43 protein-coding genes, 3 tRNA genes, 1 other RNA gene and 3 pseudogenes (1 of these 50 running past the window's edge) are annotated in these 57,671 nt (G+C 34.1%); 18 read left to right on the forward strand and 32 right to left on the reverse strand.

The window, feature by feature from the left end:
* Positions 1-159 (reverse strand): transposase (locus F596_RS11810; protein ID WP_019035973.1); only part of this gene is annotated, 159 nt, incomplete at its 3' end.
* Between the two features lie 487 nt (positions 160-646).
* Between F596_RS11810 and F596_RS0104155 the strand changes: the two genes are divergently transcribed.
* The 6 genes from F596_RS0104155 to F596_RS0104180 all read left to right on the forward strand — a co-directional run bounded on the left by F596_RS0104155 (position 647) and on the right by F596_RS0104180 (position 5,355).
* Positions 647-1,165 carry a YceD family protein gene (locus F596_RS0104155; protein WP_019035974.1) on the forward strand — a complete coding sequence of 173 codons (519 nt, stop codon included), beginning with the start codon at positions 647-649 and terminating at the stop codon, positions 1,163-1,165.
* Positions 1,166-1,189: 24 nt separating this feature from the next.
* Positions 1,190-1,375 carry a 50S ribosomal protein L32 gene (gene rpmF, locus F596_RS0104160; protein WP_008446760.1) on the forward strand — a complete coding sequence of 62 codons (186 nt, stop codon included), beginning with the start codon at positions 1,190-1,192 and terminating at the stop codon, positions 1,373-1,375.
* A gap of 3 nt (positions 1,376-1,378) precedes the next feature.
* Positions 1,379-2,398 (forward strand): beta-ketoacyl-ACP synthase III, encoded by a 1,020-nt coding sequence (locus F596_RS0104165; protein WP_008446830.1) that lies wholly within the window; start codon positions 1,379-1,381, stop codon positions 2,396-2,398.
* Between the two features lie 110 nt (positions 2,399-2,508).
* Entirely contained in the window at positions 2,509-3,390 is an 882-nt protein-coding gene (gene era, locus F596_RS0104170; RefSeq protein WP_019035975.1) for a GTPase Era, read from the forward strand.
* 220 nt (positions 3,391-3,610) lie between these two features.
* The gene (der, locus tag F596_RS0104175) at positions 3,611-4,924 is read left to right on the forward strand and encodes a ribosome biogenesis GTPase Der (protein WP_019035976.1); all 1,314 of its coding nucleotides are present in this window, start codon (positions 3,611-3,613) and stop codon (positions 4,922-4,924) included.
* Positions 4,925-4,938: 14 nt separating this feature from the next.
* Positions 4,939-5,355, forward strand: a complete 417-nt coding sequence (locus tag F596_RS0104180) for a hypothetical protein (protein WP_019035977.1) — start codon at positions 4,939-4,941, stop codon at positions 5,353-5,355.
* A gap of 190 nt (positions 5,356-5,545) precedes the next feature.
* Here F596_RS0104180 and ssrA read toward each other — a convergent pair.
* Positions 5,546-5,944: a transfer-messenger RNA gene (gene ssrA, locus F596_RS11455) on the reverse strand.
* Between the two features lie 155 nt (positions 5,945-6,099).
* On the reverse strand, positions 6,100-7,047 hold the full coding sequence (gene cysK / locus F596_RS0104185) for a cysteine synthase A (RefSeq protein ID WP_019035978.1): 948 nt from the start codon (positions 7,045-7,047) through the stop codon (positions 6,100-6,102).
* Between the two features lie 203 nt (positions 7,048-7,250).
* On the opposite strand from cysK, the gene F596_RS0104190 reads away from it, so the two are divergent.
* A complete protein-coding gene (locus tag F596_RS0104190) occupies positions 7,251-8,075 on the forward strand; it encodes an AAA family ATPase (protein WP_019035979.1) in 825 nt (274 codons plus the stop codon).
* Between the two features lie 16 nt (positions 8,076-8,091).
* Positions 8,092-9,093 (forward strand): DUF4435 domain-containing protein, encoded by a 1,002-nt coding sequence (locus F596_RS0104195; protein WP_008446759.1) that lies wholly within the window; start codon positions 8,092-8,094, stop codon positions 9,091-9,093.
* A 6-nt stretch (positions 9,094-9,099) separates the two neighbouring features.
* On the opposite strand, the gene dacB is transcribed toward F596_RS0104195, so the two are convergent.
* From dacB to F596_RS0104225, 6 genes are all read right to left on the reverse strand, one after another.
* Positions 9,100-10,437, reverse strand: a complete 1,338-nt coding sequence (gene dacB / locus F596_RS0104200) for a D-alanyl-D-alanine carboxypeptidase/D-alanyl-D-alanine endopeptidase (RefSeq protein WP_019035980.1) — start codon at positions 10,435-10,437, stop codon at positions 9,100-9,102.
* Positions 10,427-10,855 (reverse strand): PH domain-containing protein, encoded by a 429-nt coding sequence (locus F596_RS0104205; protein WP_008446768.1) that lies wholly within the window; start codon positions 10,853-10,855, stop codon positions 10,427-10,429. Before F596_RS0104205 ends, dacB begins: the two co-directional genes overlap by 11 nt.
* The gene (gene ruvA, locus F596_RS0104210; RefSeq protein ID WP_019035981.1) at positions 10,855-11,472 is read right to left on the reverse strand and encodes a Holliday junction branch migration protein RuvA; all 618 of its coding nucleotides are present in this window, start codon (positions 11,470-11,472) and stop codon (positions 10,855-10,857) included. Before ruvA ends, F596_RS0104205 begins: the two co-directional genes overlap by 1 nt.
* A gap of 163 nt (positions 11,473-11,635) precedes the next feature.
* Positions 11,636-12,718 (reverse strand): OmpA family protein, encoded by a 1,083-nt coding sequence (locus F596_RS0104215; RefSeq protein WP_019035982.1) that lies wholly within the window; start codon positions 12,716-12,718, stop codon positions 11,636-11,638.
* A gap of 252 nt (positions 12,719-12,970) precedes the next feature.
* Positions 12,971-16,141, reverse strand: a complete 3,171-nt coding sequence (locus F596_RS0104220) for a glycoside hydrolase family 2 TIM barrel-domain containing protein (protein WP_019035983.1) — start codon at positions 16,139-16,141, stop codon at positions 12,971-12,973.
* A gap of 488 nt (positions 16,142-16,629) precedes the next feature.
* Positions 16,630-18,030 carry a C1 family peptidase gene (locus F596_RS0104225; protein WP_019035984.1) on the reverse strand — a complete coding sequence of 467 codons (1,401 nt, stop codon included), beginning with the start codon at positions 18,028-18,030 and terminating at the stop codon, positions 16,630-16,632.
* A gap of 890 nt (positions 18,031-18,920) precedes the next feature.
* Between F596_RS0104225 and F596_RS0104235 the strand changes: the two genes are divergently transcribed.
* The 4 genes from F596_RS0104235 to F596_RS0104250 all read left to right on the forward strand — a co-directional run bounded on the left by F596_RS0104235 (position 18,921) and on the right by F596_RS0104250 (position 22,238).
* A complete protein-coding gene (locus tag F596_RS0104235; protein WP_024992723.1) occupies positions 18,921-21,230 on the forward strand; it encodes an outer membrane beta-barrel protein in 2,310 nt (769 codons plus the stop codon).
* A gap of 419 nt (positions 21,231-21,649) precedes the next feature.
* Positions 21,650-21,723 (forward strand) — tRNA-Met (locus F596_RS0104240).
* Between the two features lie 138 nt (positions 21,724-21,861).
* A tRNA-Val gene (locus F596_RS0104245) sits at positions 21,862-21,936 on the forward strand.
* Positions 21,937-22,004: 68 nt separating this feature from the next.
* Positions 22,005-22,238, forward strand: coding sequence for a YecH family metal-binding protein (locus F596_RS0104250; protein ID WP_008446801.1), 234 nt, complete (start codon positions 22,005-22,007; stop codon positions 22,236-22,238).
* Between the two features lie 395 nt (positions 22,239-22,633).
* Here the strand turns inward: F596_RS0104250 and F596_RS0104255 are convergent.
* The 7 genes from F596_RS0104255 to dnaN all read right to left on the reverse strand — a co-directional run bounded on the left by F596_RS0104255 (position 22,634) and on the right by dnaN (position 30,481).
* Positions 22,634-22,708 (reverse strand) — tRNA-Arg (locus F596_RS0104255).
* A 305-nt stretch (positions 22,709-23,013) separates the two neighbouring features.
* Positions 23,014-23,532, reverse strand: coding sequence for an isoprenylcysteine carboxyl methyltransferase family protein (locus F596_RS0104260; RefSeq protein ID WP_008446796.1), 519 nt, complete (start codon positions 23,530-23,532; stop codon positions 23,014-23,016).
* A gap of 88 nt (positions 23,533-23,620) precedes the next feature.
* Complete coding sequence (locus F596_RS0104265) at positions 23,621-25,279, reverse strand: tetratricopeptide repeat protein (protein ID WP_019035986.1); 1,659 nt, start codon at positions 25,277-25,279, stop codon at positions 23,621-23,623.
* A 10-nt stretch (positions 25,280-25,289) separates the two neighbouring features.
* Complete coding sequence (gene recN / locus F596_RS0104270; protein WP_019035987.1) at positions 25,290-26,951, reverse strand: DNA repair protein RecN; 1,662 nt, start codon at positions 26,949-26,951, stop codon at positions 25,290-25,292.
* A gap of 91 nt (positions 26,952-27,042) precedes the next feature.
* Positions 27,043-28,263, reverse strand: a complete 1,221-nt coding sequence (gene coaBC / locus F596_RS0104275; protein WP_019035988.1) for a bifunctional phosphopantothenoylcysteine decarboxylase/phosphopantothenate--cysteine ligase CoaBC — start codon at positions 28,261-28,263, stop codon at positions 27,043-27,045.
* Positions 28,264-28,285: 22 nt separating this feature from the next.
* A complete protein-coding gene (locus F596_RS0104280; RefSeq protein ID WP_019035989.1) occupies positions 28,286-29,149 on the reverse strand; it encodes a 3'-5' exonuclease in 864 nt (287 codons plus the stop codon).
* A 207-nt stretch (positions 29,150-29,356) separates the two neighbouring features.
* Positions 29,357-30,481, reverse strand: a complete 1,125-nt coding sequence (gene dnaN / locus F596_RS0104285; RefSeq protein WP_019035990.1) for a DNA polymerase III subunit beta — start codon at positions 30,479-30,481, stop codon at positions 29,357-29,359.
* Between the two features lie 199 nt (positions 30,482-30,680).
* Between dnaN and F596_RS0104290 the strand changes: the two genes are divergently transcribed.
* A complete protein-coding gene (locus F596_RS0104290) occupies positions 30,681-31,073 on the forward strand; it encodes a DUF3127 domain-containing protein (protein ID WP_019035991.1) in 393 nt (130 codons plus the stop codon).
* Between the two features lie 123 nt (positions 31,074-31,196).
* Here F596_RS0104290 and F596_RS0104295 read toward each other — a convergent pair whose 3' ends face one another.
* The 5 genes from F596_RS0104295 to F596_RS0104315 form a co-directional block, all read right to left on the reverse strand.
* The gene (locus tag F596_RS0104295; RefSeq protein ID WP_019035992.1) at positions 31,197-32,144 is read right to left on the reverse strand and encodes a DNA/RNA non-specific endonuclease; all 948 of its coding nucleotides are present in this window, start codon (positions 32,142-32,144) and stop codon (positions 31,197-31,199) included.
* Between the two features lie 142 nt (positions 32,145-32,286).
* Entirely contained in the window at positions 32,287-32,538 is a 252-nt protein-coding gene (locus F596_RS0104300; protein WP_008446811.1) for a type B 50S ribosomal protein L31, read from the reverse strand.
* A gap of 150 nt (positions 32,539-32,688) precedes the next feature.
* Positions 32,689-34,065, reverse strand: a complete 1,377-nt coding sequence (locus F596_RS0104305) for a hypothetical protein (RefSeq protein ID WP_019035993.1) — start codon at positions 34,063-34,065, stop codon at positions 32,689-32,691.
* A gap of 38 nt (positions 34,066-34,103) precedes the next feature.
* Positions 34,104-35,330, reverse strand: a complete 1,227-nt coding sequence (locus F596_RS0104310; protein WP_024992636.1) for a DUF5689 domain-containing protein — start codon at positions 35,328-35,330, stop codon at positions 34,104-34,106.
* A 22-nt stretch (positions 35,331-35,352) separates the two neighbouring features.
* On the reverse strand, positions 35,353-37,935 hold the full coding sequence (locus F596_RS0104315) for a hypothetical protein (protein WP_008446822.1): 2,583 nt from the start codon (positions 37,933-37,935) through the stop codon (positions 35,353-35,355).
* A 209-nt stretch (positions 37,936-38,144) separates the two neighbouring features.
* Between F596_RS0104315 and F596_RS0104320 the strand changes: the two genes are divergently transcribed.
* Genes F596_RS0104320 through udk form a run of 3 tightly spaced genes read left to right on the forward strand, consistent with a single transcriptional unit; the run spans position 38,145 to position 40,490 of the window.
* Complete coding sequence (locus tag F596_RS0104320) at positions 38,145-39,194, forward strand: endonuclease/exonuclease/phosphatase family protein (protein ID WP_008446816.1); 1,050 nt, start codon at positions 38,145-38,147, stop codon at positions 39,192-39,194.
* A gap of 40 nt (positions 39,195-39,234) precedes the next feature.
* The gene (locus F596_RS0104325; RefSeq protein ID WP_008446764.1) at positions 39,235-39,822 is read left to right on the forward strand and encodes a uracil-DNA glycosylase family protein; all 588 of its coding nucleotides are present in this window, start codon (positions 39,235-39,237) and stop codon (positions 39,820-39,822) included.
* A gap of 44 nt (positions 39,823-39,866) precedes the next feature.
* A complete protein-coding gene (gene udk, locus F596_RS0104330; RefSeq protein ID WP_008446776.1) occupies positions 39,867-40,490 on the forward strand; it encodes a uridine kinase in 624 nt (207 codons plus the stop codon).
* Positions 40,491-40,604: 114 nt separating this feature from the next.
* Here udk and F596_RS0104335 read toward each other — a convergent pair whose 3' ends face one another.
* The 5 genes and pseudogenes from F596_RS0104335 to F596_RS12125 form a co-directional block, all read right to left on the reverse strand.
* The gene (locus tag F596_RS0104335) at positions 40,605-42,245 is read right to left on the reverse strand and encodes a fumarate hydratase (RefSeq protein ID WP_019035995.1); all 1,641 of its coding nucleotides are present in this window, start codon (positions 42,243-42,245) and stop codon (positions 40,605-40,607) included.
* Between the two features lie 68 nt (positions 42,246-42,313).
* Positions 42,314-45,268: a M16 family metallopeptidase gene (locus F596_RS0104340; RefSeq protein ID WP_019035996.1), complete on the reverse strand. Its 2,955-nt coding sequence runs from the start codon at positions 45,266-45,268 to the stop codon at positions 42,314-42,316.
* A 20-nt stretch (positions 45,269-45,288) separates the two neighbouring features.
* Positions 45,289-47,145, reverse strand: a complete 1,857-nt coding sequence (locus F596_RS0104345; protein ID WP_019035997.1) for a DUF4954 family protein — start codon at positions 47,143-47,145, stop codon at positions 45,289-45,291.
* Between the two features lie 48 nt (positions 47,146-47,193).
* On the reverse strand, positions 47,194-48,450 hold the full coding sequence (gene hflX / locus F596_RS0104350) for a GTPase HflX (protein ID WP_019035998.1): 1,257 nt from the start codon (positions 48,448-48,450) through the stop codon (positions 47,194-47,196).
* A gap of 303 nt (positions 48,451-48,753) precedes the next feature.
* Positions 48,754-48,900, reverse strand: a pseudogene (locus F596_RS12125) (IS30 family transposase); the annotation flags it as partial.
* Between the two features lie 25 nt (positions 48,901-48,925).
* On the opposite strand from F596_RS12125, the pseudogene F596_RS11460 reads away from it, so the two are divergent.
* A pseudogene (locus F596_RS11460) lies at positions 48,926-49,189 on the forward strand (hypothetical protein); the annotation flags it as partial.
* 41 nt (positions 49,190-49,230) lie between these two features.
* Here F596_RS11460 and F596_RS0104365 read toward each other — a convergent pair.
* The 4 genes and pseudogenes from F596_RS0104365 to F596_RS0104380 all read right to left on the reverse strand — a co-directional run bounded on the left by F596_RS0104365 (position 49,231) and on the right by F596_RS0104380 (position 53,729).
* Positions 49,231-50,259, reverse strand: a complete 1,029-nt coding sequence (locus F596_RS0104365; RefSeq protein ID WP_019036000.1) for an adenine-specific methyltransferase EcoRI family protein — start codon at positions 50,257-50,259, stop codon at positions 49,231-49,233.
* A 23-nt stretch (positions 50,260-50,282) separates the two neighbouring features.
* Positions 50,283-51,116 carry an EcoRI family type II restriction endonuclease gene (locus F596_RS0104370; RefSeq protein ID WP_019036001.1) on the reverse strand — a complete coding sequence of 278 codons (834 nt, stop codon included), beginning with the start codon at positions 51,114-51,116 and terminating at the stop codon, positions 50,283-50,285.
* Positions 51,117-51,265: 149 nt separating this feature from the next.
* A pseudogene (locus tag F596_RS0104375) lies at positions 51,266-52,204 on the reverse strand (IS30 family transposase).
* A gap of 625 nt (positions 52,205-52,829) precedes the next feature.
* The gene (locus F596_RS0104380; protein ID WP_024992638.1) at positions 52,830-53,729 is read right to left on the reverse strand and encodes a diaminopimelate dehydrogenase; all 900 of its coding nucleotides are present in this window, start codon (positions 53,727-53,729) and stop codon (positions 52,830-52,832) included.
* A 292-nt stretch (positions 53,730-54,021) separates the two neighbouring features.
* On the opposite strand from F596_RS0104380, the gene F596_RS0104385 reads away from it, so the two are divergent.
* Entirely contained in the window at positions 54,022-54,390 is a 369-nt protein-coding gene (locus F596_RS0104385) for a desulfoferrodoxin family protein (RefSeq protein WP_024992639.1), read from the forward strand.
* A 95-nt stretch (positions 54,391-54,485) separates the two neighbouring features.
* Here the strand turns inward: F596_RS0104385 and F596_RS0104390 are convergent, their stop codons facing one another.
* Complete coding sequence (locus F596_RS0104390) at positions 54,486-55,358, reverse strand: ChaN family lipoprotein (RefSeq protein WP_024992640.1); 873 nt, start codon at positions 55,356-55,358, stop codon at positions 54,486-54,488.
* A gap of 23 nt (positions 55,359-55,381) precedes the next feature.
* Positions 55,382-57,671, reverse strand: partial view of an insulinase family protein gene (locus F596_RS0104395; protein ID WP_081618429.1) — the 3' portion only. Its footprint extends 521 nt past the window's final position; 2,290 of the gene's 2,811 nt are visible here — the last part of the coding sequence; its start codon lies off the right edge, out of view; the stop codon is at positions 55,382-55,384.

Here is a 57,671-nt window from a genome sequence, read left to right on the forward strand (position 1 = left end):
AGCCGGGCGACCATTATTGCTGCAATACAAAGGAGAGAAAGCATTTTCAAAACACTCCCAATTAATCTTATTACTAAGTTGGAAAAGGGGATGTTGATGACTAAGCATGTCCTCTAAAGAAGAGAACAAAGAGAGCTGTTTGGATGTACGTTTAAGCATAAATATCTGCAAGAATTATAATGTAAAGGTACAAAAACTTGCAGATATTTGCAAATAATTTATAGCATAATATACTATGAATCAGATGAATATTAGGCTTTTAAGGGTGGACTATATAAATTAAAACATAGTAGGTCTTTATAGGATAATAACCACATTAATCTTAATAATAAGTAATATTTTAGTCCTTAAAAATCACTTATTCTACTGTAAAAAGAAGCTATTTAAACAAAAAAACAACATCTATGCGTAGCAAAAATAAATTATTTTTGATTGCTTTTTAACCTATTTTTGTTATAAAAATAGGTTATTTTTAATAGCCGTACTTATCCTTTTTATAGTAAAACAGCCTGCTTTTTCACTATAAAACATAAGCGTATTATGCCCTTTTACTATTTATCTGACTATAAATGCAAGATTATTTGATAGTTTTTTCTTATTTATTTATTTATAATCACAAAAATATTCGTAACTTTGCAAACCAATTATGGATTTACGAGACCTCAAAATCAATTTAAAGGCACTGAAAGATGGACTTACTAAGCTCTCTTTCGACCTTGACGATACTTATTTCGCTTCGTTTGAGGCAGATGAGGTAAGAGGTGGTTGCGTGCATGTGGATATTGATATAACCCGTGTAAAAGAGGATTTTTTTTCCATTGAGGTGCATGAGAAAGGTAATGTTGTAATTAGTTGTGATATTTGCTTAGACTCGATGAATCAGTCAATTGAAGTAAAAGAGCATCTAGATATAACCTTTGGAGATAAAACTTCAGAAGAGGATAGTCTTATAGTGGTAAACGATAAGAACGGTATATTTGATTTTACCTGGATCCTTTACGAATTGTTAGTACTCGACATTCCTATCAGACATGTACATGCAAAAGGAGAATGTAATCCTGTTATGGTAAAAAAACTTGAAGAGTATTCTTCAGTTTGCAATGATAAGAAAACTGATAGATCTATAGACCCACGATGGGAATCTCTATTAAAATTAAAGAAATAAGAATATATTAAATTAAAAGAAATTATGGCACATCCTAAAAGAAGACAGTCAAAGACTCGTACACTTAAAAGAAGAACTCATGATAAGGCAGTAGCACCTACATTGGCAGTATGTCCTAATTGCAGTGCTTATTATGTATATCACACAGTATGCCCTACGTGTGGTTATTACCGCGGTAAGGTAGCTATTGTGAAGGAAGCAGCTGAATAAAGCATGGAAAATATAAATGCGATCATAACGGGTGTTGCTGGCTATGTGCCAGACTATGTCCTCAACAATGAGGAATTGTCTCGTATGGTAGATACCAGCGACGAATGGATAACTACCCGTACAGGTATCAAAGAACGACGTATCCTTACGGAAGAAGGGCTTGGTACTTCATATATGGCTCGCAAGGCAGCAAAACTTTTGGTAAAGAAAACAGGTGTCGATTTAGATACTATAGATGCACTTATTGTTGCAACAACAACACCAGATTACATCCACCCTTCTACAGCATCAATAGTACTGGGCAAATTAGGACTAAAGAATGCCTATGCTTTTGATTTTTCAGCAGCTTGCTGTGGGTTCATGTATGCTTTAGACGTTGCTTGTAATATGATACAGAGCGGACGTCATAAGCGCATCATTGTAATCGGTGCCGATAAGATGTCAGCTATTACCGATTATTCAGATCGGCAGACCTGCGCTTTATTTGGCGATGGTGCTGGTGCTGTTATGGTAGAAGGTACTACAGAAGAAGGTGTAGGTTTAATCGATTCATATCATCGAACTGATGGCAAAGGACTTCCTTTTCTTCACGTTAAAGGTGGAGGGTCTGTAAGTCCGGCTTCTCAATTCACCGTAGACCACCGCTTACATTATACTTACCAAGAGGGACGTACTGTTTTCCGCTATGCTGTAACAGCTATGGGAGACGATTGTACTACCTTGTTAGAACGTAACAATCTTACTAAGGACGATATTGATTATGTTGTTTGTCATCAAGCTAATCTTCGTATTATAGAAGCTGTTGCAAAGCGAATCAATATGCCTATGGAAAAGGTTTTGGTTAATATCCAACGCTATGGCAATACCAGTGCAGCTTGTATGCCATTAGTATTATGGGATTTTGAATCGCAGCTAAAAAAGGGGGATAATATTCTCTTTACTGCGTTTGGAGCAGGTTTCGTTAATGGAGCTTCACTATATAAGTGGGCATACGACGGCTCAACTAAAGCTGAAAAGAAGTAAGTATATAAATAGTTTGAATATAATTTACTTTTAAACGCATCTTTCTTATTTTTTATAAGTTAGGTGCGTTTAAAAGTAAAAATAAATAGTAGAATTTCATTTTCTTTATTATGCATAAGGCTGGTTTTGTAAATATCGTTGGCAACCCTAATGTAGGGAAGAGCACTCTTATGAATCAATTGGTTGGCGAAAAGCTTAGCATTGCTACTTTTAAGGCTCAAACTACTCGCCATCGCATCATGGGTATTGTAAACACTGATAATGCTCAGATTGTTTTTTCTGACACCCCTGGAGTGCTTAAACCTAATTATAAGATGCAGGAAATGATGTTACAATTTTCCGAATCGGCATTAGCTGATGCTGATATTTTACTTTATGTTACCGATGTGGTGGAAGATCCTAAGAAAAATATAGATTTCTTAGAGAAGGTTTCAAAGATGCAAATACCTGTTATTCTACTTATTAATAAGATAGATGAGAGCGATCAGCAAAGACTGGTTATGCTGGTAGATATTTGGCATAGTCTTTTACCAAATGCAGAAATATTACCTATTTCAGCACAAAACAAATTTGGAACAGATATTCTCCTCAAACGTATTTATGAACTATTACCTGAAAGTCCTGCTTTTTTTGATAAAGATCAGCTAACAGATAAGCCTGCAAAATTTTTTGTATCAGAGATTATTCGTGAAAAGATACTTCGTTATTATGATAAAGAAGTACCTTATTCTGTAGAGGTAGTTGTAGATTCTTTTAAAGAAAATGAACAACAGATACATATTGGAGCTGTCATCTATGTAGAACGTAATAGTCAGAAAGGTATTATTATAGGACATCAAGGACATGCATTAAAAAAAGTTTCTACAGAGGCTCGTAAGAGCTTAGAGAGATTCTTTAACAAGAAAATTTTCATGGAAATATTTGTAAAAGTAGATAAAGACTGGCGTAATTCACAAAAGGAGCTAAACAACTTTGGGTATAATCCTGAGTAAATTTATAAAACTCTTTTTTATATTCAAAAGAAGTTACAATCATCTAAGACTTATTTTTATAAAATTTTCCAAGTGAAAGCTATAACTAATATTAGATAGAGCTTACTTTCGCAAAGTGCGAGAGCTGAGGAATGGTCATCCTTAGCTATATAATTAAAGGTGAATGACCTCACCTTAGCCTCTTTTAGAAATAAGAGAAGGGATAAGACTCATTAAGAGAATGGCAAATTTAGTAGCAATAGTTGGTCGCCCTAATGTAGGCAAATCAACGCTTTTTAATAGATTAACAAAGACACGCCATGCCATTGTGAGCGATGTGGCAGGTACAACTCGTGATCGTCAGTATGGTAAATGCTTATGGAATGGACGTGAGTTTTCAGTAGTCGATACAGGCGGTTGGGTAGTAAAATCTGATGATATTTTTGAAGATGCTATTCGGCAGCAGGTTCTTGTGGCAACAGAAGAGGCAGACATAGTACTCTTTTTAGTAGACACCGAAACAGGTATAACCGATTGGGACGAGGACGTTGCTCTTATTTTGCGTCGCACAAATTTACCTGTATTATTGGTTGCTAACAAAGTAGATAATATGGGAGAATATTATACTTCTGCAGAGTTTTACAAGCTTGGTTTGGGAGATCCTATCTGTATTAGTGCACAAACAGGTAGCGGTACAGGCGATTTGTTAGATATTCTTCTTGAGAAGATGACTGACGTTCCAGAAGAAGAGGTTGATGATGATATTCCACGCTTTGCCGTAGTAGGGCGACCTAACGCAGGAAAGTCGAGTCTTATAAATTCTTTTATTGGAGAAGAACGTAATATTGTAACAGAAATAGCAGGTACAACACGCGACAGTATATATACTCGATATAATAAGTTTGGATTCGATTTCTATCTTGTAGATACCGCAGGCATACGCCGTAAAAACAAGGTAAGTGAAGACTTAGAGTTTTATTCTGTTATGCGTTCTATTCGCAGCATTGAAAATTCTGATGTATGCATACTTATGATTGATGCCACTCGTGGTATTGAATCTCAAGATATGAATATCTTTCAACTCATTCAACGCAATAATAAAAGCCTTGTCGTAGTAGTAAATAAATGGGATTTAGTGCAAGATAAAAATCAAAAGGTAATAGATACTTTTGTTAATGCCATTCGTTGTCGTATGGCTCCTTTTGTAGATTTCCCCATCATATTTGCATCAGCATTAACCAAGCAGCGTATTTTTAAAGTATTAGAAACTGCTAAGGAAGTATATAAAAACAGAAAGATACATATTGGAACAAACAAGCTTAACGAGGTTATGTTACCTATTATAGAAGGTACACCGCCACAGTCGGTTAAAGGAAAGTTTATAAAAATAAAGTATTGTTCTCAGCTTCCTAACACACAGATACCATCTTTCGTTTTCTATGCAAACTTACCTCAGTATATAAAAGAGCAGTACCGTCGTTTCTTAGAAAATCAGATTCGTGCTAACTGGAACTTACATGGGTGCCCTATTAATATTTTTATTCGTCAGAAATAATTAAAAAGATAAATATGTATAGGCGTCATAACATAATTTTCTTTATAGCAGCACTATTCCTCACTATGCTTACAAATTGTGGAACAAACAACAATAAAGCATCTAAATATGAGCAAGAAGCTGCTCATAAAGCACAATATTATTATGAACAACTGCTTAAAGGACATTATACTTATTGTATAAAAGGAGAATTCCGTTCGCAACATTTGCCAGTATCATACCAAAAACAATTAAAACTAAATTTAGAAAAGTTTTCAAAAGCACGTTTTAAAGATCAAGCAAAAATAGATTCCATTACTATTTCTAATACTTCTGCTTTAACTAAAGATAGCATAGTTAATGTTTATCTTGTTTTACATCGTGCTAATAAAACTAAAGATCAAATAATTGCTCGTATGATAAAATATAAAAACAGATGGCTAATGTTATAAAAAGAAGTCTTGCTATCCTTTTATAAAGGCTTTAAAGCAATATTATTATGTTGCTTTTAACTTTAATAGGCTGTAACGTTTCTATATAGCTTCTTTTATTCATTTTAATACCCAATACATATTATAATATTCCAAAAGAGAATGTAAAAAAGGTTGATAGATGCGCAAAGTAACTATCAACCTTCTCTTTTAGTGGACTTGCGGAGACTCGAACTCCGGTCCGCACAAGGAAACCATATGCTTTCTACATGCTTATTCCAGTCTTTGGTTTTCGAGCATTGGCAAGACCTGAACCACCAACCAATGCCTTATCCTCTTAATTTCATCTTTGCAGCGAGGACTTACAAAAACTATTTCCGATTACCTGCACCGCTGAACCCTCAGATTCGGAACAACATCCTTGGAGCGATGTCTCGTCCAGCTATCTAATAGCCGGATAAAGCCAATAACCTACTATACTTCGATTAGGCAGCGAGAGCGTAATTGTTTTCGCCAATTAATTCTTTGACCACTCTGATTTAGGAGGTAGCCGCCGAGCCTCCGCATGCTTACATACCATTCCGTCTTGCCGTCAAATCCATACAAGCCCTTAGTATGTTTTACAAAGGTATATATAATATATTAAATCTGCATAATTTATACGACATTTTACAGTTTCTTTACATATACATATAAGTAGCTAAAGGGCATTCATCAAGCATAATTTTACTTAATTTCATCTTATTTAGTTGGTAACAATTCATCTTAAAGAGGATATTCTTCAAAAGCATAGAGGACTGTAGAAAGATAACGCTCGCCCGTATCGGGTAACAAAGTAACAATCGTTTTATCCTTATTTTCAGGGCGTTTAGCAATTTCACAAGCAGCAAAAGCTGCAGCTCCTGATGATATTCCTACCAAAAGTCCCTCGCGCTTGGCTAACTGACGACTTGTAAGAATGGCATGATCATTACTTACTTTAAATATTTCGTCTACAAGATTACCACTATATATCTTAGGTATAAAACCTGCTCCTATACCTTGTATTTTATGTGAACCACTATGCCCACCGCTTAATACTGGAGAATCTTCTGGTTCTACAGCAACTATTTTCACTTTAGAGTTTTGCTCTTTAAGATATTTTGCTACCCCACTTATTGTGCCACCTGTTCCAACACCAGCTACAAAGATGTCTATTTTTCCGTCTACATCATTCCATATTTCTGGTCCTGTTGTAAGATAATGAACCTCAGGGTTTGCCACATTTTCAAACTGTTGCAGTATAATACTATCAGAAGTAGCTTTATGTAATTCCTCTGCAGCCTTAATAGCCCCTTTCATTCCATCTATTCCACGTGTTAATTTTACTACAGCTCCATATGCTTTCAATAGATTACGACGTTCTATACTCATCGTTTCTGGCATAGTAAGAATGAGTTTATAACCTTTCACTGCAGATATTAAAGCTAATCCCACACCTGTATTGCCACTGGTAGGCTCTATTATAGTTCCTCCTGGTTTCAAAAGACCTTTCCGCTCTGCATCTTCTATCATTGCCAGGGCGATACGATCCTTTACACTACCACCTGGATTAAAATATTCTACCTTTGCTATTATAGGCTTTTTAAGTCCCTCTAATAGAGAATACTTTGACAATTCTACAAGCGGAGTGTTACCAACAAGGTCTGTTAATCGTTTTGCTATCTTTTCCATAATGTTATATTTATCATATTAAATACTTATTTTGAGATACAAAGGTAGAATGTTTTTATTATATATAAAATACCTCATATATGGTATTTTTTATAATACTATTTATATATAAAATACCATTACTTATAAGAAGAATAGTTAAAAATTTGGGATAATACAAACTTTTCCTTATTTTTGCTCATAGACCTAAAAACAAAATAATTATGCAAATATATGCCGACTACATCAAAGAAATAGATATAGACCACCTTTGGAGCGGTACACATCATATCCTTTGGAAATTACATCGTAAGGTAAATGTCCTTAGTGGTGTTAATGGCATGGGAAAAAGTACTATTATAAATAAGGTGGTAAAAGGACTTTCACATAAAGAGCATTTATTAAATCAAATGCCATCTAACGTAAAATTAAAAGTCAGTCCAGACAATGCTACCACTGTGAGATATGATGTTATTAGATCCTTTGACCGTCCTTTAATCAACTCTAATGGTATTATACCTAAAGTAGACGTAAATTTAACTACTGAATTAGACTGGCAACTATTTCAGTTACAACGCAAATATTTAGACTATCAGGTAAATATTGGGAACAGAATCATTTCTATCTTACAATCTGGGGATACTGACGCTGCACAGAAAGCTCAAAAAGAATCTATGCCAAAAAAGCTTTTCCAAGACTTAATAGATGATCTTTTTACTGACACTGGAAAGACTATAGTTAGAACAGAAAACGAGATAAGGTTTATGCTATCTAATGAAATATTATATCCATATCAGCTTTCAAGTGGAGAGAAACAAATCCTTGTAATCCTATTAACAGTACTAATAGAAGACAATTTGCCTTATGTCCTTTTTATGGACGAGCCTGAAGTTAGTCTGCATATAGAGTGGCAGAAACGATTAGTAGATATGATTTTAGAACTTAATCCAAACGTTCAGATAATCCTTGTAACACATAGCCCTGCCGTCATAATGAATGGCTGGATGGATAAAGTAACTGAAATGAGTGATATTATTCAAACAGAATAACAATATAATAAAAACTATGGGGAAGAGATTAAATGAGCAGATTTCTTCGGCATATATTCAAGCTGCTAACAAACTAAATGGGCAAGAAAAAAGAAAAAGGATTGTAGTATATGTAGAATCATATGATGATATTTTCTTTTGGCGCATGGTGCTCACAAGATTTGAGAATGATAAACGTTACTTTGAAGTTATGCTACCTTCAAAGGAAATGGTATTAAAAAGAGGGAAGAAATCTGTACTTATGAATATAGTATCTAAGCAAGCTGGCGAAAATATGATAGCTTGCGTAGATGCTGATTATGATTATCTCTTACAAGGGGCTACAGAAACATCAGAAGAAGTATGTTATAACCCATATGTACTACACACATATGCTTATGCCATAGAAAACTTACAATGCTATGCAGAAAGCCTGCATGATGTATGTGTGGCTGTAACTTTAAACGACCATCATTTATTCGATTTCCCTACATTCTTACATACTTACAGTCAAATCATATTCCCTTTATTTGTATGGAATGTATGGGCTTACCGTACAGGAAGGTTTAAAGAATTCTCTTTAACTGATTTTGATTTTATTATAGACATAAGCAGATTCTCTATAGAAACTCCTAACAACTGCTTAAACAAATTAAGACACAAAGTAAAACAAAAAATCAAGACTTTACAAAAACATTATCCTAATGCTAAAGAAAGCTATTTGAGAATAAAACATGATATATTAAATCTTGGCGTTAATCAAAATGAAACATATCTATATATACAAGGACATCACTTATTTGATAGAATAATAGTACCTATTATGAAACAATTATGTGATCAACTTATAAGAGAGCGTGAACGTGAAATTAATCAAACAGCCTTACATGATACACAACGTAGAAATGAGTTATCTAGTTATAACCACAGCCTAAAAGATATTATCCCAATGCTACGACGTAATATCGGCTATATGATTTCAACACCTTATAAACGCTTAAATGCTGATGTTGAGAAATTATTAACACAGAAATATTAATGTATTTTATTGGCACAAAGCTATACATATTTTATTTTGAAAGCTATGCATGGCTATATTTGATAGCCCTCCATTATTAATAATAGAAAAAGCTATAACATGTCCATTAGCTGCAGTTAAATAACCTGCTAATGAACTAACACCTATAACAGTTCCTGTTTTAGCCCTAACATTTCGCGCAGCAGGTGTATTTTGCATACGTTTTTTAAGAGTTCCACTAACTCCTGCAAGAGGAAGAGTATTAAGAAGCGTGTTATAAATATCAGAATGTTGATAAGCATAACGTAATAATTTCACCTCCAACTCAGCACTCACATAATTATAAAGGGACAACCCGCTACCATCTGCTATCTTATATACTGACGGAACTAATCCTATCTTTCGTATAAGTTGTTTAATATAAAACCGAGCATTATTTGCAGATGACTGCTTATTAACTCCTTTATTAGATGCCAATTGATAAAACATTGATTCCGCATAAAGATTATCACTTGCCTTCATCATATGATCCATTATATCACTAATTTTATGAGTTATATTTATTATTTCTTTTCCTTTTGTAGGGAGATTCCTAATGCCATAACCATTAGCTATAGTGATCCCATTCAAATTTAACATATGATAAAAACTATATAAAAAATCATCTTTTTTATTATATAATAAAGGTGTCAATATCGGATTTTTATCGTCCCAACACCATCCCTGTCCAAAAATATTATTATCTTTAAAAGATAAATCAGCATACAATGTACCTGTTATATGACGTATGCCCAAGTTTTTGATAGCAGAAACAAATGAAGTCATATCTGATTTGCCAAACATAGGATCCATTCCTCCCAAAACATAAACATCACCCTCTAACGATTGTGTACTATCATTTATGCTCCCTGTATAATAAAGTGTAGTTTGGTAATTATAAGCAGAAGATAGCTTATCAAGAGAAGCAATAGCTGTTATACACTTCATAGTTGATGCTGGACGTAAAAGAAGACGCTCATTATATTTAAAAAGTATAGAATCCTCTGTTAAATCCCATATCATAATACCTGCTTGAACAGTCTTAAGCATAGGACTTGTTAAAATATTATTCAATCGTTTAATAATATTTTCTTTCCATGATCCTATATTATTATATTCAAAAGAAATAATAGCACTATCAACATCATCTTCTTCTGTAGTATCTGAGGAAAGCTCTTTAAACAATTGCTTTTGTGAGATTGTTTCTGAACTGTTTTTAGAAGAATAAGCACATATACTATCTACACTATTAAAATGTTTTTTTGCAGATAATGGAAAAGATATAATTGCTATAATAAATAATATTACTATATTTTTATTTTTCATATCTATTACATATTAATATATTCATTCTGTTCTGCAGAGCTACTATAAATTTAATTCTATTCTTAGGTTGAAAACTTATATATGTTTCATCTGTTTTTGTTAATACAACAATATGTCCCATTTGAAAAACTAAAGGTCGTGTTGTAATATTTTTTATATTTACAAGCGGTAATATTTTCTTTTTACTAAACCAACCCTCTTTAATAATAATTTCTTTGTACGTAAGCGTATATATAGTATGTAAACATCTATCAGCTGCAAAAAGTATTATAATAAATATCAACAGACCTAATAAGAAAAGAAGCATTCTATCATAATACCAAAAACAATACAAGTCGCTAAAAAATAGAATAAGAAAACTAACATAATCTATAAATGTAATTTTATATCCAAATATCTTAGTATCTATTTCTTTCATCACTTTATTATTTTAAGTGCTTGTTTTACCACTTGCTCTACAGGTAAATTTGCATCTTTGGTAAGAACTTCTATCACTACCTTAGATGATGATACTGGAGAAAATCCCAACATCGTAAGCGCAGATATAGCCTCGTCCTTAACTGCGGTATCAATATTTAAATTGTTAGAAGAAGTATTTACATAAAGCTCATTAGCAATACCTGCTTGAATTATCTTATCTCTAAGATCTACTATAATGCGCTGAGCTGTCTTTAACCCTATGCCTTTAACCGATTTTAGCATTCTTTCTTCACCATTAGAAATAACATTACACAATTCTGATGGTGTAAATGAAGATAAAATCATACGAGCTGTGTTTGCTCCAACACCCGAAACTGTAATTAATAACTTATAAAGAGAGCGTTCCTGCTTTGAAGAAAAGCCATAAAGCGTATAACTATCATCTCGTCCTCCAGTTATAATAGCCTCATATATATAAAGTTTTATATCTTTCTTTCCCTGTATGTCACTATAAGTATTTAAAGATATGTTGATAGCATATCCTATACCATATGCTTCTACTATTGCTATAGCAGGAGTCATCTCTATTAACTCACCTTTAATATATTCTATCATCACTAATCGTATATATGCATATTAACACTCTTTGGAAAAACTATAAGTTTAAGAAAACTCGTTTTAGCCATTAAAGAGGGATAACATATTTATCTTTTGCAAAGGTAAAAAAAAAGCGCATCGAATAACCTCGATGCGCTTAAATATTTATTATTAAAATATATTACTTAACGTAAATTACAGCCAAACGGTTAGAAGTTACACCTTGAACACCCTTACCAGTAGCGCTATCAATAACAACACCCTTGTTCTGTAAATACTTAGCTACCTCATCAGCACGAGCCTGAGACAAGCGATCATTAAGCTCCTTAGGACCTTCTGGAGAAGCTGTACCAACGATCTGTACATGACGACCTTCAGGAACCTTATCTAAAGCTGCTTTAGCATCATTTGTTAGATAATGTTTGCCCTGTGCAAATGTTACAAAAATCAAATCTTCTACACAAAGTTCTTTCTGAGCTTCTACAGGAACTTCCTTAACAACCTCTTTAATAACCTCTTTTGGTTTAGCTGCGAGCTGATCGCGTAAAGAATTGATTTCTTTATTCATTGCTGCTACATCATAAACCTTGAAATTATGAGTACCATTAGAAGTCATGAACTTATAATTAACACCAAGGAATAAGCCTAACTGTGCTGCGTGCTTATTAAACTGAACAGCATCACCAGGACCATGAGTTAGATTCCAAAGAACTGCTGGCTCAACATAGAACTGGAACTGCTTTTCATCACCAAAATTAAAAGCGAACTGCAAACCTGTCTTAGAAGTTAGCTCTGTGTCATCACCAAGGTCATCATTGCTAACAGCTCTATTGTCTCCATAGAAAATAGTGTAACCAATACCAGCTTCACCAATTAACTCAAATGCACGGTCTGGATTGTATTCACAAAAGATGTTTGTGAAATTCACATTACCATTCAAACCTACATTTAAACCACGTACAACTGTATGAGAATCCAACATACCAATACCACTACCTGGAGCACCTGTGTAAAAACCATTGTTTCCAAAGAAAGCAAGAGCCTCTAAGTTTGCACCAAACATTGGATTAAACCACTTACCAAACTTAAGCCCTGCTGCAGGGTTTAAAGGGAAGATAGTCTTGAATGTCATAGGAGTAACAACACCACCCTCTACACCAACATAGACATTGTCTAACAACTTTGACTTCTCATAAGCAACTTGTGCACTTGTCGAAACAACGCCCATTGCAAGCATTGAAAGTGCGATAAATAACTTTTTCATAAAACGTTTAATATTAACTTATTATTTTCAGCAAATAATTTTTATAGCTGCAAAGGTAATAGTTTTTTTTGAAAAAAGAGAAATTATGTACTAAAAAGATTTTTTCTTAAACAAAAATCTATCCAATATGTAAAATTCTACAACTCCTATTAACCATACTTTTTCTCATTATGCCTTTCCTTATACCATTAAAAATAGCGTATATATACCTGTTATAGATATATACACGCTACCATTTTATATAATCTATTATCACCTATTAGGAATTATCCAAAAAGCAAAATTCCTATTTTTTATAGGTAACATATATTCTTTTAGAGGCCATTCACCCCAACTATTAATACCTCCAACACCCATCATATCAGCATCGAGGGTTATATTAGTAAATTTAGAAAGTGGTACTTGATAGCTATGAGCTTGATACTTATTAAGCCCTCCATCTAAATTATCTATATCATAATGTAAGATACTTGTAAGCATTGTTCCTTTCAAAGGAATGAAAGTTAGACCATTATTTTTATTATCATATACAGTTAATTCTCTTACGTCCGACTTAGTTCCTGTTTCTTGTGGTCTTATATATGGGAAAAACTCTTTATCTGCGTTACTATTATATATACCTATGAGCTGAGAATTCTTTCTATCGGGATAATTTTCTATCGGGCCACGACCATAATACGTTATATTACTCATTTCATATGGCACTTGCATTATCATACCAAACCTAGGCATATAACCAAACTCTTGTTTACCTTCTGAAATCATATTCATATTAACAAGCAGCTTGTTTTCATTATCAATAATATAAGACATATCTAAACTACAGCCCGTATTCTCTATTTGATACTTTGCAAAAACGCCTCTATGTACCTTATCATAATGTATATCTTTTAATTTTAATATAGGATTATGCCATTGTATCATCTTTATCTGAAACTGACTACCCATATCATTGTCTGTAACAGCACGCCAAAAGTTTGGTTTTAACGTACCTTTATTACCTAAATAACTTATACCATTAACAACATATTGTGAAATATATCCAGTAGTCCTATCAAATTCTAAATATAATCCTTTCTTATTTGTAATAATAATTGGTTTTTTAGGTTTATCTATTACCTTTAACTTGTCCTTTGTCGTATTAGGTTTATCTTTCATTAATGGGCTATATTCTCCTTGTATATAAAACTGGTTATAAGCCACTCGTTGTCCTTTCTTCATTAATGGCTCAGCTTCTTTCAATACAAATTCTACATTTAACAAAACTTCTCCTGCTACCTCTGGCAATTGATAAGGCAAAGTAAAATCTACAGTTTGCTGGGGCTGAACATCTATATTATTGATTACGCCTGAAGAAAACTTTTTACCATCAATCAAAAGAGTCCATACAAGAGCATAATCACTTAAATCACGAAAGAAAAACTCATTATATACAGCTATCTTACCTTTTTTAAGATCAATAGGTTTTGTCCAAATATTCTGATATTCATAACCAAGCTCATAAGCATGAGGGTTTAACTGTCTATCCGGACCTATTAAACCATTACAGTTGAAATTATTATCAGATGGATCATGCTTATTAAAATCTCCTCCATAGGTATATTGAGTTTTACTTGATACTTGTTGAGCTTCTTGTTCAAGCTGTGCCAACGACTTATTTGCATCATATCTTGGGGTTAAATGTAGAGCTTGATCTACAAAATCCCAATCAAACCCACCTTGATATATAGGATATTTTCGTATTAAATCCCAGTATTCTTTTAATCCTCCTCCAGAATTTCCCATAGTATGATTATACTCACACTGTATTAAAGGCCGAGTGTTTCTTTCGTCTAACGCATAAGCCTCACAATCTGTAGGGGATAGATACATAGGACAAAAAATATCAGTAGCATAACCATTTCTTTCTGCTCGCTCAAACTGTACTACACGACTTTTATCATGCGATTTTATCCAATCAAAAACAACATCAAAATTCTTACTATAACAAGTTTCATTACCCAAGCTCCAAAATATAATGCTGGGATGATTAAATAATGTCTCTACATTATGCTGATTTCTCTCCATTATTTGTTTAGCGAACATAGGTTGAGCCGTAGGTGCATCTTTGCTATATCCAAAGCCATGACTTTCCATGTTAGCTTCTGCAACAACATAAAAACCCAACTCATCGCAAAGATCATACCACTGTGGATCATCAGGATAATGGCATGTTCTTACAGCATTAACATTAAGCTGCTTCATGATTTTCAAATCCTGCAACATACGTTCACGCGAAACATTATAACCTCCATCAGGATCCATCTCATGGCGATTTACTCCTTTTATCAATATAGGTTTCCCATTTACCAAAACTTGTTTATTCTTTATCTCTACTTTTCTAAATCCTACTTGCTGTGGGATAATCTCTACCACCTTATTACTTTTAGGATCTATTGTGGCAACTTCCAATCTATATAAATAAGGTGTTTCTGCTGTCCATTTATTTGGATTACTTACTTTAAATAAAGTCTCAACTATACCTTTCTTATTTCCAAGTTTCAAAGAAGAGGCTACTTCTTTACCCATCTTATCCTTTAAAGTAAAACGAAGTTTAGCATTCCCACTCACATTAGCCTTAATATATAACGTTCCGTCTGAATAATTATTAATTAAGTCTGGGGTTATCTTTATATTATCCAAATGAATTTTCTTGTCCCTTGCATATAAATAACAATCGCGTGCTATACCACTCAAACGCCAAAAATCCTGATCCTCGCAATAACTTCCATCACACCATCTAAACACTTGAAAAGCTATTTGGTTCTCACCTTTTTTTAAATATGGGGTTATATCAAATTCTGCTGCTACCTTTGAATCCTCAGCGTAACCCACATACTTACCATTTACCCATAGATAAATGCATGATGTAACAGACCCAAAGTGAGCTATCACCTGCTTGCCGTCCCAATTATCAGGAATATTTATAGTTTTTCGGTATGATCCTACATGATTATCTTTTATAGGAGTATATGGAGGATTATTCTTAAAATTTCCTCTCCAAGCAAAACCCACATTAAGATATACAGGGTCGCCAAATCCATTTACTTCCCATATAGCAGGTACGTTAATAGTACCCCATTTAGAATCATTAAAAGTTGTTTCATAAAAATTAGTTGGACGTTGATCTGCGTTTTCTACCCACTTAAATTTCCATTTACCATTTAACGACATATAATTACCCGACTCCTTAGGATTTATATTATCTAATCCCTTATCATTAGGCTTAAAAGCAAAGAAATTGGTATGTAAAGGAAAACGATTAACAGCATTAATCTGTAAATTTTGCCGTTCATTAAATGTTGGTTCCACATCTTGCGAATGTGCAAACGTATAGCTACCTATAAATAGGCAAGTAAGAAATAATAAGTTTTTTTTGTTCATTATATAGGTTTATTTATTTATATTATCAAGTAAAAATTATATGCGCAAAGGTAATAAAAATCAAAGAGATATTAAATATCTCTGTTACTTTTTATATTCAATCTTTGTTGACAAATTAAAAAAATATCAAATTATATAGCTCTATATCTGCCTAAAAATACTATTTCTAATGTTACCTTTCCCTTCTCTGTACTAACATATCCATAAAAACTACAAAACTATAAAAGGTATAATATTCGTTCCTACTAAAAATCAGCATACAGCCATATAGCAATACCATGTAGGGTTATTATCCAATTTCACCCATTAAACCAGCACTCTTTAAATAAAACACAATCTTTATAAAATAACGAAAGCCCTACTCCACCTAAAAAGGGCAAATTGGAAACAACTTATAACATAACATTTTCTACAACAAATAAAAGGACATTTGGAGCTTTCAATATTACCAAATGTCCTTTTCACATATTATCATCTATTTATTTTTTTCATCTATCTTCTCCAAAAAGCGGATCATCAGAGGTTAACATTATAGGTTTTTGGTTAAAAGCTTTTATCATACTTTCAGATGCATATCGCTTATCTACAACAAGACGAAACATATAATTCTCAAACCAACGATTAGTCATAATAAGATAACCATTATGCCCATTTTTAGATCCCCATGAATTTTCTACTTTCCATTTCTTAGGCTTTCCGTTTTCATCTAAATCTACAGCCGTTAAAGTCATAGCATGAGTAGATCCACTATCAAAAGTAGATATACGTTCTGCTTTAGTCATTGTAAAGTCTGTATTGTACAATGTAGCATAATCATAATTCTCTGTGTCTAAAAAACCTAAATTACGATCTAACTGTTTCCCTACATCATAACTCGAATACATTTTTTTCCCATCTTTTAATGAAGCTATTGCAAGTTTTGCTATATCATCTGTTGGCAGATTAAGGTATTTCCAGTTATGCCCATCATAGGTATGCCTGTCATACTCCACTTCATACGTCTTATAATATGGCCTTCGTGGATCATTCATAACCATAAGAAATGTACCATTTAGCGTTGCTCCCACTGTTTCTTTATAAAACTCTTGCGGGGTATAAACCTTAGCTTTAGATACTTGCTTACCATCTTTATTCTTAAAAGCATAAGCAAATTTTTTCACAGGCTCTCCTAAAGATAAAGCAAGCATTCTATATATAGTACCTAACATTTCTGTTTTTCGCAATTTAAGCTCTTTCTTCGATTTTTTACTTGCTACCATTCTCCTTAATTCTAACCCATATTCGCGTAGCTTAGAAGAAATAAGTTTTGCCATACGAGAGGTGTTTTCCGAAGAATAAGTTTCAGGCATAACCTCCATAGGTACTACTCCATATTTTTCTGTTAAATCTGCTACACCGCAGAAAGTTCCACCATCGGAAATAGGATTCTTAAGAAAAAATTGAACCTTAGGGTCTTCCAAAGGCTTGGAAGCATAGTCTATCATGCTTTGAAGCATTAAGTTAGATTTCTCTAATTGGTCATAAAAGCTAAGATAAACATGTGAAAATTCTACCTTCAAGCTATCTTTATGAGCCAAAGCAAAACGAGAGCGCAATACGTTCAATCCCGAAAATAGCCAACAACGTCCTGAACTTTTCTGATTATGAATATTTTGCTTAGGAGTTTCTATACTAAAATAATCGTCAAAGAGAGTCTTGTTCTTAGTGTTGCGTGCAAGGTCATCTATAGAATTTGATGCCATTGCTGTAGCTATAGCCTTAAAACCAGACGATGTTATGTTACTCTCTATCTTTTGTAACATTTGCTGATCTATGCCACCATTACTTGTTTGTGCATTTACTGTAAGCGTTCCAAAAAGTAAAGTTGAGAGAATTAAAAATTTACTCATAAGTTTTTTTTTATTTATTCTTTTATTTATAACTATTTGCTTTACCGTAGATTTTATTTTACTCTACCTAAAACTCTATATAATGCAAAGATATACATTTATAATGATATAATCAAAGAGTTAAAAAAAGAAGTAGTCATAATTTTCTTTTTATTCCTCTAAAAGATATTTAATCTCTTTAAAAAAAGAATTTCAGCTTTATAAACATTCACTCATACATAAAAACATCTATATCTCTTTTTACCTTTATTTAAAATAAAACATAACATAACAATAAAAGAAAAACTACTATCTTAAATACAAAAAGATAACTTTAACTTAGAAAAATAACCTATTTTTATATCAAAAATAGATTAAATTTCCAACAAAAATAATCTATTTTCTTCACAAACACTTTATCTTTTTATAATAAACACACTATCATCTTTCTGATAAAAGAACACACCTTTTGCTATAAAAAGCAAAAATATCAAATCCATGCTTAAAACCAAGAAGAATATTTATACAAAGACAAGCCACGGATATATTTGCAAAAGATTGACAGCAGACAAATAACAATAATAAAAATCTTAAGTTTTAACACATATCAAACAGGAAGATACATATAAAACTACCAAGCATAATATAAGATGTTGCTGTGCATTGATGTAAAAAAGGTGAAGAGGTATTCTTTTATAAGATTGGTGAGAAATTCTAAATACATTATTACACTTTTGTGTAATAATTAAGCCACCTACTCGTTTTTTTTACTTTTAATGTATCGAAATTTAAAAAAAAAACTAATTTTGTAACGAAAACAATCAATTAGTAATATTCAACTTCTATGTAACACAATAAAAAAAATGGGCAATAAAATAATAACAGAAAAATCTTATATAAAGATTAGTCTTATGAAAAAATATCTTTTAATGCTGTCGCTATATATAAGTTTTGTCACTGCCGTTAGTGCACAAAGCATTTCTGGACAGGTAATTGGCACCAACGATCAACCTTTAGAGTTTGCTAACATTGTATTATTACAACAATCTGACAGCTCTTTTATTAAAGGAACCACAAGCAACAGCGATGGCACTTTCACAATACAACAGCCCAATGTAAAGGTGTTTGTCCGTGTGTCTTATATTGGATATGCAACTAAATACTTAGAATCGCAACCCAATATGGGAAAAATCATATTAAAGGCAGATTCAAGTACTTTATCAGAGGTCGTTGTTACTGGCCATAGAAATATGTTCAAAATGGGAAAAGAAGGCATTGTTACAAATGTTTCTAATACCCCTTTAAGCAAAATAGGAACAGCTGAGGACGTGCTGAAATACGTACCCAGCATTTCTAAAAATAACGATGGCTTTAACGTCTTTGGTAAAGGCAAACCTACTTTCTACCTTAACGGCAGACAATTGCAAGACTTGTCTGAGCTCTACCGCTTAAGTTCTGATAAAATAAAAAGCATTGAAGTGATACAGAACCCCGGTTCACAGTATGATGCAACTACTCGTGCCGTTATAAAAATTCGTACTATTCGCCCCAGCGGCGAAGGGTTCGGCGCAAGCATACGTTCATCTTATAGTCAATCGCAGAACATCGATTTAAACGAGCAAATAGATTTAACATACTTTAAAAACGGATTCTATAGTTTTGCCACTTATAATTTCTCTAAAATTGACAACTACCAAAAATCACAAATAGAGCAGACTGTTAAAGCTGATAAGATTTGGAATAAAACCGATAAGCTCGAAGCAAGTGCCAGAAATAAAAATCATAACATAACAGCAGGGTTTAATTATGACATTAACAACAGCCACAGCATGGGTATGAAATACACACTCTCATTCAGCCCATTAGATGTTATAGATACACATACAACAACATCAATACTATCTAACAACATACCATCTGACAATATTGATACCCGCACACACATGAGTCATGACACCAGTCCTTCTCATAATATCAACACGTTTTACAATGGAATGGTTTGGGGCACGAATGTAGATTTAAATATTAATTATATGCTTAGCAAAAACAGTAGCCAGCAAAACAGCGATGAAATTAGTGAAGCTACAATAAGCAAAATTAGTTCAAAAAGCTATATTAAAAACCAAATGTTAGCCGCGAAATTGGTGCTTGGCAGGCAGCTATTTGGAGGAAATATGCGTATCGGCATAGAAACTATCCACACTAATCGTAGTGATAATTACACCATAGACGGCACTGCTATCATACCAAACACTTATAGCACATTAAAAGAAACACAGATTGCTCCTTTTGCCGAATATGAAAGAAACACACCCATAGGACAGATAAATGTTGGAACCCGTTATGAATATGTGGATTTTAAATATTACAACAATGACATTTTAAAAGCTGATCAGAGCCGTTCTTTCAGCAATTTATTTCCCTATTTTTCGCTATCAAACAAAATAGGCAACACAATTCTCAACCTCAGCTATACGGTTAAAACTAAGCGTCCCACATACAGACAGCTGTCAAACAATACCTTATACCTCAATCGTTTTACGCTTCAAACTGGAACCCCAACCCTAAAACCCGAACATATCCACGATGTATCGGCTATGGCTGTATGGAAAATGCTGCAATTCATGGTAAGTTGGCAGCACAATAATAATGCCATAATTCATTGGGACGAAGCTGAACCCAACAATTCTGCCATTACTCGGCTTGAATACAAGAATCTTCATAGCTTAAACAGACTCTTGGCAAATATTGCCTTAGCACCCGCTTTTGGTTCATGGTACCCACAGCTTTCTGTAGGTATAATAAAGCAATGGCTACAACTGGAAACAGCTTATGGTATAGTTGCATTGAATAAACCTATTCTGCAAATAGGCTTCAACAACAGCGTGGCATTGCCTCATAACATAACTATAAACTTAGCAATGAACTATCAATCAAAGGGAAACTACCAGAATGTATACCTTGCTCGCTCCACTTATGCCCTCGATTTATCAGTTACCAAACTATTCTTTAAGGGTGCATTAGAAGTAAACGTTAAAGGGTCTGACCTTTTATATCTGCTCAAGGAAGCCAACTACCTCAACGGCAACCACATCTACATTCAGCAAACCAATCGACATGACAGTCGCGAGGTTGGTATCACACTACGTTATAATTTTAATCTGTCAAAGAACAGCTACAAAGGAAGCGGAGCTGGTAATTCAGAGAAATATAGAATGTAATAAAGTCTTCGCTTTATGTACTGCAAATTTAGAACTATTCTCCATTATGATGGTATTTATATGCTTCCTGTAGTGTAACACTGTTGCCTACGTACTTAATTAGCTAACAGATAGTACTTTTCTCATTGAGAAAGTTTAGAGTTATGAAGAAACTATTATTGAAACTCCACACTATAGTGAAGATAATATGGTTGTAACAGCATTGCATCTAATTCATTTCATAGTGTTATATTATAAATGCTTTAACGATACTGCAATGTTCTATTTTTTTTATCATAATCCTATAATAAGATAAGGCTAAATACGTATTAATTTGATTCAACAAACAGATTAAGAAAATATTTTCTTTAAATAAACTTTGGTCATTCCTAAGTTTTTTCTTAACTTTGCACTCGTTATTCAAAACAACATAAACAAATGGCGGGATAGCTCAGTTGGTTAGAGCGTCGGATTCATAATCCGGAGGTCCGGGGATCGTAGCCCCGTCCCGCTACAAAGGTCATGAAGTTGCTACATAGGCTAATTGAAAAAAAGAGAATAAATATTTATTTCTCATATCGGTTCTGCTTATATATAGTTACCTATAAATTAATTAATCAATTCCTTTTTGCAGCTTCCTTTCAGATAATTAGGGCGTTTAGCTCAGTTGGTTTAGAGCATCTGCCTTACAAGCAGAGGGTCGGCGGTTCGAATCCGTCAACGCCCACATTAGATTAGCCTTACAATTTTATTGTGAGGCTTTTTTGTTTTATTAATTAATAATAATATATATATATGACACATGGACATGAAGTTCTCCACATGATGGAAGGACATAAATATGAAAGCAAAGAACAGTTAATTGAAGCTATTATTAAAACTTTTGGAGCAGAAGAACGTTTTTATACTTGCTCAAGTACTGATATGAGTGCAAGCGAACTTGTAGATTTTCTTATAAAAAGAAGGAAATTTACACCTTTAGATGATAAAACTTTTACAGTAGATACTACGAAAATTTGCAATAATTGATGCTAATTTCATAGCTTTTATATATTTTTTCGCTTCCAAAGGTGCTTATAAATATTTCATCTTTGCATTATATTTTAAAATTATATATTAACGATAAAAATAACTATCTTATCGTTTCTTCATTTTTACAAATAGAGTAATATAAATCAATTCTGATAAAAGATAAAATAATTTTATATTACTGACAAGTAACAACTTTTATAAATTTCCAAAATTATGGCTGATACTGCTCACAAAGTACCAGCCTTTTGGATATTCTTTTTACTACTATGCAATATAGCTTAAATAAATAACATAACATACTTTCTAATAAGCAAGTATCTTAAAAGAAAGTTACTTAAAAATGTTTTGCCTTTTAGCTTGTAGCAAGTTCTCTATGATTATTTCAAAAGAAGTGATTCCGTTGGGGTTCGAACCCAAGACCCACAGCTTAGAAGGCTGTTGCTCTAATCCAACTGAGCTACGGAACCAACACTTTCGCATGCAAAATTAATACTTTTATTATTACTTACCAAATTTATAACATAGTATTTAAACATATAATCGCTGCTCTTTTGTTTTAAACAGCGTATATTTTACAAATACCTCCCTATTGGTTAAATTTATTAGACAATTTGTCAATGATAAAAGGTGGTACATATCATCATACTTTTAGAATGCACCTGTAAACAGAAATTGCAGTTTTTTATAATGTAACCTTATCTCTATTCTTCCTATTATAAGACACACAGAATAACTCTGATACACATTAATTTAATTAAACCAATAGGAATAGTTATACTTTATCTAACATACCTTCCATTGCTCGTTCTTCTTGCTTTATACGTATAAATAATAAACATAAATACACAGGGAAACCAATAAAAAAAGTTATACAAGAATTACAAAGCAAAGCTACACCTAATAATTCAGGTATTATATTAAGGAAATAATTTGGATGCCTAACTGTACGAAACAATAAACTACGTTCTATTCGCTGATTAGGCAAAACGTATAATTTTACTGTCCATATATCTCTTAACTTATACATAACATAAAACAGCATAATATAAGCAAAAGACATAACGATTACACCTAATAAAGAATAATTATTAAAATAAGTCCTATTAGTATATGACTCATAAAGAGCTCCAAAGTAATAAGCTATATGAGCTAATGTAAGCAAAAGAGAATTAAACTTACCATGTTGTTTTGCCCCTTTTTTTATCAACTGTTTTTCATTGCGTATAGAAAACGATAAAGAGATAAGTCTCAATATAAAGAAAAAAATAAATATAGAAATAATATTATTCATAATTGTTATCAATAAAATAAAATTAAAATATGATACTTTTTATTTGAAATTCGTTATAGTATTTTTGTTTTATACGTTTGCTAACATGCTATTTATATTTCTTAAGAAAGCTATCAGCCTGTTTATTGCCAAGTTCTTTTGCCTTGATAATATTCCCTACCCCCTCGGTTTTTTCTTTCAATTCACATTGAGAAATACCTAAAATAAGATAAGCTTCAGCAGCTTTAGGATCTATCTTAATTGCTTCTTTTGCAATATTCTTTGCTACATCATACTTTCCTATCCGCAATAATAAATTAGCAGCTTCAATAGGAAAAAGTACCTCCTTAGGGTCGAGACGAGCAGCAATAGCTATATCTTGTATAGCTTGTTGCCACATCTTTGCTTTTACTTCACATTGTTCACGATTATAATAAAAATCAGAAGATAAACCTCCTTTATTTAAATTCTCATAAACATAATAATCCTTTACCGCCAAACGGTAACGACCCATCTTCTGTAACTGCTGACCTCTAACAAAAAAATAAGGAGCAGATGTTGCCACATAAGGCGTATCACACAATTCTACACTTTGATCAAGCAACCTTAAAATTTCTTCATCTGAAGCATTAAGATGTTGTTTACTCTGAGCCATTTCAAGATACAGCTCAGGATTTTTTATATCTGTTTTTGTTAAAGCCTCAAAAGCTGCATAAGCTTTATTATAATCTCCTTCAGAATAAATTATCTGTGCTTGCAAATGCTTATAAATGTTCATAGGCTTTATACTATAAGCTATTTCTGCCTCTTGCTTTGCCTTATCTAAGCTCCAACCTATAGACTTTACCTTGGCAAACAAAGAACTATCTACACATGCAAGATACATATTTCGTGCATAATTAAAATGGGCTTCATCTTTAGCAGACACATTCTTTATAGCTTCTCTCATAGCTTTCTCTGCACCTACTATATCACCCATTACTAACAACTTATTTGCATAAATATTATATCCCTCTGCTGCCTTTGGAAATTTATTTATAAAATCTTGTATCGTTGCTTTATAAATTTCTAAAGGTTTCTCACTTGATAACACCAAGGCTACTAAAGCCTCTTCCTGAGAGTCTGGCAAACCTATACGAATAGAACTTGTTCGCATAATGTTATCATTTTGAGATAGCCCCGTAAGTTTAAAATCATTGACATATCTTACATCTGTAGCACACTGTTGAGATGATGATATACTAAATAAGCCTAAAACCTTACCCTTATCATCAACAACAGCCGCACCATTCATTTGCTCAGAAGCAGCAGAACTGAGCAAACTATAATTATATTGCCTCTTAAACTTTTCTATTCCTGTTACAGTAGCCTTAATAGATGCTCCTGTTTTTGGGGTAGGAGTTACCCATACTGTCTGGTCTTTATTTATAACAGATGCTAAAGAAGCTGCAGAGACACTACCTTTTATACGAAACTTAACAAGATTATAAATCTCGTCAGCCCCAAGTAAACACTCCACATCATGGCTAATACCATTAGCATCAATCACCACAGCTTTATCTGCACCTATAAAAGGAGTCCATAAGCTTACCCCTACTCCATCGCTACTTATAAATACTCCATTTGCCCTACCTAACAACGAACCATCAGATTTAAACGTAGTGAGTGTAAAACAACTTCTTGCCGTTTTCTTAACACTTGATGGCTGAGCTACACTATACTGTAACAAAAAAAACAAAAGATATAATATAGTTTTTACCTTTTTCATAAACACTTCCTTATTTAGATTGTTTTATTAATTCACGTGCATTCAGAAGAGCAGCATCTGTAACATCTTCACCAGAGAGCATCTGTGCTATCTCTTGCACTCGCTCATCTATAGAAAGTTCTCTCATTTTACTACGTGTTCCTAATTCTGTATCTTCCTTTTCCACCTTATAGTGAGTACTACCAAAAGCAGCTATCTGCGGAAGATGTGTTATAGAAATAACCTGTCTCGCAGTTCCGCCCATATTCTTCATTATCATTGCCATTTTCTCTGCTACTTTACCACTCACTCCTGTATCTATTTCATCAAAAATAATTGTAGGCAGCTTTACTGCTCCACTCAACATAGCTTTCAATGACAACATCACACGAGCTATTTCGCCACCTGATGCTATTTGAGCTATCGGCTCTAATGCTGTTCCTATATTGGCAGAAAAAAGGAATTGCACTTTGTCACTTCCATTTAATGATAATGCTTTTTCTCCTATTTCAACTTTAAACTGAACCTTTGGAATACCAAGAGGAATAAGACGTTTACGCATCTCTTCTTCTATCTGACTTGCTACTTTAGTTCTAACAGAAGTAAGATTTTTAGATAACCGTTCAGCTTCCTTCTTCCAATGTTCTACCGCTTTATGCAATGAGGATAGCTCCTCATCACTATTATCTATATTTTGTAACTGTCTATCTATATTATCCCTAAGCTCAATAAGCTGAACATCACCTTCTGCATGATATTTACGCTCAAGTGCAAATATCAATTCCATTCTTTGATTAATTTCTTCCAAATGCTTAGGATCATATTCTATTTCCTCTACATCTGTACTCAATTCGCCTACAATATCTTTCAGTTCAATATACGATTCCTTTATACGCTGTGCTAATGTTTTAATTTTTGGATACATTATCATTATCCTATCTATAATTTCAGATACATTATATAAGTTATCCAAAATAGCATTATCATCATTTAATAATCTGACAGCTTGATATAGAGAATTCTTAATATCTTCTGAATGAGAAAGTATTTTAGACTCTTGTTCCAATGCTTCTTGCTCTCCTGCAACAAGATTAGCTGCGTCTAACTCGTTATACTGAAAACGCAAAAAATCTTCATTCTCTTTTGCTTTTTCCAGCTTTTCTGTTTGTAATATAAGTTCACTTTCTGCTCTTTTGTACTGCAAAAAAGCTTTCTTATATTCACTCAACTCTTCTTCATCATGCGCAATAGTATCAACAACGTTAAGTTGGAAATCTTCCTTTTGTAATAAAAGATTCTGATGTTGAGAATGAATATCAATAAGTTTCTCCCCTAATATGCGCATTCCTTGTAGGGATATAGGAGTGTCATTAATAAAAGCACGAGACTTACCGTTTACCATCAATTCACGCCTAAGAATAGTATCTTTTGGCTCAAAATCTATATTTAGATCCTCAAAATAACTCTTATAATTATATTGTGATATATCAAAATGCGCCTCAACAACACACTTTTTCTCTCCACTTTTTATCATCTTACTATCTGCGCGATTGCCTAATAATAAGCCAATTGCGCCCAAAATAATACTCTTACCTGCTCCAGTTTCTCCTGTTATCACAGAAAAGCCTGCATGGAAAGATATATCTAACTGATCAATAAGCGTAAAATTCTTTATATACAAATTCTTTAACATAAATATATCTATATTTCTGTAGGTAACGAAGATTTATTCTTATATCTTATAAATATCGCTCTTTCTTACTATCTTAAAAAAATATTCTTTTTTAAAGTATTTTTTTTAGTTCATTCACTATATCTTTTGCCACATCTTTCTTTGACTTTTTCTCAAAATATACCTTTCTATCATGTGAAATAATAGTAATTTGATTATCATCAGAACGAAAAGTTGTGTTTGGTATACGTGTAGAATTTAATACTATAAAATCGGCATTTTTACGTTCTAATTTTTGCTTTGCATTTGTTTCTTCATTGCTCACTTCCAATGCAAAAGCCACTATACGTTGGTTATGTTTTTTCATTTTCCCCACAGCTGCCGCAATATCTTGTGTTGATTGAAGTTGTAAAGTTAAGCCTTTACCTTCTCGTTTTATCTTCATATCAGATATAACTTGTGGCTTAAAATCTGCCACAGCTGCACTAAGTATAGCAACATCTGCCTCTGGAAAACGTGCAACAACAGCATCATACATCTCTTTTGTCGACTCTACATCTATCCGCTCTATACTCTCACTACATTGTAAGTTCACAGGGCCTGATACTAATATTACCTTAGCACCTCTACACGCACATTCTTCTGCCAAGCAAAAACCCATTTTCCCTGAAGAATAATTACCTATAAAACGTACAGGGTCAATTTTCTCATAAGTAGGTCCCGCAGTAATAAGGATAGTCTTTCCTATAAGATCTTTTTGCTTTGTAAAACTAACATTCCAATTACCTTTCTTAGAAAAGAAATCTTCTATATATGATACTATTCTTTCAGGCTCCTCCATACGACCTTTTCCTTCTAAACCACTAGCAAGAAAGCCACTAACAGGATCAATTATATAATTACCATACCCCTGCAATATTTCTATATTATGTTTAGTAGAGGGATGCTGATACATATCCAAATCCATAGCTGGCGCAACAAAAACAGGAGCCTTCATAGAAAGATAAGTAGTAATTAGCATATTATCTGCTACACCATTAGCCATCTTAGACAACGTGCTTGCAGTGCAAGGGGCTATCAACATAGCATCTGCCCATAACCCAAGTTCTACATGTGAATGCCATGTACCATCACGCTGTGCAAAGAAATCACTAATTACAGGCTTGCTTGTAAGTGCCGATAAAGTAATTGGAGTAATAAACTCCTTTCCATTAGGTGTTATTACCACCTGCACCTCTGCTCCTTTTTTTATAAACTCACGCACTATAAGGCAGCTCTTATAAGCAGCTATAGAGCCTGTAATACCTAATACTATCTTCTTACCTCTAAGCATTCTTAATATAAACTTTTAGAAATTAACCATTCATACGATTACTAAATTCACGTAAACGGATTATAGTAAGAACCTGCTTAGTATTATAAGTAAAATCACTACCTAACATCCAACTAAAATATCCAGGATCTCGGTGTAACACTTCAGCTACATCCCAGCCTTTATATTTCCCAAAATTAAACACTTCATGCCTACGAGGAACTCCATTATCATCTAAAATCACATTACCCTCCTTATCAGTTTCATCTTTCCAGATAATTCTACCTGCAAAATCAACAAAATCATTCATCTTTGAAAAATCAGCTAAAGCATCTACACTGTTTTCCAATATACGTTTCTCATCTGTCTGATTCTTAGAAGAATACATCTCTATTTCACCTTGTAAAACTGCCCAAGTAGCCTCTGTATCTTGATCTGCACGATGCGCTTTAAAATCTTCTTCCATTTTCCTACCACAATAAAACTCATAAGCTGCAGCAAGATTCCTACGTTCCATCTTATGAAAAATACTTTGTGCATCAACTAACTGACATTTAGAAAAATCAAACTCTATACCTGCCCTTAAAAATTCTTCTGCAAGCATAGGAATATCAAAGCGATTAGAATTAAAACCTGCAAAATCACATCCTGTAAATCTCAAAGATAACTCCTTTCCTTTCTCTTTAAAGGTAGGAGCTTTTGCTACATCTTCATTTGTTATACCTGTAAGAGCTATAACCTCTTCGGGAATCTGTTTCCCAGGATTGATAAAAATATTTTCACGCTCTTCCTTTCCATCTGGATAAACTTTTATATATGATATTTGAATAATACGATCATTAACAAGATCTAATCCTGTCGTTTCAAGATCGAATACAATTAAAGGACGTTTTAATTTTAACTTCATTATTTTCTCCTTAATTTATTAAAAGACTTCTACAAAAACATATCATCTCTATTCTTCTATTCTTAATATGTTATTTTATAGAATCTTACTTTACATAACAGAGCGGACTATTATTCTTTTTTATATACTTTATTTTAAAAAAAAGAGAAAGCTCAAAGATACATTTCTTCTCTCTGTGCTTTCTCTTTTCAATATTATTTTTTTATTTTAATCATTCAACAACATTGGCATAATAAGCATTAATACATCTACATTCTCTAATTGTTTATTAGGAAGAACTATGCCTGCACGTGAAGGATCAGCAAGCTCTATTGTAACATCATCACCATCAAGATTATTTAATATATCAAGCATACTAGTTCCTTTAAAACCTATACTCATAGCATTGCCAGCATAATTACATACAACGCTTTCTTTTGCACTTGTAGAAAAATCAATATCTTCAGCATTAAGAGTAAGCACTCCTTGTTCTATCCGAAAACGTATCAATGGTGAAGCCTCACTAGCAAAAGGCAATACACGACGAATAGCCCCTATAAGAGAACGACGATCTATAACTATCTGATTAGGATTTGCGACAGGAATAACGCTATTATAATTAGGGAATCTACCTTCTATAAGTCGACAAGAAAGATTACCTTCTGCATAAGAAATTTCTGCAGAACGCTGATCATATCTAATAATAACATCTCCACCATCTTTAGACAACACATTTTTCAATAAGTTTGCAGGCTTCTTAGGAAGGATAAATGCTGACTCTTTATCACTTTTAATTGTAAAAATCTTATTACGAACAAGTTTTTGACCATCAGTAGCAACTATAGATAAACTATCTGACAAAAGATCAAAGTAAAGACCATTCATAACAGGACGAAGCTCATCTTGTGCTGTAGCAAACAAAGATCGAGTAATTGCATCTACCAAAATATTAGAATCAATTACAATCGTTGTCGCATCTGAAGATACAGATTGAACTCTTGGATATTCCTCTGCCGAAAAGATTGGAAAATTATAAGAGCCATTCTGATAAGTTATATATATCTTCTGCTCATTCATATTAACATCCAACGAAAGAGGCTGTTCAGGCAATTCTTTTACAGCATCAATAATAGTTTGATTATTAACAGCAAAGCTCGCTTCACCATCAGCACTATCAAGTTCTATTATACAATGTATTGTATTTTCACTATCCGAAGCTGTAATAGTCAACTGGTTATTCTTTATTTCAAACAAAAAGCAATCAAGGATAGCTATAGCATTCTTGTTAGCTATAACCTTAGACAGTGTTTGTAATTTGCTGCTCAATAACGAGCTTGAAAGATTAAATATCATCAATATATCTTGTTTAGTTAATACTCTACATGAAATTATATCATAAAAGAAATAACCTTCTTTTACAACTTTCCACTATTAGAGTACAAAAATACAAAAAACACATATCATTAACAAAAATAGATAGTAAAAGTTTCGATTTTTAGAACTATTTTAGTAATTTCGCAGACAGAATAATAAAATAAAAACGATAAAATATATGGATTTGACTGGTAAAGTTATTGCTGTTTTGCCTCCACGTGAAGGAACTTCAGCGCGTGGTGCATGGAAATCGCAAGAATATGTTATTGAAACTCATGACCAATATCCACGTAAGATGGTCTTTAATATCTTTGGAGCTGACAAAATAGATCAGTTTGCTATAAAAGCCGGAGAAGAACTAACCGTAAGTTTCGACATTGATGCTCATGAATATAATGGTCGTTGGTTTAACAATATACGTGCATGGAATATTCAGCGTATAGATGCTGCTGCTGCACAAGCTGCTAGTCCTATACCTGCTGCACAACCCCAAGCTGAAACTCCACAACAAGCTACACCTTTTCCTCCTGCTACTGAAAGTACTGAGTCGACAGACGACCTCCCGTTCTAAGTAATATAATATTATAAATATAACAAATATGATTAAGGCTCAGCAGGTAATACCTGCTGAGCCTTTTCTTACTATAGTAAAAAGAAAAATATCTTTATCACCTTACCTTTGGCACTTACTTTCTTATTTAATATTCCACATAACAGCCATTTGCTCTGAAGTCATATTCTCAAAATAATCTTGATCTTCTTTTGAGAACCGTGCAAAAAAATTAATCCCAGTCAGCTTTTCTATCTCGCGAATAGGTTTTAAGAAAGTTTTCATCTGCCCCCTAGCATCTGACTTTTTATGCTCTATCCAAAAAGATAACGCCTTATAACTCCACTTTCCATTAATATCTTTATACTTCAATACCTGTAAAGAATAAAAATACTTCGGAACTATCAATCCTCTAACATTCTCTTTTATCTGATCAGGATTATCAATAGTACATCCACGAACCACGAACATAGTGTCTATATTACTTACGTTTATAGCCTCTCTAAACTTACTTCTAACTAATTCCTCCATAAGTGCCCAAGCACCAGGAGAAGCATTAAAACTATTTTGAATCTGAGGAGCCATATTTGTTAGATAAAACGTTTGCTTCTGCGCTTCTTCATCACTTTTTCTATCAGCAGAAGCGATAAGATGCCCATGACTATATCCACTTCCTTTAATTAAATCCTTTAAAAACTCAGTAGAAGAAAAACTAGGATCAAACAGATAATTGGTTTTACTTTTACCCTTCCCTTCAGTTTTCCCATAACGTGGGATATTACCAAAAACATTATGACTATTCATTTGAAAAGCTACCCAACGTGTGGCCTGTTTATCCTTATCAAACTCTACAGTATAATTTACCTCGCCATTTTTAAGCTTGTGCGTTACTACTTTACTATTGCCACCATGAAAAGAAGGTAACTCGGAAAGCGATTTTATAACCGTACCACCATCACTTGGCACTTTAGGCTTACCACCTCTATCTATATTATAAGCCAACACCCTACCCTCATCATCTACTGTGCATGAAAGAAGATTTAGGACCAAAGCAAACGACAGAGAGAATACAAAGATTGATGATTTTTTCATTTTCTGTTCCTCTAAATAGTTAATATACTTATTATATACATTATCAATTATATAAACACAAAGATAACAAATAAAATGCGAATGAACGCATATGCAACTACGTTTATTCGCATTTTATTATTATATATAAAAATGTATTAAGCTACTTCTTTAACTTACCATAGCGGTGCATAAAGCGGTCTACACGACCAGCTGTATCAACAAGCTTACTCTTACCTGTATAAAAAGGATGAGAGGTACTTGAGATTTCTACTTTTACCAAAGGGTAAGTTTCGCCTTCAAAATCTACTGTTTCTGTTGATTTACATGTAGACTGTGAAAGGAACATATCACCGTTAGACATATCCTTAAATACGACGGGGCGATAGTTTTCTGGATGAATACCTTTTTTCATTTTATTTTTCTATTTAATTTTATAATAACCTTTTTATTTGTTAAGTATAGCTCATTCTTATACCAATAAGCACTTAACAGGGTGCAAAGTTACAAATATTTATGCACTTGTCCAAATATTTTAAAAACTAAATATATTATACCCATAAGATTAATTAGCGTAAACTATCTTAATGGACTTAATTCGTAATTGGATTCCTTTAGAAGTGCTTTCAAAATCATTAACAATCTTTACTTTATTAGAAGACAATCCATTAAACTGCACCTCTGACAAACTTACTTTTGTTATCTTAACCTTATTACTGCCACTTTCTGCATAAGCTATATCATTACCATTATAAGGTTCTTTCTTTTTTACATCTATTATAATAACGATCTGCTTAATAACCTTTGAGCATTCTATAGCTAAAGAATTCTTAGCATACATTCTCATAGAATGATATTTTGCGAAATATTTAGGATGATTAGAACCACCATTCTGAGCAAATGTAAGCTTTGTGCCATCTTTAGCTTCATAAGATACATCTATTTTATCTTCCTTGCCAAAATCTGAACAATCAATGATCGTTTCCGCACCAACAGGTGTCGTTGGATTAGTATTAGGATCTTCTTGAAGAGGAGTAGCACCTTCACCAGTTATATTAACTATTACACTACCCTTATCCATTTCATAAATAGTCTTTTCTTGATTAGTTTTTTTATCTTTCTTTTGGAAAGGCATAAGGTATCCCTTTACAATAACAGTTTGACCTTTTTTCAAATCTGTATTAGCAGAAAACTTAACTCCACCTTTATTTAAACCTGCGTAAATCTGAATTTCCTCTGTACTTCCATCTGTCTTAATTTTATAAGATAAAGAACCATCAGCATTTAATTTATCCCAGACATCAGTGATAACACCCTTTACATAAGCCTGTGCTGCCAACTTAGAATTAGATTCTTTAATCTTAGCTACTGCTTCATCTGTTGTCCATGCTGTAGCTTCTGTATTTAAATCGGGTAAAATAGGAGGAGTAGCTCCCTTTATCAAACTAACAATTTTGCTAGTTTTATCTACTTCCATTATAGTTTTACCTGTTTTTTTATTAGTATAACTCTTCAAATTACCTATAAGAACAACTTGATCTCCTACATTAAGATCTGTTTCTGCTTTAAAATCTGCACCATTAAGACCTTTACCAGAATATACCTGAATATATTCTGTATTACCTTTTTCGTCAACAATATTATAGGAAATGCTCTTATATGTAGAATTATAAGCTATTACCTTACTTATTATACCTTTTATATATGCCAAGCCTTTTACACTACCATTTGCATCTTTTATCTTCTGTATAGCTTGAGCTACTGTCCATGCTGTTTCCTGAGTATTTAATATATCAGTAGTAGCACTACCACCACCTGTATTAGGATTAGGATTTTTACTTTCATCATAGTTAATACTATAAGGTGCTGGAACATCCTCACAACTTGTAAAAGCAATAACAATTAACGTTATAGCCAATAATGGAATTAATACCTTCTTCATCTTATTTATTTTTCTAATTTGTAAGAATAATCTGTTTTTTATTTTATAGAGATTAGTCTATTATTTTTATCTATCTCCTTTGTACCTTTATAATTTATAAGCATACCACATACTACTACTTGCTTACCTACTACCAGTGTTTCAGATGAAGAAAACTTAGCTCCATCTAAATTTAACCCCCCAAACACCTTTAGTTCCGTGTTAGACTTACCATCATCTGAAATAAAATAAGTACATGACCCAGCTTTGGCATAAAAACTATTACTTGGGACTGTTGATATTATACCTTTTACATACCATTCTTTGTCCCCAGCATTACCACTCTGGATTAAAGCTAAAGCACGAGTAACATCAAAAGGTTCAGCCTTTGTTCCCTTACCTTTACCTACTAAACCTACTAAAGGATCTATAACAGTAGCATTCTCAACATCGCTAAGCGAACGTATTATAATTTCCCACTGATCATTAAAACGCTTAAATATTCCTGTGATATTTACCTTACCTTTAGGAACTTCTACACCTGCGAATTTGGCAAAATTGCTATTATACATTACCAATTTCTTGTCGTCTATCCCTACTAATGACCAGCTTACGCTACCTGCACCACTATTACGATTAGCATAAGTCTGTATGTTGCTCTTAGAATTATAATCATAACCAGATTTTAAGATAACATTCTTTATAACTCCAAGTTTTCCCGCATCATCATTTATATTCCATTTATTTATATCAAATGCTTCAGCCTCTACCTTATTATTAATACTAATAATCTTATAATGTTTATCCCACGCTAACTTACTTATTCTGCCTATAGAAACAGTCCCTTTAGAGCTTACAGATGGCACACCAATCTGTGGTTGTAAACCATAATTACCTATATAAAGGTCTTTTAAGCTTACCAATATTTCTGTTCCTATTGGCAAATATCCATAAATAGCACTTTGTCCTAACGAGATAATTATTGCACCTGTTTTATCTTGAATAACTATTTCGTTATACACATTACCCTCCTTATCCGAACTGGTTACAATGCCCTTTAGCTGTATATCATCAACTATTTTTTCATAACCGTTCCTTGTTGAAATAGGATTTGTATATTTCTGTTTTAACTGAGCTATTGTAAGCACATTGGTTTCCTTTAACTCATTACTGCCATAATAACGCTCTTTTCCACCTATTGGTGTATCTGCATAATCCTTACCCATACAAGAAGAGAGGATTATTATTACAGTTGCGGCTATCGTTAAAAAATTAAATTTCCTCATAAAATAATTGTATAGTATGTATTTAGAATTTATAAGCAATATTCAACATTCCGTTAATGCCATAAGCATAATATAACTTAGGATTCTTTCCAAAATCATAAGCCCTAATAGTAGTAGTTCCAGTTCTCTGATTAATAGTATAGCTACTTCTACCATACTCATAACCGCCACTTATTATCTTCTGATTATTTAAAATATTTGTTACCATCAAATTAATTGACAAGCTGTGATGCCCTATATATATATTCTTTCCTATAGAAGCATCAAGCATAAAGCCTCCTTTTCCTTTTGCTTGAGGAGCAGGATTATAATAGCCCTCTGCATCAATACCACCAAGAGCAGTTCCCATAGTACGCAATGTAGAGCCATAACGCATACTTGGAGAATAAGATAAATATATACGATCGTAATAATTACCTACTACATCTATAAACCAGCCACCTTTATGAAAGCTCAATATACCACTATATACTGATAACGGCGTATTAGCTTCACGCATTCCATCATTATAAACAACATCTTTATAGAAAGTACTCTTAGTAGAATTCATGTAAACAACATCTGCATTATTTACATTTTTTGCTTCCTGCCATGTAGCAAGAGTCTTGAAATTTAAGAAATTTGTCAATTTAAAATCTAAGCCTAACTCAAAACCATATAAACTTTTCTTTATATTAGTCATACTGATATAAGTAAAAGAATTAACATCATCATAGAAGAAATTTTGCCATTCTGTAACATGAGTTAAACGATTATAATATGTACTCAAGTTTGCATGTAACCAGCTTCCGCTATATTGATAACTAAGTTCTGAAGAAAACACATGTTCGTTGCGTAAGTTTTCAACAAAATCATTATTCATCTCAGGAGATACGAACGCATCTCTTCCTTCTGGCGCACGATGCTCATAGCCAAGACCTACAGATAGTGCGTTACCTCCGCTCAAAGTTATTGTACCACTACCCTTTATGCCACCAGAAATAAAATTAGCTTGACGACTCTTACCAAAAGAATTATTAGCAAACAAGCCATTACGCATATTACCTACACGATACATATTGTCAAATCCTAATCTTGCTGCTAACACATAAAATACATTACCATAAGTTTGTGCAAAATTAGTCCAAACATTAACCTTTCGCACATTAATATTATAATCATACCCAAAGCGATCACCCTCATAAACAAGTTTACCTAACCCATTTACGCCCATAGTATTCAAATCATACTGCGTGCGAGGATCACCTGAAGGATATGTTCCCACAGCATAAGTATTTATATTATGATATTTCTTAGCACCTAACATATCTTCCATAGTCTGATAATGGTGTCCTAAATTTTGAGCTAAGACAACACCTACGTTTAACACTTTCTCTTTTCCTAAATGATTGGTCAATGTAGAAGCTAAACTTGTTGTCATATTACGGTCTTGCCTTGCCTGCAAGAAATAAAGAGCATCTTGCCCATTAGCAGCTGCCTGACGGTTAGAATAATAAAGGCGATCCCATTGTATCTGACGATTATTCTTATTCCTCCAATAATCTACTGCATCCTCCCAGTCTTTATATGCCTGTGCTGTGCGATAACGACTATCATGCTCATTCCAAACATCAAAGAAATTGCTTGGCATATTTTTCCAGTAATCAGGAGCAGGATTTTCTGCATTATTATAGTTAAGCTTCGTGCTCTTATAAATTCCATATTTAGCAAACAAAGAAGTTGTCAGCTTTAATTTCTTATTAATATCCCAGTCCCATGTTAAGATACCTGAAGGAGAATAGTCGTTAATAACACGACTATTACGTTTAACCCCATTCTGATACCCCCAATAAGGATTATACTGAAAATCATTAGCTAACCAATAAGCCTCTTCTGTGCTTGCTCCTTGTCCTGCACGCTCAGTAGGATTACCCCATGTAGACAAACTCAAAGAATGCCCATTATCCCATTTTTTCTGTACCCCGAAATAATAAGATAACGAATTATAAAAAGTACCTTCTACATAACCACGATTAGCCCAACGATAACCTATACTTGCCGCAACAGCCCAACCATTATTATTAAAACCACTGGCATAATTATACATTCCTCTAAAAGTATAATTTCTATTAGCAGCAGATAATGTAAGTCGTTGCCCTGCAGGCATAGAACCTGCACGGAAATTATAATTATTACTTCCTGCAATACCTGTCATAGAGAAATTATTACTCTCAAAAGGCAAAGCAAAGTCAACATTACGTGTCTGCTGGTTAATGCCACCTACCATAGAATAGCGGAATTGCCCACTTTCCAAATCATTAACAGGAGTGCCATTAATATAAATCTCATTATACTTTTGATTTAAAGCACGGTATCTAAAACGCATAGGAGAATAAAGATAGCCTACCTGCGAAGCATAAACATTACTTCCCGAAGTTAAGATAATAGCATTATCACTCATAGGGTTCTCTTCATTAATCTGAGCTTCAGAGAAAGTAAACAAAGACTCCTCTATTGGCTTTATAGTTTGTTCCTGCTGAGTAGTAGTCTTTTTTGTAGTATTCTGAGCAAATACTGCCACTGAACTACATACTGCGATAACCGCTAATGTCAGCTTTTTCTGCATAATATTATTGTATTAAAGTATGTTATATTGTAATTGCAAAGTAATAAAATATATTTTAAATATAAAAATACTTTGAGTTAAAACTTATCCACAATTACAATTATCTCAAATTAATTAGCGACATTTGCAAAAGAATAATATCCGAACTTGCCTAAGGGCATGTTTGCATAGATAAGATACGTATAAATGTTAATTAAATTATTATAAGAATGAAAAAACTATCTTTACTTTCAATCTCATTATTGCTTTGTGTTATAAGTACTTTTGCACAAAGAAAATATTCCGTTTATGCTGTGGGTTTTTACAATCAAGAAAACTTATTTGACTATACACACGATAAAGGGAAAAATGATTACGACTTTACTCCTAATGGAAGCTATCATTGGAATAAAATGAAATATAGCCATAAGCTCGCTAATATGTCGCGAGTTTTATCAGAAATGGGCACTGATGTCCTACCAAAAGTAGGATGCGCTTTTATCGGATTAGCTGAATGTGAAAACGATCATGTTGTAAAAGATCTCGTAGCACAACCTGCCCTTGCACAACGTGGATATAAATATATACATATAGAAGGACCTGACCGACGAGGTATTGATTGTGCTTTTATTTACCAACCAAAACTTTTTACAGTTCGTAATACAAAGCTTATACCTTACATATACGAATTAGCCAAAGACAGTGCACATGCTACCCGTGGCTTCCTAACTATTAGTGGAACTATGGCTAACGAACATGTTTCTGTTATTGTATGCCACTTGCCAAGTCGTGGGGCAAGTTCATACTACCGCGAGCTGGGAGCAAAACAAATAAAAGTGATAAAAGACTCTTTGCTACAAGAGGATCCTAACTGCAAAGTTATAGTAATGGGAGATATGAATGACGACCCTACTAATGCTTCTATGCACAAATATCTTTCTGCGAAAGCCGAAATATCTGAAGTGGGTACAAACGATATGTATAACCCATGGTATAACATACTTGTGAAACAAGGCACTGGAACATTACAATATCAAGGGAGATGGAACTTATTTGATCAAATTATCCTATCACCTAACTTTCTAAATAAAAATGGATCTAAAGACTTTACTACACTAAAATATTGGAAAAATCAAATATTTAAGCGTGATTATCTTTTCCAGCAAGAGGGTAAATATAAAGGTAATACCAAACGTACTACAGCAGGAGGAGTTTGGCTCGACGGATACTCTGACCATCTTCCTACAGTAGTTTATATCGTAAAAGAACAAATAAAATAGGATTATATAATAAAAATATAAAACACATATATTATTTCCTATGTTAGAAACAGAATCGCACCCCTTTAAGCCATGGCTGCCCAAACATGCTAAAATACTGATGCTGGGCACTTTCCCTCCTGCACCAAAACGTTGGTGTATGCCATGGTATTATCCTAATTTCACAAATGATATGTGGCGTATTTTGGGGCTTATCTTTAAGAGAGATAAGTTTGCCTTCGTTGATCAAATAAACAAAACTTACCGTCTTAACAGTATAAAGGAAATGCTTTTAGAGCAAGGAATAGCTATATTTGATACAGCTCAGCGCATTCGCCGTACAAAAGGAACTGCTTCTGACAAGGATCTTGAAATAGTAGAGCCTACTAACTTTAACAAAATACTACATTCTCTACCACAATGTAAGGCTATTGTAACAGCAGGACAAGTTGCTACAGATATCATATCTCAGCACTATAATATCAATGCTAAACACCTTAAAATGGGAGAAAATGTTTCTTTTATGTTTGAAGAACGCACTATACTACTTTACAGAGAACCAAGTAGCAGTAGGGCTTTTCCTATGAAAATAGAAAAGAAAGCTAAATATTACGAAGATATGTTTAGACAATTAGGCATAAAAAAGTAGCTATACTATAAACAAATAAATATCTATCAACAAGTAATAAAACAATGAAAAAGATAACTATAATAGGAATTGCAGGCGGTACAGGATCAGGAAAAAGTACCGTAGTACGAAAAATAGTAGAAGCCTTGCCACCAGACTATGTTGCTGTAGTACCACTCGACTCTTACTATAATGATACCACCTCACTTACAGAGGAAGAGCGTAAAGCTATAAATTTCGATCACCCTGATGCCTTCGACTGGAAACTTCTCATAAAACACGTTAATGAGTTACGCAACGGAATAGCTTGTGAACAACCCACTTACAGCTATATTCTAAGTAATCGTTTGCCTGAAACCATACATGTAGAGCCTAAGCCTGTTATAATTATAGAAGGTATTATGACTCTTAATAATAAAAAGCTACGCGACATGATGGACCTTAAAATATTTGTCGACGCCGACTCTGATGAGCGTCTTATTCGTAACATACAACGTGATACCATAGATCGTGGAAGAACAGTATCGATGGTTGTAGACCGTTATCTTAAAGTATTAAAGCCCATGCACGAACAGTTTATAGAGCCTACCAAACGATACGCCGACCTTATTATTCCGCAAGGAGGCGAAAACCATACTGGCATAGGCATTCTTTGCAAGTATATAGAAGGGTTAATACCTACTATGTAACATGAGCAAAGCAACACATACAGCTTTTATAAATATTTAATAGCTTAGAATTATAAAAAAGGTTATGTTCCTATTAAAGAAACATAACCTTTATTTTTCTTAACGACTTCACTACTAACAGCTACAACCTGTCCATGGTTTCAACTCTTTAAAGAAATCATGACCTTTATCATCTACAAGGATAAAAGCAGGGAAATCTTCTACCTCTATTTTCCAAACAGCTTCCATACCTAACTCTGGATATTCTACACACTCTATACTCTTTATGCAACTACGTGAAAGGACTGCAGCCACACCTCCTATAGTACCTAAATAAAAACCTCCATGCTTCTTACAAGCATCAGTTACTACCTGCGTACGGTTACCCTTTGCTATCATTACTAAAGAGCCACCATGATCCATAAACTCGTCTACATACGGATCCATACGATTAGCCGTTGTAGGTCCCATTGAGCCACAAGGCAAACCTGATGGCGTTTTTGCAGGACCTGCATACAATACAGGATAATCCTTAATATACTGTGGCAAGTCTTCACCAGCATCTAAACGAGCTTTGAGCTTAGCATGAGCTATATCTCGCGCAACTATAATTGTACCTTTAAGATTAACACGTGTAGAAACTGGATATTTAGTAAGCTCTTTACGCACAGCGTCCATACCTTCGTTTAGATCTATCTCTATACCTTTAGCACCCTCTCCTGGCTTACGATATTCTTCAGGTATCAATTCACCAGGATTAGTATCCATCTTCTCTATCCATATACCTTCCTTGTTAATCTTTGCCTTAATATTACGATCGGCAGAACAACTTACTCCCATTCCTATAGGGCAACTCGCTCCGTGACGTGGCAAACGTATAATGCGAATATCATGTGCAAGATATTTACCTCCAAACTGTGCGCCTAATCCTATCTTATAAGCCTCCTTTAAAATCTTTTTCTCAAGATCTATATCACGAAAAGCACGACCAGTTTCATCGCCTGTTGTCGGTAAATTATCGTAATATTTAATACTACCTAGTTTTACGGTCAAAAGATTTTTCTCCGCAGAAGTACCACCTATAACAAAACAAATATGATAAGGAGGACAAGCTGCTGTTCCTAAACTCTTCATCTTCTCTACCAAGAAAGGTATCAATGTGCCCTCATTCTGAATAGTAGCCTTTGTCATTGGATAGAAATAAGTTTTATTAGCCGAGCCTCCACCTTTAGCTACCATCACAAATTTATATTCTGCACCCTCTGTAGCTTCTATATCTATCTGGGCAGGAAGATTACACTTTGTGTTTACCTCGTCGTACATGTTTAATGGAGCGTTTTGCGAATAACGCAGATTTTCTCCTGTAAAAGTATTGAAAACACCACGGGAAAGAGCTTCCTCATCATCGAAACCTGTCCAAACCTGCTGTCCCTTCTCTCCATGTATAATAGCAGTACCTGTGTCTTGACAGAATGGTAATACGCCCTTTACTGCTGTCTCGGCATTGCGTAGGAACTGAAGTGCCACATATTTATCGTTCTCTGAAGCCTCAGGATCGGTAAGCACTTTTGCTACCTGCTTATTGTGAGCGCGACGAAGCATAAACTCACAATCGTGAAAAGCCTGTTGTGCTAAAAGAGTCAAAGCCTCTTTACTCACCTTTAGAATTTCTTTGCCTTCGAAATTAGATACACTAACTCCTTCCTTCGATAATAGGCGATACTCTGTATCGTCCTTGCCCAATTGGAACATTGGTGCATACTTAAACTCTGCCATAATGTTTTTTGTTTTGTAGCCATGCGCACCAATGCATAATATAACATTGATGCGCTAATATATATATTTTAGTTGTTAATAATTTTATTGTTTTCTCCAAAAAGCTGCTCAGTAGAAATATGCTGCACTGGAGCTATTTTCTCTAACGCTTTCATATCAAGCTCTTTTTCATTGCCAAGTATTATATATTTATAAGGCTTATTAGCTATATATTTCTTAGCAAAATCTACTATATCTTTTAATGAAAGTTTTGGCAACTCTTTATAAACTAACTCAGTAATATCTTTATCTAAACCAAAGCGTTTTGCATTAAGATATGAATTAAGAATATTAAATTTTGTTACCCTATGAGATGCTATTCTCTTCATTACACTCTGCTTTGCCACATCTACATTAACCTCACGTTCAGGAATATTGTTTAGCAAGTTATTAAACTCATTTATACAATCACTCATCTTATCGTTTTGTGTTATTATATATGTATAAAACTTCTCACTATCCTCAGGACGCTCAGGAGATGTATAAGATGCACTTGCCGAATAAGCCAGCCCTCGTGCTTCACGCAATTCTTGGAAAACAATAGCATTCATACTACCACCAAAATACTCATTAAAAAGAGTAATTATGGGCAAATGTTGTGCTTGCCACTTAACACCTTCGTTATGAATCTGCATCATATAAATATTCTTGGCATCATATGGAGCTAAGAGTACTTCGTTTTTTGTTGTAAGCTGCTGTATATAAGGCTTACCTGTTGGCACCTTTGCAAGATGCTTAACATCGGCAGATTGATAGCTTTTACTAATAACCTTATTAAGCTCTGTTATGGAAGAAGGACCATAATACATAATGGTATGCTCATAGCTTTTTAGTTTTTTTATCTCAGAAAGCAACTCTTGAGGATTCATTTTACGTAACTCTTCCACAGAAATGCGGTTAGTAGTGCCATTATAAGCACCATAGGAAGCATAGGCAAATAGAGCATTAAAATTACTTCTTTGCGATTTCTTCTCATCTAAACGGTTCTTTTCTACTGATGATACATATTTATCGTAAGCCTGTTTATCTACCTTTGCATTATCCATGAGGTCATTGACAACTTTCAAAACCTCTGGCAAATTCTCGTTTAACCCATATAGCTTAATATAAGTACGATCTCTTGTTACATATATACCATATTCACAAGCCAGCTTATATAACTTCTGCTTTATCTGCTCATTTGATAACTTATTTGTACCCAAATAGTCAATATAATTGCTTGCATACCATAGCTTATTATTATTTTCGGTACCTATAGGCAACACAAAGGTAAGCTGAAACAAATCGTCTTGCGTATTCTTCTTATATAATAGAGGTAAACCTCTCTTTGTTTTTGTTATAGTAAGGTCTTTTTTATAATTAACAAAAACAGGTTTTATAGGGTCTACATGTATATTCTTTACCTCCTTTATAAAGTCGCTCTGCTTATCATTATTAGTAGGAATGGGCGTAATGGCTGGTTTTTCTACCTTTTTAATAGTATTATCCTCGCCTTGCTCCTTAAAGACAGTAACAAAGTTGCTCGTAAAAAAGCGATTAGCAAAACTAACTATTTCCGACTTAGTCATTTTAGCTATACGTTCTAAAGTGCTTGCTTTCTGCTCCCATGGGATATTATTAATAAACGCATCTACGAAATAACTGCATCGGGTATCATTATTTTCTAAACTCTTATAAACATCTCGCTTAATATTATTGATAACAGAAGGTACAAGATCGTCAGAGAAATCTCCCTTTTTAAGTTTTTCTATCTCAGAGAGCATTAATCTTCTTACATCTTTCAAAGATTGTCCTTTATTAGGCGATCCAAACACTTCAAAGCTACTATAATCATTAAGTGTAGATGCAGACGCCTGTGCATATTGCAATTTCATCTTACTATTAAGATTTAAATCGAAAATGCCTGCAGTACCATTGTTAAGCATCTCCTTAATAACCATTAAGGTATCGTTTTGTAAGCTCTTAGCGGCTTCAGCTCTCCAAGCCATTGCCACATAAGCAGCCTCTTTACCATATATAGTAGTATCTACTGGAGCTATCATCTTAGTAAGAGCAGGATACTGCGGTGCTCTCACCTCGCCATACCCCTTCCATGTGCCAAAATACTTTTCTATAGATGCCACTGCCTTATCTGGATCTATATCACCTGCTAAGCAAATAGCTACATTATTAGGAACGTAATATTTCTTAAAATATTTTTTTATATTAGTTATAGAAGGGTTTTTAAGATGATCGCCTACACCTATTGTAGTCTGTGTTCCATAAGGATGATTAGGGAACAGCTTTGCCATTAGTGCTGTAAACATCTTACGACCATCTTTTGCTAAACCAATATTATATTCCTCATATACAGCTTCAAGTTCGGTATGAAAACCACGTATCACCATGTTTTGAAAGCGATCTCCCTCTATCTTTGCCCATGTATCTAATTCATTAGAAGGAATATCCACATGATAACAAGTTATATCATTAGAGGTATAAGCATTAGTTCCTACACCTCCTATACCTGCCATCATCTTGTCATATTCATTAGGAATATTATATTTAGCAGCAAGCTGCGATACAGAGTCTATCTCATGGTATAGCTTTTTACGCAAAATAGGATTGGTTACCTTACGATATTCCTCGTACCTCCTCTCTATATCGTCTAATAAAGGTTTCTCTGCAGCATAGTTAGAAGTGCCATAATGAGTAGTGCCTTTAAACATAAGATGCTCTAAATAGTGAGCTAACCCTGTAGTTTCGGCAGGATCGTTACGACTACCAGTACGCACAGCAATATATGCTTGTACACGTGGTTTTTCCTTGTTTACACTAACAAACACTTTCAAGCCATTTTTTAAAGTGTAGATACGGCTTTGCATAGGGTCGCCCTTTACACTTTTATAACTATAGCTTTGCGCCTTTACGCTATATGCAGTGCAAACAGCAACTACACCAATAGCAATTCCTTTTAAAAAGGATAAGAAATTTTTTTGCTTCATATAACTAATAATAAAGTAAATTATTCTTCGTAATCTGTCTCATGATCAAGACTTTTAACAAAGTCGTCAAACACCTCTCTATCGACATCTCCCATGTGAAACTCTTTTTCAGCATCTTTTTTTATCTCTGCTATCCATGCTCGACGAGCGGTAATATAATCGGCTTTTATCTGTGCATCTACCTCCGCTGTTATCTCTTTTACTCCATAATAGTCTTGTATAAGCTTATAGGTCCATGCCCATTGATAAATGCGATAATTATTATTAATGTCTTCAAAACGATCTATCACATCTTGTATCGTCTCTAAAACACCTTCCTTTATATCTTCTACTAAACGTATCTCCTCACTCTTTGGTAATAGCAATCCTGCAAGATCTCTCCATTCCCCTAATCCTTTGTTAGTAATAGGTTTACCAAAAAAGCCTAATTTATGCGCTCTTTTCAAGACTGCTCCCATATATATGCGAAGAGCTATATCGTAATATTTTATACCTTTACGTAAGCTCGAAGCGTTAATAGTATATTCGTGAAAGTTATAACTCGACACATTATCACCACTTGCCTGCCTCAAATTTTCTAAAATAAACTTACCTCTTAATATCTCACCTACAGAGAAAGGCGACAACCAATCAAAATTAACAATACTCTTCTTATGAGCATTTTGCGGGCGCATATCTCTCTTAGACCACTTATGTATATCACGATAAAGCCCTACTGTGGTGATATTACGACCAGGTACAAGAAACATTTTATCAGCCTCAGCTATAAGATATGAGAAAGGTAATGATGTGGTATTAGGGTGGTGCATCAGCTTTCCAAAACATACGGAGAATGTGCCTATAGTGGCTGGCATCAATAGATAGCTACCGCTTGCCGTCTTCGACCCGCGCTCAAGTACTCCCCAGTGCATTGGTCCCATTTTATAAGCATGGTTAGAAAAGTTAGTCCCCGAGCCTGCATTATAAAAAGAAAACATACCACCTATGAGCAACGAGCTTTTATGATGTGATGCTGAAAAAGGACCACAAAAAGCAGCACAAGCCTCACCATTCGACATATATGAGTTAGCAAAAAACACGCTTTGTGATGCCGTAAACCCATTAGAAATATGGCAAGCCTCTCCCACAAAACAATCTTGCATCTTAACACTATTAACTATGCTACTTCCTTCTGATATAATAGAGTTTTCACATATAACCCCTGTTCCTATATATACATTTGCCTTATCAGAACTAAGAATAGTACAATCGCTCAAACGACTCGCTCCTGATATTTCACACTCATTTTGTATAACAGTATTAGTAATCTCACACGTATTAATTACTTTCACATTATTACCCAAAGTTCCACGATCAGGATTAGTGCGGGTTATCTCTTCTTTTATTAAACGGCGAATAGCATTTTTAAGATCTTTATCCCCAAAATACTTTACCATAAAGGCTGCAAACTGACTGTTAAGATCGTGGAAAAGAATAACATTACCATCGCCTACCTCATTGAGTACAGATATAAGATTACCCTCGCCAAAAGAAGCACCCTCTGTGGTTTCCATTACAGAAACATTAGATATAAGACAATCATCGCCTATAGTATAATTGTTAATATAATTTCCTACCTTCTCTATAAGACAATCATTGCCTACGGTAACATTACATAATGTAGCATCATTAATGCCAGAATGCTTCACAAAGTCCTTCGCTATCTTAACATTCTTTTGAAATTTACCTAAACGAATGTCCCCATAAAACATTACACGATGAAAATACTTTGGCAAAAATCCTTCTTCTGCCACAAGTACCCGTTGCCAGTCTTCTGCCCAACAGTTGTTATTTTCAAAAATTATAATCTCTTCTTGTGTCAGTGGTCTATAGCTCATATACAAAGATTTTGAAATTGATAATCATTTTAAATATACCTATCTTACTTATTCTAAAGTATCTTCTAAAGTGTAAAGAAAATCATTATAAGGATATTTCTGCACATGCATTTCACGTACCGTCTTATATAACACTTCTCTAAACTCTACTATGTTCTGTTTCTCTCGAGCTGATACAAACAAACAGTTACCAGATACTTTTGCCATCCAAGTACGCTTTAAGTCATCAAGAGTAAGATTATTTTTAGTTTCTGGCGTTAGGTCGTCGGCATCTTTGTCCACCCATTTATAATTGTCTATTTTGTTAAAAACCAATATAGACGGTTTGTCAGCACAGCCAAGATCGGCTAATGTTTTATTAACCACATTTATCTGCTCTTCAAAATCAGAATGGGATATATCTACAACATGAAGTAACAAGTCAGCCTCACGCACCTCATCGAGGGTAGACTTAAAAGAATCAACAAGATCTGTGGGGAGCTTTCTAATAAAACCTACCGTATCGGCTAATAAAAAAGGTAAATTATCTATCACTACTTTACGCACGGTAGTATCAAGGGTAGCAAAGAGCTTATTCTCGGCAAACACCTCGCTCTTAGATAAAAGATTCATTATAGTAGACTTCCCTACATTTGTGTACCCTACCAAAGCCACCCTTATCATACGCCCACGATTCTTACGCTGTGTCTTTTTCTGCTTATCTATCTCTAATAAACGCTCTTTCAACAAAGACATTCTATTAAGAATTATTCGACGATCCATCTCAAGCTGTGTTTCACCAGGACCACGAAGACCTACTGAACCTTTACCCCCACCAGATCCAGAACCACCTCCTTGACGCTCCAAATGGGTCCACAGACGCTGCAAACGTGGAAGCATATATCGATATTGTGCTAATTCTACCTGAGTCTTAGCATTAGCCGTTTGAGCACGCATAGCAAAAATATCTAAAATAAGCGATGTCCTATCAAGGATTTTAACTTCTAACATCTGCTCTATATTACGCATCTGCTTTGCCGATAACTCATCATCAAAAATGACCATTCCTACAGGCTCTTCATCTTCTTCTCTCTGCTTTATGAAGCTGCGTATTTCGTCTAACTTTCCCTTACCAACATAAGTAATAGCACTTGGCCCATTTACTCGCTGCGTAAAACGTTTTATAGTAACAGCTCCTGCAGTATCAGCTAAAAACTCCAGCTCGTCAAGATACTCTTTAGTTTTAGCCTCATCTTGCTGCTGAGTTATTAAACCTACAAGGATAGCACTCTCAGTTTTTACTTCGGATATAACAAATTCCTTCATTTAGTATAGTTTCTTTTCATATAAGCACGCTCTAATATATATATGCACACAGAGCCCACCACCTACTATTTTGCTTACTGCAAAAGTACATTTTGTTTTTGTAAAACCAATACTTAAAAATATAAAAATATATAATAATAATCTTTATAACAAACAAAAAATTTTACCCATTATTTGGATAAAGAATAATTTTATCCAACTTTCTGTCCTAACAAAAGAATATATCACAAAAATAAAAACAAAAAAACAAGGATTTTAATAATTATAAAGACCCATCCGTAGAGTCAACCAGCAAGTGCAAAATTACAAAACGTTTTTGAAGAACTCGCATTTTGGTGTAGAAAAGTTTAATTTTTCTCTCGGTCTTTCGTTCAGTTTCTTTTGCATCGACATAATTCTCTTGTCTGTATAATGTTCAAACGATTCCTTTTTCGATATTATTGTTGATATACTCGCCATAATTCGTCCTCGGATACATTACCGCATTAACCCTACGGCTAAAAAAAGTGAGCAAGTGTTGGCAATTAAATTTGTACAATGGGACGTTCCCCCTTTGGAGAGCCTATGCAACAGCAAAGTATATCTCCTGCGTATGAAACTCTATCGTGGCAAGTGTATGAGCCGTGAGGACGAGTTGTTGAGAGCTTTGCTCGAAAAAAAGAATTGGCTATGTGCATCGGTGAACTCAAACACCTATTTCCGCACAGCCGTTCCCCTACGAGGCTATCGCTTTGACTTTATACGTAAACAGCAACAGAGCTTCTCCAACAACACCCCCCATTATTTATATAATGACACAGACTGATATTTTTTTACAGACTCCTTATTTTTAGGCATAAGTGTCTTGCGTCTTATTATAATCCTAAAATATGGACACTTTCCATTGATTGATAAATCTTTATCATCGTCTCCTTTTCGGAACTTTATAATTTCGAATTGACGAGGATTAAACTTATGGAGAAAAGTTATTGGTACTCCCATGTAACCGCTATAATCTTGCGGAATGTCTTGTGTTCTATTAATATTAATACCGTCATAATTGTCATATATAGGATACTCTTGCTCATATCCGTAATAACTTTTTGTTAGCTTAATATCTTCATGACGTATGAAATTATCTAAATTCGTAAGCCATAGACAATTATTAGGAGAGATAATCCTATTACCAAACTCGTCTATCTTCGTTTCTGTCCCATATAACTTATAATACTCTGGTACAATAAATCCCGAAATACCTCTACCAAGATTAACTCCGAGCCATGCCTTATTGTCTTGAATAAGTCTGAAGATTTCCTTGTATGTAATTGCATTTATATTTCCAATAATCAGGAATTGCTTATCGTGTCGAATTAATTGTGCGACAAATTCACGGAACAACGAAAAAGGAGGATTAGTAACAACTATATCAGATTGTTTCAGCAAAGCTATACTTTCAGGACTACGAAAGTCGCCATCACCCTTGAAATATACGATATTGGCAGCTTTTGGATTAGCATCGGGAAGTTCTATTCCTGTATATTCAAAGAAATAACCATGCTCATTTTCTTTTGTGTCAAACAAGTTCATTTTTTGTTCCTTATAAAAAGCTGCAATGACTTTTTTAAGTCCTAACTCTTTAAAATGAGAAACAAAGTACCTAAAAAAGTTACTACTACGAGGGTCATCACAATTACAAAATACGACTTTACCCTTGAAATGATTTTTGTAATATTGCAATTCTCTCTCTATATCGACAAGCTGTGTATAGAATTCATCGTTCTTCAACTTTTTCGCCTTTTGCAGTAAATCATTACTTGCTTTCCTTACCATACGCCAATATCTATTTCGTTTTTTTACTTTTTAGTTAACTGGGAAAATAAATCGCGCCCCAACATTTGCAGAGATGTCTTTGAGATATCAAGCATAATCTCAAGCATCTTATCGACTTTCCATCTTTCACCATTGCCCTGTGTATAAATGGAAGCTGCTTGAAGCATGATAGTTTTTTCATTATGTTTGACAAACTTATTCTCACACAGATTCTTATTGATGGGCATACCATAATTTGCAGCCGTCAGTCTATCCAATCTATTAAGTATACCCGAATTATATTCGAGTACTACAACTCTTCCATCAGGGCGCTTTACGGAAATAGTTTCTGTAAGGAAGTTAGAGCCTTCCAAGAAAAGCACATAAGGGAAATGTGACTCTGCCAGCATCAGATTTGCTATTTCAGATATATTCTTATGCGACCTCTCTATAGCATTACCCGCAGCCATAAGATCTTGATCATTTTTTGCTCCAACAAGTTTACCAGCCTTAATGTTTTCAATATCTTTTCCTTGATGTTTTGCCTCTGAAACCAACACAATCCTCCACTCTCCATTATCGTCTTTCACTTCAACTATTCCTCCATCAGGGATAATATTTGAATTAGAAACGAAAAGAGTCTTTCCTAATTCTGGGTCAATCTTCTTTAAGGCCTTGTTGATTTCTTCCTTCTTAATACTCGTCCTATATTGAAACTCCAATTGTGGATATTTTTTCTGAAGCTGTTTCAGTGCAAGATGTGAAACTTCCCCGACAGTCATGTCATGTTTCTTCGCTTCTGACCCGAAAATACCAACAACTCCCTTTGAATCTTTTTGTTGAATTGTAAGTCTGTTGGACTGGTTTTTCTTCGACATAATTATTATTTATTTGTAATCTTCCTTAATGAGGATATTTGTTTTTGCAAATATAATCATTTATGACAAGAAATTCAAATAAGATTGGATTAAACTCCTCTCCAAAATTTCCAATTATTAAAGCGTAGAATCAATCAGCAAGTGCAAAATTACAAAACGTGTTTGAAGAACTCGCTTTTTGGTGTAGAAAAGTTTAATTTTTCTCTCGGTCTTTCGTTCAGTTTCTTTTGTATCGACATAATTCTCTTGTCTGTATAATGTTCAAACGATTCCTTTTTCGGTATGTATTGTCTTATTAGTTTATTTGTATTCTCAATAGCTCCCTTTTGCCAAGAATAATATGGATTAGCGAAGTACACGGACACGCCTAAGAACTTGGTAATGTCCTTATGTGCTGCAAATTCAGGTCCGTTGTCTGTTGTAATGGTCTTCAGAATGTCCATGTATGGTAGCAGCAGTTTCCTAACTACCTTTGCCAGAGGCTTTGACTGCTTTTCAAATGGCAGTTTCTGCATAAGTAGCATATTGGTGGATTTCTCTACCAGTGTGAGTATGGCATGCTGGTCAGGGTCTACGATTAAGTCCATCTCAAAATCTCCGAATCTCTTCCCGTCAATTTCCTTACTTCTTTCATGGATACTCAATCTGTCTTTAATTGGAAGATGTCTGCCCTTGGGACGATGCCTGTATTTCATCTTATGCCTTGTGTGTTTGGCAAGTTCCCCTGTTGTATCATTATGGATGATATTATAAATGGATTGGTGGGACACCTTTATCCCCTCACTCTTGCACAGATAACCTGATATTTGTCGTGGAGACCATTGATCATTGGTGATATATTCCTTAATCCTCCAGACTAATTCGTCGGAGAGCCAGGCGTTCTTTACCGTTCTCTTTCTGCGCTGCATAGCCATATAGTGCGCCTTTGCCCAAATATACTTTCCCGATGACGTACTGTTGCGTTTGATTTCACGTGAGAGTGTTGACTAACTGATGCCGACGATTGCGGCAATCTCTTTTCTCTCTGTTTTCTTTTAGAGTAAGGCAAAAATTTGCGACCTTTGCTCCGAGATTAATTGATGATACATAAACAATACAAAGTTAGTTAATCTTTGGGAGACAGAGGTCTCCCTTTTTTATTTGTATTGCTGGTTGTTTCTTTTTCATCGCCGAGAGATGCAGACGTTCTCGAAGCATAGCGAGAGGTTGTCTGCATCTCTCGGTGAGGACTACTCTTTTATTGCATTTCGTTTTGTAACTTGCAATCTTTTTCCATAATAAACATAACTCTTTTATAATGAAAATATAAATCAACTGCAAGAAAAATAAATTATTTTTAGTGCATTTTTAACCTATTTTTGGTGTAAAAATAGGTTATTTTTACATCAGATAAACGCCTTTTTACCTCTAATAAGATAATCTTTTTCCACCTTCCACCTCATTTTTTATAGCTTTATTACTCACCTTCTTATGCACACAAAACAAATAACAAGCAAAACCATACCTTAATATTACCTCTGCTTAGACATAAAAAAGCGAGATTACCTCATTTAAAGGCAATCCCGCTCTTAATAACTTTATGCTATATTAAGTCTTATAAAATAGCAATAGCTCTATATGTTTGTAAAACAAAACTCAAAAGTAATAAAATAATAAAATATGCTTTTAATAAATTATTATAGCAAGCCTTGCTCAACAAACTCTTATCCCCCTTTAGACTAATGTACCTATAACCTCTTCACGACTCTGTGGAAGATAATCTATTACAGGTATCTCTGGCATGGTGTAACAGCCTGGCTCTAATCTCATAGCAGCACGAGCACAGTTGACAAGAATCTGTGCTGTAAGAGCAGGGTTATTAATACTCATGTTAAACTCAAAACGCTGGTTTTGTGTCTTACCACTTACACCCTTACGTACCATGTGCACGCCATGCCCCATATCCTTTACATCGTCTACATTAGATACTGCAAAAACATGTGTTTCATCGCTGGCAAAATAAGGATCTGCCTTAATTAGCTTTGTTACCTCTTCTATAGTAGCACCCTCTTCGAGCTCTACATAAACCATACGGCGATGAATACCCTCACCCAAAGGAATAGTTACAGAAAGAGCTTCTTTTACTCCCTTCTTGCTACGGACACATACAGAATGACCCATAGACATACCCGGACCAAAATTAGTATAAGATAACCCCTTAGGTGCTAACCCCTCAAGAAGAACACGGACTACAGAGTCAGAACCTGGATCCCAGCCTGCAGCAATAATACTTACCTTACCAGCCTTTTTACAATGTTCCATTTGCGCTGTACGATAGTCTAATATGCCTGTGTGAATATCGTATGAATCGACAGTATGAATGCCTTGTGCAACAATCTTCTCTGAATATTCTGGACAACTACGTGTAGGTGTTGCTAAAATAGCTACATCTACGTCCTTAAGCTTAGCAATATCATCTACTACTTCGTATGGAGTAAGCTCTAAAGGTTTGTCCTTATCGCCCTGACGACGTACTATACCTGCTATCTCAAAATCTTTTGCTTCTTCTAAAGCCTCTACGCTAAAGCGTCCAATGTTGCCATAACCAACAACAGCTGCTCTAATTTTTTTCATAATACCTATTATTTTATCTATAAAACTTATATATTTTTCGCTGCAAAAGTACTTCAAAAAAATAGTATAACAACACTTTTGTTCTAAAAAATACACAAAAACAACTCATAAAAAAAATAAAAAACATCAAAAAACTCACTACTACTCCCCCTTTATTATAACAGCTCAAAATAAGACAAAACAAACAGAAACAATTGGAATATTTCTTTTTATAAGAATTAACTAAAAAACTTTGGCGTTCACGATGTTTATTTATACCTTTGCAAAAAATAAATCTAAAAACAAAAACATTATGGTAAAGAAAACAGAAATATATAAATGCGCAGGTAGTAATACTTTTGTAGAGGTGTTATTAGATTCAGAAAAAGATTTATGTGGCTTAGAGCATGTAGTAGAAAACACTACTGACGCTGCTAAAGAAAAGCACGTTCCTGTTGTAGAAAAAATAGATGGCGGCTATAGAGTAACCGTTGGCTCTGTAGACCACCCTATGACAGAGGCACATTATATCCAGTGGATCGAATTAATCACAGAAGACAATGAAGTGCTTCGCAAATATCTTACTCCATCAGATAAGCCTGTTGCAGAGTTTAAAACAGAAGCTAAAAATGTTTATGCTCGTGAATACTGCAACCTACATGGTTTATGGAGATCTAAATAACACATTATAATTACTACATAAAAGCCACTTACTTTCTTAAAGATAGTAAGTGGCTTTTATCGTTATCCTGCCCAATAACACCTTTACAAACATATTTAATACGATCTGCTCATGTCTTGAGGTATTACTATATAGCAATCAGCCAAATTTTTATAAGCATCGTCTATTTTAGAAATATCTTCTTGCTTCACAGCCATTATAACAAAAGATGTCAGTGATGGCTTATATTCTTTAAGATAAGTAATAATGCCATCATGATTAGAGGTGTGATAGCTTCCATTATAATGCACCATATAATTGTTGCCTATATTTTTCGCTATATTCCATGCCATAGTAGCATCTTTCAATGCTTGTGCCATTTGCATTTGCTTAGGATTATCATTACCACCATGCAAAGCAGACATTACTGAAAAAGCCTCATTATTCTTACCTTCCATAGTAAAGGTTATAGGTAGTGGTGGTAACAACCTCTTAGCTTCTTCAGTTAAGCTATCTAAATAATCAAGCCCACGATTCTTAACCACATTAGCATATCTACGTGGCACATTAGTAGCAATAAAAGGGCGTTTATATTCTTTGGCAAACATCACTAAAGGCTCATAATCTGTTTCATAATTAGGCCATAAACGCATCTCGTTATTAAACTGATCATAACTTATAACCCCCTTCAGGTATTCATTAAAGATAAGTTGGTTATCAGCTTCAAACATTTCTGCTCCCAGCAACAAGCTATCCTTATGCTTTGCATATAAGGCTTCAGTTATTTTTAATTCTAACCAGTGCGTAACAGGACAGTTATGCATCTCACCTATAAAAACTACCTTATATTTAGATGCCTCTTCTATCATAGCATCAAAAGTAATAGCTTTGCCATTATTATTATAAAGGGCAAAAGCACGTAAGTCTTTTTTAGCATTTATTGATAACGATGATAGCAAGAGAAATAGTAATAATAATTTTTCTTTCATAATCATACTCCTTTTTTATAATATCATAATCCTATTATAATAAATTTATCTGTGTTAAGATATTTCACAAAGCCATCTTGTATGTTTTTTGGTGTTATACTATCTAAAATAGTATCATAACTATTAAAATCGGATAACATCTCGCAATTTTTTATCTTATTTACCATATCCATACGCCATGCTGCTGTGGCATCGTCTGACAACACTCTTGCTTTTGTTGCCTTAAACGACAATTGCAATTGTTGAAGTTCTGCTCTGCTTATTGGTTTAGTTTGTAAAGACCGTATTATCTTTATAAGAAGTTTTTGAGCCCTTTCCACGTTACCCCTATCTAATGTAAGCATAATATCAAAGTAATAATTATGCCCATCTTGCCCATGATATAACAAATCAGTGAATGGCGAATAAGTTATATTCTCACGTTGTCGCAACACTTCTAACAAACGATTTTGTATTATATCGCGCATCAGCTTTAATACAAGAGTTGTTTTTAAATTAGGATAAAAATTACCTGCCAACATAAAATGTAAGTCAAGTTGTTGCTCGTTAGCACTACTTACCTTATACCTATAAGGAGCCTTGGGCATAGTACGCCATACCGTCGGAGGCGTATACTGCTGCTTTTGTTGCCATTTACTAAAAGAGCCTACCGCGGCTTCTTTCATCTGCTGCAAATCATAATCGCCTGTTAGCACAATAGTAAGGTTATGCGTATTATTATATAATGACTTAAAATAATCTACCATCTTATATATATCCAGCTGCTTTATATCCTCTATGGTTCTCTTTCTCCGTAGCATAGAAGGCGCATCTCCCATTATAGAGTCGCGTATATTTATTATCTTTCTGTTCTTGTCATGTTCTAATTGTTCTTGTAGAGGGGTGGTAATTCCAAAAGAAGTCAAATCTTCTTTTACAGTTTCATCAAATTCCTTTTTATTAATCTCAGGAGCAGTAAGCTTTTCTTTTATTAAATTAAAAAGATTCTGTGCTTTATTCACTGGTGCTACACCTATAAATCCATGCCAATATGAAGAAATATTAGTATCTAAAGATATACCATTCTGCACCAAATAATTAAACAAAGTATCCCTATTAACCTTTTCTATACCACCCATTTCAACAAAAGCTGCAGTACTCTCATATTGATAATATACAGAGTCGGGTAAATCTGCTGTCCCTCCTCTACCAAGTCCTTCTATAAAGAAGCTCTTAGAATCATCTCGGGTAGGACGCAACAAGATGCGGATTCCGTTATTAAGCAATATATCATATACCCCAATATTAGCATAACTCCTTTCTGATTTTATTTCTTTACTGTCAAATGTTGAAACTACACCTAAACATGGTGGCGTTTGCATCAACGATTCTACTGGCTCCTTACACGACTTATAAGTATAACACAACAGATCATTACTTAAGCCTTTACGCCAAGCTTTTTTAATATTCTCAAGCGTAAGCCCACTATCCTGTGGAGCTGTATAGCAAGCTAATACTGTTTTTTTAGAAGCTTGCAACCACTCTTTTAACATTCGTTGTGCAGAACGTATAGTACAAAATGCGAGGTACTTCTTTACAGATTCTATATCTCTAAGTCTTGTCGGATATATATCATGCATAATAATATAATCAACAAAGTCGTCACACCACTGTTCCGATGTCTTATCCACATCTTCTATCTTTATAGAAGCTAACCTATCTTTTAAAGAAGCTGCAAATTCCCTATGATCAAAACCATTACGAATAATAGTGTTCCATTCATTAGTAAAACTCGTTATATCATGTAGTAACGCAGCATTATCAGCCTCTTTAAATACTACACTAAAGAAATTCTTATCTCCAAGATACCATGCATCAGAACAATCTGCTCTTATGTTTCTATCCTTCAGTCTGTTATTAAGCAGATCAACAACTATCTTGCTAAGATGTTTATCTACACTGTTTTTAATAGTTCTCTCTACAATTCCCTCATGTGGTATGATCAATTCCAGCTTATTACATTTCCCTAAATCAGATAAAGAGAAACGCATATTCCACCCTTTCTTATAAGAAACAGAATAAGTAGGCAGCTTTATATTATTAGTATTAATAGCACTTACAAAAGTTTCTTTTAATATACGCTCCACCTTTCTTGCATTAATATCCCCCACTACCACAACTGTAGCAAAACGTGGTTGATACCATTTTGAGTAAAACTTACGTAACATAGTCTTAGATACCGCCTTTATGTCGTCTATTGTACCCAATGGCATTCTTCGACTATAACGATTATCCCCTATCTTTAGCTTATAAAAATCGTCATTAGTATCATAT

The sequence above is a fragment of the Prevotella amnii DSM 23384 = JCM 14753 genome (genome assembly GCF_000378745.1).
Taxonomy (GTDB): Bacteria; Bacteroidota; Bacteroidia; order Bacteroidales; family Bacteroidaceae; genus Prevotella; species Prevotella amnii.

Excerpts from the sequence above, each read along its gene's own strand:
- F596_RS0104155 (WP_019035974.1), top strand. The coding sequence starts at position 647 with ATGGATTTACGAGACCTCAAAATCAATTTAAAGGCACTGAAAGATGGA.
- hflX (WP_019035998.1), bottom strand. The coding sequence starts at position 48,450 with ATGAAGGAATTTGTTATATCCGAAGTAAAAACTGAGAGTGCTATCCTT.
- F596_RS0104265 (WP_019035986.1), bottom strand. The coding sequence starts at position 25,279 with ATGAAAAAGGTAAAAACTATATTATATCTTTTGTTTTTTTTGTTACAG.
- udk (WP_008446776.1), top strand. The coding sequence starts at position 39,867 with ATGAAAAAGATAACTATAATAGGAATTGCAGGCGGTACAGGATCAGGA.
- F596_RS0104250 (WP_008446801.1), top strand. The coding sequence starts at position 22,005 with ATGACACATGGACATGAAGTTCTCCACATGATGGAAGGACATAAATAT.
- recN (WP_019035987.1), bottom strand. The coding sequence starts at position 26,951 with ATGTTAAAGAATTTGTATATAAAGAATTTTACGCTTATTGATCAGTTA.
- F596_RS0104305 (WP_019035993.1), bottom strand. The coding sequence starts at position 34,065 with ATGAAGAAGGTATTAATTCCATTATTGGCTATAACGTTAATTGTTATT.
- coaBC (WP_019035988.1), bottom strand. The coding sequence starts at position 28,263 with ATGCTTAGAGGTAAGAAGATAGTATTAGGTATTACAGGCTCTATAGCT.
- dnaN (WP_019035990.1), bottom strand. The coding sequence starts at position 30,481 with ATGATATTTAATCTTTCAAGCTCGTTATTGAGCAGCAAATTACAAACA.
- dacB (WP_019035980.1), bottom strand. The coding sequence starts at position 10,437 with ATGAAAAATAAAAATATAGTAATATTATTTATTATAGCAATTATATCT.
- F596_RS0104380 (WP_024992638.1), bottom strand. The coding sequence starts at position 53,729 with ATGAAAAAAATTAGAGCAGCTGTTGTTGGTTATGGCAACATTGGACGC.
- F596_RS0104385 (WP_024992639.1), top strand. The coding sequence starts at position 54,022 with ATGGTAAAGAAAACAGAAATATATAAATGCGCAGGTAGTAATACTTTT.
- F596_RS0104315 (WP_008446822.1), bottom strand. The coding sequence starts at position 37,935 with ATGCAGAAAAAGCTGACATTAGCGGTTATCGCAGTATGTAGTTCAGTG.
- F596_RS0104300 (WP_008446811.1), bottom strand. The coding sequence starts at position 32,538 with ATGAAAAAAGGTATTCATCCAGAAAACTATCGCCCCGTCGTATTTAAG.
- cysK (WP_019035978.1), bottom strand. The coding sequence starts at position 7,047 with ATGGAAAAGATAGCAAAACGATTAACAGACCTTGTTGGTAACACTCCG.
- F596_RS0104205 (WP_008446768.1), bottom strand. The coding sequence starts at position 10,855 with ATGAAAGAAATAGATACTAAGATATTTGGATATAAAATTACATTTATA.
- F596_RS0104190 (WP_019035979.1), top strand. The coding sequence starts at position 7,251 with ATGCAAATATATGCCGACTACATCAAAGAAATAGATATAGACCACCTT.
- F596_RS0104165 (WP_008446830.1), top strand. The coding sequence starts at position 1,379 with ATGGAAAATATAAATGCGATCATAACGGGTGTTGCTGGCTATGTGCCA.
- F596_RS0104215 (WP_019035982.1), bottom strand. The coding sequence starts at position 12,718 with ATGAAAAAGTTATTTATCGCACTTTCAATGCTTGCAATGGGCGTTGTT.
- der (WP_019035976.1), top strand. The coding sequence starts at position 3,611 with ATGGCAAATTTAGTAGCAATAGTTGGTCGCCCTAATGTAGGCAAATCA.
- F596_RS0104295 (WP_019035992.1), bottom strand. The coding sequence starts at position 32,144 with ATGAAAAAATCATCAATCTTTGTATTCTCTCTGTCGTTTGCTTTGGTC.
- era (WP_019035975.1), top strand. The coding sequence starts at position 2,509 with ATGCATAAGGCTGGTTTTGTAAATATCGTTGGCAACCCTAATGTAGGG.
- F596_RS0104365 (WP_019036000.1), bottom strand. The coding sequence starts at position 50,259 with ATGGTAAGGAAAGCAAGTAATGATTTACTGCAAAAGGCGAAAAAGTTG.
- F596_RS0104195 (WP_008446759.1), top strand. The coding sequence starts at position 8,092 with ATGGGGAAGAGATTAAATGAGCAGATTTCTTCGGCATATATTCAAGCT.
- F596_RS0104335 (WP_019035995.1), bottom strand. The coding sequence starts at position 42,245 with ATGGCAGAGTTTAAGTATGCACCAATGTTCCAATTGGGCAAGGACGAT.
- F596_RS0104340 (WP_019035996.1), bottom strand. The coding sequence starts at position 45,268 with ATGAAGCAAAAAAATTTCTTATCCTTTTTAAAAGGAATTGCTATTGGT.
- F596_RS0104180 (WP_019035977.1), top strand. The coding sequence starts at position 4,939 with ATGTATAGGCGTCATAACATAATTTTCTTTATAGCAGCACTATTCCTC.
- F596_RS0104290 (WP_019035991.1), top strand. The coding sequence starts at position 30,681 with ATGGATTTGACTGGTAAAGTTATTGCTGTTTTGCCTCCACGTGAAGGA.
- F596_RS0104260 (WP_008446796.1), bottom strand. The coding sequence starts at position 23,532 with ATGAATAATATTATTTCTATATTTATTTTTTTCTTTATATTGAGACTT.
- F596_RS0104320 (WP_008446816.1), top strand. The coding sequence starts at position 38,145 with ATGAAAAAACTATCTTTACTTTCAATCTCATTATTGCTTTGTGTTATA.
- ruvA (WP_019035981.1), bottom strand. The coding sequence starts at position 11,472 with ATGATAGAATATATTAAAGGTGAGTTAATAGAGATGACTCCTGCTATA.
- F596_RS0104235 (WP_024992723.1), top strand. The coding sequence starts at position 18,921 with ATGAAAAAATATCTTTTAATGCTGTCGCTATATATAAGTTTTGTCACT.
- F596_RS0104345 (WP_019035997.1), bottom strand. The coding sequence starts at position 47,145 with ATGAGCTATAGACCACTGACACAAGAAGAGATTATAATTTTTGAAAAT.
- rpmF (WP_008446760.1), top strand. The coding sequence starts at position 1,190 with ATGGCACATCCTAAAAGAAGACAGTCAAAGACTCGTACACTTAAAAGA.
- F596_RS0104220 (WP_019035983.1), bottom strand. The coding sequence starts at position 16,141 with ATGAACAAAAAAAACTTATTATTTCTTACTTGCCTATTTATAGGTAGC.
- F596_RS0104280 (WP_019035989.1), bottom strand. The coding sequence starts at position 29,149 with ATGAAGTTAAAATTAAAACGTCCTTTAATTGTATTCGATCTTGAAACG.
- F596_RS0104390 (WP_024992640.1), bottom strand. The coding sequence starts at position 55,358 with ATGAAAGAAAAATTATTATTACTATTTCTCTTGCTATCATCGTTATCA.
- F596_RS0104370 (WP_019036001.1), bottom strand. The coding sequence starts at position 51,116 with ATGTCGAAGAAAAACCAGTCCAACAGACTTACAATTCAACAAAAAGAT.
- F596_RS0104310 (WP_024992636.1), bottom strand. The coding sequence starts at position 35,330 with ATGAGGAAATTTAATTTTTTAACGATAGCCGCAACTGTAATAATAATC.
- F596_RS0104325 (WP_008446764.1), top strand. The coding sequence starts at position 39,235 with ATGTTAGAAACAGAATCGCACCCCTTTAAGCCATGGCTGCCCAAACAT.
- F596_RS0104225 (WP_019035984.1), bottom strand. The coding sequence starts at position 18,030 with ATGAGTAAATTTTTAATTCTCTCAACTTTACTTTTTGGAACGCTTACA.